48 protein-coding genes, 2 pseudogenes and 1 riboswitch (2 of these 51 cut by a window edge) are annotated in these 56,978 nt (G+C 58.4%); of the genes and pseudogenes, 23 read left to right on the forward strand and 27 right to left on the reverse strand.

Annotated elements, in window-relative coordinates:
* Window positions 1-862, reverse strand: partial view of an LTA synthase family protein gene (locus tag I6L35_RS15075; RefSeq protein WP_216978617.1) — the 5' portion only. It extends 1,394 nt beyond the left edge of the window; only the first 862 of its 2,256 coding nucleotides appear in the window; it begins with the start codon at window positions 860-862; its stop codon lies off the left edge, out of view.
* A gap of 255 nt (window positions 863-1,117) precedes the next feature.
* On the opposite strand from I6L35_RS15075, the gene I6L35_RS15080 reads away from it, so the two are divergent.
* The gene (locus I6L35_RS15080) at window positions 1,118-2,203 is read left to right on the forward strand and encodes a hypothetical protein (RefSeq protein ID WP_216978618.1); all 1,086 of its coding nucleotides are present in this window, start codon (window positions 1,118-1,120) and stop codon (window positions 2,201-2,203) included.
* 82 nt (window positions 2,204-2,285) lie between these two features.
* Here the strand turns inward: I6L35_RS15080 and lysC are convergent, their stop codons facing one another.
* Complete coding sequence (lysC, locus tag I6L35_RS15085; RefSeq protein WP_216978619.1) at window positions 2,286-3,638, reverse strand: lysine-sensitive aspartokinase 3; 1,353 nt, start codon at window positions 3,636-3,638, stop codon at window positions 2,286-2,288.
* 90 nt (window positions 3,639-3,728) lie between these two features.
* A riboswitch (Lysine riboswitch) is annotated at window positions 3,729-3,952 on the reverse strand.
* Between the two features lie 107 nt (window positions 3,953-4,059).
* On the reverse strand, window positions 4,060-5,388 hold the full coding sequence (argA, locus tag I6L35_RS15090) for an amino-acid N-acetyltransferase (RefSeq protein ID WP_005345063.1): 1,329 nt from the start codon (window positions 5,386-5,388) through the stop codon (window positions 4,060-4,062).
* Window positions 5,389-5,658: 270 nt separating this feature from the next.
* Between argA and msrA the strand changes: the two genes are divergently transcribed.
* On the forward strand, window positions 5,659-6,291 hold the full coding sequence (gene msrA, locus I6L35_RS15095; RefSeq protein WP_005352745.1) for a peptide-methionine (S)-S-oxide reductase MsrA: 633 nt from the start codon (window positions 5,659-5,661) through the stop codon (window positions 6,289-6,291).
* Window positions 6,292-6,536: 245 nt separating this feature from the next.
* On the opposite strand, the gene I6L35_RS15100 is transcribed toward msrA, so the two are convergent.
* The 3 genes from I6L35_RS15100 to I6L35_RS15110 are packed head-to-tail and all read right to left on the reverse strand — an operon-like array spanning window position 6,537 to window position 7,786.
* Entirely contained in the window at window positions 6,537-6,872 is a 336-nt protein-coding gene (locus I6L35_RS15100) for a DUF3802 family protein (RefSeq protein WP_216978620.1), read from the reverse strand.
* 57 nt (window positions 6,873-6,929) lie between these two features.
* Window positions 6,930-7,406: a GNAT family N-acetyltransferase gene (locus I6L35_RS15105; protein WP_216978621.1), complete on the reverse strand. Its 477-nt coding sequence runs from the start codon at window positions 7,404-7,406 to the stop codon at window positions 6,930-6,932.
* Complete coding sequence (locus I6L35_RS15110; RefSeq protein ID WP_216978622.1) at window positions 7,403-7,786, reverse strand: MmcQ/YjbR family DNA-binding protein; 384 nt, start codon at window positions 7,784-7,786, stop codon at window positions 7,403-7,405. Before I6L35_RS15110 ends, I6L35_RS15105 begins: the two co-directional genes overlap by 4 nt.
* Window positions 7,787-7,903: 117 nt before the next feature.
* Here I6L35_RS15110 and I6L35_RS15115 point away from each other — a divergent pair, with 117 nt between their 5' ends.
* From I6L35_RS15115 to I6L35_RS15125, 3 genes are all read left to right on the forward strand, one after another.
* Window positions 7,904-8,695: an alpha/beta fold hydrolase gene (locus I6L35_RS15115; protein ID WP_216978623.1), complete on the forward strand. Its 792-nt coding sequence runs from the start codon at window positions 7,904-7,906 to the stop codon at window positions 8,693-8,695.
* 251 nt (window positions 8,696-8,946) lie between these two features.
* Window positions 8,947-10,317: a leucine-rich repeat-containing protein kinase family protein gene (locus I6L35_RS15120; RefSeq protein ID WP_216978624.1), complete on the forward strand. Its 1,371-nt coding sequence runs from the start codon at window positions 8,947-8,949 to the stop codon at window positions 10,315-10,317.
* A 283-nt stretch (window positions 10,318-10,600) separates the two neighbouring features.
* Window positions 10,601-11,248, forward strand: a complete 648-nt coding sequence (locus I6L35_RS15125) for a thiopurine S-methyltransferase (RefSeq protein WP_216978625.1) — start codon at window positions 10,601-10,603, stop codon at window positions 11,246-11,248.
* A 330-nt stretch (window positions 11,249-11,578) separates the two neighbouring features.
* On the opposite strand, the gene I6L35_RS15130 is transcribed toward I6L35_RS15125, so the two are convergent.
* Window positions 11,579-14,365, reverse strand: coding sequence for an insulinase family protein (locus I6L35_RS15130; protein ID WP_216978626.1), 2,787 nt, complete (start codon window positions 14,363-14,365; stop codon window positions 11,579-11,581).
* Window positions 14,366-14,527: 162 nt separating this feature from the next.
* On the opposite strand from I6L35_RS15130, the gene sixA reads away from it, so the two are divergent.
* From sixA to I6L35_RS15145, 3 genes are all read left to right on the forward strand, one after another.
* Window positions 14,528-14,995 (forward strand): phosphohistidine phosphatase SixA, encoded by a 468-nt coding sequence (gene sixA / locus I6L35_RS15135; protein ID WP_088869148.1) that lies wholly within the window; start codon window positions 14,528-14,530, stop codon window positions 14,993-14,995.
* A gap of 133 nt (window positions 14,996-15,128) precedes the next feature.
* A complete protein-coding gene (locus tag I6L35_RS15140; RefSeq protein WP_005336998.1) occupies window positions 15,129-15,335 on the forward strand; it encodes a DUF1107 domain-containing protein in 207 nt (68 codons plus the stop codon).
* A gap of 164 nt (window positions 15,336-15,499) precedes the next feature.
* Complete coding sequence (locus I6L35_RS15145; RefSeq protein WP_216978627.1) at window positions 15,500-16,417, forward strand: DMT family transporter; 918 nt, start codon at window positions 15,500-15,502, stop codon at window positions 16,415-16,417.
* Window positions 16,418-16,521: 104 nt separating this feature from the next.
* Here the strand turns inward: I6L35_RS15145 and I6L35_RS15150 are convergent, their stop codons facing one another.
* Window positions 16,522-18,138 (reverse strand): peptide ABC transporter substrate-binding protein, encoded by a 1,617-nt coding sequence (locus I6L35_RS15150; RefSeq protein WP_139746884.1) that lies wholly within the window; start codon window positions 18,136-18,138, stop codon window positions 16,522-16,524.
* Window positions 18,139-18,520: 382 nt separating this feature from the next.
* On the opposite strand from I6L35_RS15150, the gene fbp reads away from it, so the two are divergent.
* Entirely contained in the window at window positions 18,521-19,555 is a 1,035-nt protein-coding gene (gene fbp / locus I6L35_RS15155; protein ID WP_216963118.1) for a class 1 fructose-bisphosphatase, read from the forward strand.
* A gap of 100 nt (window positions 19,556-19,655) precedes the next feature.
* On the opposite strand, the gene mfd is transcribed toward fbp, so the two are convergent.
* Together mfd and I6L35_RS15165 are read right to left on the reverse strand one after the other, a co-directional pair.
* Entirely contained in the window at window positions 19,656-23,123 is a 3,468-nt protein-coding gene (mfd, locus tag I6L35_RS15160) for a transcription-repair coupling factor (protein ID WP_216980300.1), read from the reverse strand.
* 56 nt (window positions 23,124-23,179) lie between these two features.
* Window positions 23,180-23,755 (reverse strand): hypothetical protein, encoded by a 576-nt coding sequence (locus I6L35_RS15165; protein ID WP_005351323.1) that lies wholly within the window; start codon window positions 23,753-23,755, stop codon window positions 23,180-23,182.
* Between the two features lie 76 nt (window positions 23,756-23,831).
* Here I6L35_RS15165 and I6L35_RS15170 point away from each other — a divergent pair, with 76 nt between their 5' ends.
* The 3 genes from I6L35_RS15170 to lolE all read left to right on the forward strand — a co-directional run bounded on the left by I6L35_RS15170 (window position 23,832) and on the right by lolE (window position 27,095).
* On the forward strand, window positions 23,832-25,067 hold the full coding sequence (locus tag I6L35_RS15170) for a lipoprotein-releasing ABC transporter permease subunit (RefSeq protein ID WP_216978628.1): 1,236 nt from the start codon (window positions 23,832-23,834) through the stop codon (window positions 25,065-25,067).
* Between the two features lie 88 nt (window positions 25,068-25,155).
* The gene (gene lolD / locus I6L35_RS15175) at window positions 25,156-25,854 is read left to right on the forward strand and encodes a lipoprotein-releasing ABC transporter ATP-binding protein LolD (protein ID WP_204383079.1); all 699 of its coding nucleotides are present in this window, start codon (window positions 25,156-25,158) and stop codon (window positions 25,852-25,854) included.
* Window positions 25,854-27,095 carry a lipoprotein-releasing ABC transporter permease subunit LolE gene (gene lolE, locus I6L35_RS15180; protein ID WP_216978629.1) on the forward strand — a complete coding sequence of 414 codons (1,242 nt, stop codon included), beginning with the start codon at window positions 25,854-25,856 and terminating at the stop codon, window positions 27,093-27,095. The genes lolD and lolE overlap by 1 nt, the downstream gene beginning before the upstream one ends.
* 88 nt (window positions 27,096-27,183) lie before the next feature.
* Here lolE and yfbR read toward each other — a convergent pair whose 3' ends face one another.
* On the reverse strand, window positions 27,184-27,774 hold the full coding sequence (gene yfbR / locus I6L35_RS15185) for a 5'-deoxynucleotidase (protein WP_216978630.1): 591 nt from the start codon (window positions 27,772-27,774) through the stop codon (window positions 27,184-27,186).
* 92 nt (window positions 27,775-27,866) lie between these two features.
* Window positions 27,867-28,301, reverse strand: coding sequence for a YccF domain-containing protein (locus I6L35_RS15190; RefSeq protein ID WP_201933346.1), 435 nt, complete (start codon window positions 28,299-28,301; stop codon window positions 27,867-27,869).
* A gap of 441 nt (window positions 28,302-28,742) precedes the next feature.
* Between I6L35_RS15190 and tig the strand changes: the two genes are divergently transcribed.
* From tig to ppiD, 6 genes are all read left to right on the forward strand, one after another.
* Window positions 28,743-30,053 carry a trigger factor gene (tig, locus tag I6L35_RS15195; protein ID WP_005345092.1) on the forward strand — a complete coding sequence of 437 codons (1,311 nt, stop codon included), beginning with the start codon at window positions 28,743-28,745 and terminating at the stop codon, window positions 30,051-30,053.
* A gap of 86 nt (window positions 30,054-30,139) precedes the next feature.
* Window positions 30,140-30,763 (forward strand): ATP-dependent Clp endopeptidase proteolytic subunit ClpP, encoded by a 624-nt coding sequence (gene clpP / locus I6L35_RS15200; RefSeq protein ID WP_005336979.1) that lies wholly within the window; start codon window positions 30,140-30,142, stop codon window positions 30,761-30,763.
* Window positions 30,764-30,833: 70 nt separating this feature from the next.
* Entirely contained in the window at window positions 30,834-32,108 is a 1,275-nt protein-coding gene (gene clpX, locus I6L35_RS15205) for an ATP-dependent protease ATP-binding subunit ClpX (RefSeq protein WP_201938413.1), read from the forward strand.
* Window positions 32,109-32,249: 141 nt separating this feature from the next.
* On the forward strand, window positions 32,250-34,604 hold the full coding sequence (gene lon, locus I6L35_RS15210) for an endopeptidase La (RefSeq protein ID WP_216978631.1): 2,355 nt from the start codon (window positions 32,250-32,252) through the stop codon (window positions 34,602-34,604).
* 240 nt (window positions 34,605-34,844) lie between these two features.
* Window positions 34,845-35,117 carry a nucleoid-associated protein HU-beta gene (gene hupB / locus I6L35_RS15215; RefSeq protein WP_005315375.1) on the forward strand — a complete coding sequence of 91 codons (273 nt, stop codon included), beginning with the start codon at window positions 34,845-34,847 and terminating at the stop codon, window positions 35,115-35,117.
* 150 nt (window positions 35,118-35,267) lie between these two features.
* Complete coding sequence (ppiD, locus tag I6L35_RS15220) at window positions 35,268-37,181, forward strand: peptidylprolyl isomerase (protein WP_216978632.1); 1,914 nt, start codon at window positions 35,268-35,270, stop codon at window positions 37,179-37,181.
* A 243-nt stretch (window positions 37,182-37,424) separates the two neighbouring features.
* On the opposite strand, the gene I6L35_RS15225 is transcribed toward ppiD, so the two are convergent.
* The 5 genes from I6L35_RS15225 to I6L35_RS15245 all read right to left on the reverse strand — a co-directional run bounded on the left by I6L35_RS15225 (window position 37,425) and on the right by I6L35_RS15245 (window position 43,667).
* Window positions 37,425-39,017 (reverse strand): ABC-F family ATPase, encoded by a 1,593-nt coding sequence (locus I6L35_RS15225; protein WP_040068106.1) that lies wholly within the window; start codon window positions 39,015-39,017, stop codon window positions 37,425-37,427.
* 167 nt (window positions 39,018-39,184) lie between these two features.
* Complete coding sequence (locus I6L35_RS15230) at window positions 39,185-40,837, reverse strand: cation acetate symporter (RefSeq protein ID WP_040068108.1); 1,653 nt, start codon at window positions 40,835-40,837, stop codon at window positions 39,185-39,187.
* A complete protein-coding gene (locus tag I6L35_RS15235; RefSeq protein ID WP_040068110.1) occupies window positions 40,834-41,145 on the reverse strand; it encodes a DUF485 domain-containing protein in 312 nt (103 codons plus the stop codon). The genes I6L35_RS15230 and I6L35_RS15235 overlap by 4 nt, the downstream gene beginning before the upstream one ends.
* A gap of 105 nt (window positions 41,146-41,250) precedes the next feature.
* Window positions 41,251-41,877 carry a 3'-5' exonuclease gene (locus I6L35_RS15240; protein ID WP_216978633.1) on the reverse strand — a complete coding sequence of 209 codons (627 nt, stop codon included), beginning with the start codon at window positions 41,875-41,877 and terminating at the stop codon, window positions 41,251-41,253.
* Between the two features lie 2 nt (window positions 41,878-41,879).
* Window positions 41,880-43,667, reverse strand: a complete 1,788-nt coding sequence (locus I6L35_RS15245) for a putative nucleotidyltransferase substrate binding domain-containing protein (protein WP_216978634.1) — start codon at window positions 43,665-43,667, stop codon at window positions 41,880-41,882.
* Between the two features lie 168 nt (window positions 43,668-43,835).
* On the opposite strand from I6L35_RS15245, the gene I6L35_RS15250 reads away from it, so the two are divergent.
* The 3 genes and pseudogenes from I6L35_RS15250 (at window position 43,836) to I6L35_RS15260 (ending at window position 45,506) form a co-directional block, all read left to right on the forward strand.
* The gene (locus tag I6L35_RS15250; RefSeq protein WP_216978635.1) at window positions 43,836-44,642 is read left to right on the forward strand and encodes a crotonase/enoyl-CoA hydratase family protein; all 807 of its coding nucleotides are present in this window, start codon (window positions 43,836-43,838) and stop codon (window positions 44,640-44,642) included.
* Window positions 44,643-44,660: 18 nt separating this feature from the next.
* A pseudogene (locus tag I6L35_RS15255) lies at window positions 44,661-45,196 on the forward strand (phage portal protein); the annotation flags it as partial.
* Window positions 45,197-45,254: 58 nt separating this feature from the next.
* Complete coding sequence (locus I6L35_RS15260) at window positions 45,255-45,506, forward strand: ogr/Delta-like zinc finger family protein (protein ID WP_042067783.1); 252 nt, start codon at window positions 45,255-45,257, stop codon at window positions 45,504-45,506.
* Between the two features lie 132 nt (window positions 45,507-45,638).
* On the opposite strand, the gene I6L35_RS15265 is transcribed toward I6L35_RS15260, so the two are convergent.
* The 5 genes and pseudogenes from I6L35_RS15265 to I6L35_RS15285 form a co-directional block, all read right to left on the reverse strand.
* The gene (locus tag I6L35_RS15265; RefSeq protein ID WP_216978637.1) at window positions 45,639-46,058 is read right to left on the reverse strand and encodes a hypothetical protein; all 420 of its coding nucleotides are present in this window, start codon (window positions 46,056-46,058) and stop codon (window positions 45,639-45,641) included.
* A gap of 282 nt (window positions 46,059-46,340) precedes the next feature.
* Window positions 46,341-46,664 (reverse strand): type II toxin-antitoxin system RelE/ParE family toxin, encoded by a 324-nt coding sequence (locus tag I6L35_RS15270; protein ID WP_113739399.1) that lies wholly within the window; start codon window positions 46,662-46,664, stop codon window positions 46,341-46,343.
* Window positions 46,639-46,869, reverse strand: coding sequence for a hypothetical protein (locus tag I6L35_RS15275; RefSeq protein WP_005308760.1), 231 nt, complete (start codon window positions 46,867-46,869; stop codon window positions 46,639-46,641). The genes I6L35_RS15270 and I6L35_RS15275 overlap by 26 nt, the downstream gene beginning before the upstream one ends.
* Before the next feature lie 196 nt (window positions 46,870-47,065).
* Window positions 47,066-48,304, reverse strand: a pseudogene (locus tag I6L35_RS15280) (replication endonuclease); the annotation flags it as partial.
* A gap of 289 nt (window positions 48,305-48,593) precedes the next feature.
* Window positions 48,594-50,093 carry a sodium:alanine symporter family protein gene (locus tag I6L35_RS15285; RefSeq protein ID WP_108611826.1) on the reverse strand — a complete coding sequence of 500 codons (1,500 nt, stop codon included), beginning with the start codon at window positions 50,091-50,093 and terminating at the stop codon, window positions 48,594-48,596.
* A 349-nt stretch (window positions 50,094-50,442) separates the two neighbouring features.
* Between I6L35_RS15285 and I6L35_RS15290 the strand changes: the two genes are divergently transcribed.
* Both I6L35_RS15290 and I6L35_RS15295 read left to right on the forward strand, forming a co-directional pair.
* Complete coding sequence (locus I6L35_RS15290) at window positions 50,443-50,880, forward strand: GNAT family N-acetyltransferase (protein WP_216978638.1); 438 nt, start codon at window positions 50,443-50,445, stop codon at window positions 50,878-50,880.
* Window positions 50,881-50,951: 71 nt separating this feature from the next.
* Window positions 50,952-51,722, forward strand: coding sequence for a zinc-dependent peptidase (locus I6L35_RS15295; RefSeq protein WP_254204576.1), 771 nt, complete (start codon window positions 50,952-50,954; stop codon window positions 51,720-51,722).
* Between the two features lie 80 nt (window positions 51,723-51,802).
* Here I6L35_RS15295 and I6L35_RS15300 read toward each other — a convergent pair whose 3' ends face one another.
* The 5 genes from I6L35_RS15300 to I6L35_RS15320 all read right to left on the reverse strand — a co-directional run.
* Window positions 51,803-52,399 (reverse strand): GPR1/FUN34/YaaH family transporter, encoded by a 597-nt coding sequence (locus I6L35_RS15300; RefSeq protein WP_005336948.1) that lies wholly within the window; start codon window positions 52,397-52,399, stop codon window positions 51,803-51,805.
* Window positions 52,400-52,623: 224 nt separating this feature from the next.
* Window positions 52,624-55,626: a DUF748 domain-containing protein gene (locus I6L35_RS15305; protein ID WP_216978640.1), complete on the reverse strand. Its 3,003-nt coding sequence runs from the start codon at window positions 55,624-55,626 to the stop codon at window positions 52,624-52,626.
* 52 nt (window positions 55,627-55,678) lie between these two features.
* Window positions 55,679-56,440 (reverse strand): ABC transporter substrate-binding protein, encoded by a 762-nt coding sequence (locus I6L35_RS15310; RefSeq protein ID WP_216978641.1) that lies wholly within the window; start codon window positions 56,438-56,440, stop codon window positions 55,679-55,681.
* Window positions 56,441-56,476: 36 nt separating this feature from the next.
* Window positions 56,477-56,887: a MerR family DNA-binding transcriptional regulator gene (locus I6L35_RS15315; RefSeq protein WP_005336945.1), complete on the reverse strand. Its 411-nt coding sequence runs from the start codon at window positions 56,885-56,887 to the stop codon at window positions 56,477-56,479.
* Between the two features lie 2 nt (window positions 56,888-56,889).
* A protein-coding gene (locus I6L35_RS15320; RefSeq protein ID WP_100653898.1) for a hydroxymethylglutaryl-CoA lyase crosses the window boundary here: on the reverse strand, window positions 56,890-56,978 show its final stretch. The gene runs 880 nt beyond the window's last position; the window shows 89 of its 969 coding nt (coding positions 881-969); its start codon lies off the right edge, out of view — the gene reads right to left on this strand; it ends in the stop codon at window positions 56,890-56,892.

Genomic DNA, 56,978 nt, shown 5'->3' on the forward strand with positions numbered 1-56,978 from the left:
CGTAGATGGCGATCTTCATAAAGTTGGCCAGCAGGCCTATTCCCGAAAGTGCGGTAAAGACCAGCCCCATATAGAGGTTGAAGCCCGCGAGCGCGCAGAGGCTCCAGCCCAGCACCATGCTGCCCCAGGCCAGATAGTAGTGTTCCGGCCGAAAGCCTGACCAGAGCAGAAACTCCCCCAGCTTGAACACCACGAAGCCGTGCAGCAGCACGAAGGTGAGGTTGCCGAGCAGCAGGCTGCCGATGATCCGCCAGCGCAGGCTGCGGCGCAGCGTTGGCAGCACCATTTTGAGCACGGCGGCGCTCAGAACCAGTACCAGAGTAAGGCTCACCATCAGATAGGTGAGGTTGAAGCCCTGCTCCGGCAGGGTTTGCAGGATCTGGCTGAAATCGCCGCTCTCGGGGCGATCTTTGAGCAGCAGACCGATGCGCAGCTGATAGCGGCTGGCCAGTGCATCGTCCGGGGCGCGCAAGGTGCTGTTGAGATCCAGCGAGCAGCGGTTATTGCGGCACACCTGACGCTTATCCACCGCCTGACTGAGCTGGTCGATCCGCTCCCCCTTGTCGTTGAGCAGCTCCACTCGCACCTTGTCCCCCGCTTGCAGCGGCTCCCGCAACAGCCACTGGCTGCGCACCACCAGATAGAGGCCGCGGCTGTCGCTTTTATAGAGCAGGGCGTGGCGGGTGAGGGTGGCCAGCGGATTGTCGGCGGGGCCCAGCACCAGCGGTTGGGCACGGCCCAGCCAGCTGCCGGGATTGATCAGCGGTAATAACAGCGTCAGCAGCAGCAATCCGCCCAGCAGGGCCAGTAGCCCGGAGGACAGACTCAGGGCACGGGGGCGGCCTGAGGAGGGGCGATTCATATAAGCTCATCCTTTGAGCGAGTAAGGGAGAGATCGTTCATCCGTATAGAGTTTGACCCGATGGTGCGGGCCTTGTTCCAACTTGTCAATTTAATGACCACTTAATGAATATTTGGTTACAGCTCAACCTTGCAAATTGTGATCCCGATCGAGGGGTTGTTCGGAATATGTGATGAAAGCGTCATCATGGGGTTTTGCCACTGGCTTGGGAGGGGTGTGCTGTTTAGGCTCTCAATAGCGACAGGAGGTACATGTATGAATCCTAAGGTGATGGCGCGTCAGGCCAGATTACTGCGCATGCTGGAGAGCAAGGAAGAGATCCGGATCGGACGCGAGCGCGACTGTCCGCTGCCACTGGCCCAGCTGACCAAACTAAAGGATACTCATCCCGCGGTGGTCAAGGTCTATCGCCACGGTCTTACCGCCGAGGTGTTTCACCTCAAGGTAGAGGGGCATCACTGGTGCCTCAAGCGGCGGCGTCAGGATTCGCTGGTAGCCAACCTTGATGGCAAGACCGCTTTCCTCACCGAGCTGGAACGGCGGCGTGAAATCGAGGCGCTGCGCGAGCTGCATCCCACCATCCTCTCCCATGTGGTCTGCACCAGCTTTGGCTCGGCGCGGGCTGGAGTGCTGGTTTCCCCCTGGTTGCGGGGTGTGCCGGTCCATCAGCTCAACGAGCGCAATCTGGCCCAGATGCTGGAGGTGCAGGGTGAGCTGGCCCGCTGGGGCTGGTTTGACTGGGACCCGAGCCCTGGCAACCTGCTCGATGATGGCGAGCAGATCTGCGTGTTCGACTTTGGCTATATGTGGACCTTTGACCCCCGCTTTGAATACAACTCCAATGGTCTGGTCGACTCGCAGTTCCATGTGCCGGAGCGGCTGGAGACCCGCACTCTCTCGGGGCTCTGGCTCGATGAGGCCGATCCCTTGCCGCAATTTCGCTATTGGCGCGAGCTTTGTCTGAAATGGGTCAAACGGGAGATCCATCACCTGATCCGCGAAGGGGCAAGTGCCCCTGTGCTGGCCCGCTTGCAAGCCCTGCAGGGGGAGTGGAGCACCGCGCTGGCGAGTGACGAGGCGCTGGCCGCCAACTGGTGGCGGGACATGTATCGCAGCCACCAGCTCGATGTGGCCGATGATCTGAGCGGCCAGAGCTGCGGCCCGCTGACCCTGCGTCGTCTTGACTGGCTGGAGCAGGCGGTAACGGATCACTATCCGCTGCTGGTGGACAATCTCTCATCTCAACAGACGGAGCTTGGCCAGACCGGGCTGCTGGCCCGCTTGCAGCAGCTGCGCCGCGAAGCCGTGGCCTGCCAGTTGCCCGCCACCAGCTTTGCCTGAGCCAATACGTCAGTGATACATAAATAAACAGGGCGCCTTGTCGGCGCCCTGTTGCATGGTAGGAACCGCATCGCGGTGAGGGTCAGTCCAGCAACTCCTGATGGAGGCGGTTGACGATATTGCCCGCCTCGCTCTCCTTGACCAGGAAGCAGAGGTTATGGGCGCTGGCGCCGTAGCAGATCATCCGGATGTTGTGCTCGCGCAGGGCGTCAAAGACCTGACTGCCCACCCCGTTCACTTCGCTCATCCGGTTGCCGATCAGCGCCACCAGTGCCAGACCGTTTTCCACCTCCACCTTGCAGAGTTGCCCCAGCTCGGCCAGTACCTTGTCGCTCAGGATCGGCTCGCCGTTGCTCTGGCTGCCGGTGTGATCCAGCGTCAATGACACGCTCACTTCCGAGGTAGTGATGAGATCCACCGAGATGCGGTGACGGGCCAGAATGCCGAACACTTCGGCCAGAAAGCCGTAGGCGTGGAACATATTGAGGCTGTGCAGGGTCACCAGCACCTGCTGGCGGCGCAGGGCGACGGCGCGAAACAGCGGGCTTGAATCTGTGCTGGCACGGATCCAGGTACCACTGGCGGCAGGATCCTTGGCGGAGCCGACAAACACCGGAATATTCTGGCGCACCGCCGGTTGCAGGGTGGCAGGGTGCAGCACTTTGGCGCCGAAGGTGGCCATCTCGGCCGCTTCGACAAAGCTGATTTCGGGAATGGGGCGGGCGCGGGTGACGAGGCGCGGATCCGTGGTGTAGATGCCGGGCACATCGGTCCAGATCTCGATACTGGCGGCATCGAGCGCTTCGGCGAGCAGGGCGGCGCTGTAGTCGGAGCCGCCACGACCCAGCGTGGTGGTGCGGCCATCGCCATCGGCACCGATAAAGCCCTGGGTGATGATGAGGCTGTCGCCCAGCTGCGGGCCCAGCGTCTGCTGGCAGAGGGTACGGGTGGTGGCCAGATCGACGGTGGCCTTGCCAAAGCGGCTGTCGGTGCGCATCAGCTGGCGCACATCTTGCCAGTGGGCCTTGACGCCGCGCTGGCGCAGCAGTTCGGTAAAGAGACGGGTAGACATCAGCTCGCCACAGGCGATGAGGCGATCAGCCAGTTCGGCATCGGTCTGCTGGCTGGCCTGCTGCGACATGGTGCGGATCTCGCCGAGTTGATCGTGGATCAGCGCCGTCACTTCGGCGGGGTGGCCAAGGTCGGCCAGAATTGCCTGTTGAATGTCGGACAGCTTGGCCAGCTGCTCGTCGCGGCCCGCTTCGTCCAGCTCACCTTGTGCCAGAGCGACCAGCAGGTTGGTGACACCGGCGCTGGCGCTCAGTACCACCACCCGCGTGGCGGGATTGGCCAGCACGATATCGGCGCAGTGATTCATGGCCGGGAAGTTGGCGACACTGGTTCCGCCAAACTTGGCGACATTGATCGGGCTCATTGCTTACTCCTGTCTTATTTTAAGATTCCGGTTCCATCGGGCAAAAAAGAGAGGAGGAGGCTGAAAATGGCAGGAATGAACGAAGCTATCCCGGCCAGAAGCACTCCACCTGCAGAGCCCATCCCGTACCGCCCCTGACAGGGCGCGGTGGGGGATGATCACTACCGATGACAACCCGGGGGATTCAGCCCCCGCAGCCGACGTTGAGGTTACCAGTCTCCTCACTCGTCTCGGCGCTGCTCCCCCTGACCCAAGTTCACCGGACGCTGGCGTCCTCCCTTGGGCTGCCTGGGCAGCGCTCCTCTTCTGGCTCCACCAGGGTGGTGGAGTGCATTTAGAAATACCCTGCGTTGGATTGCACTGTCAATCGAGTTTGTGAAAAAGTTCAAATTGTCAGCTAACTCAACGCAGGATCAATGACTTAGGCAATGGTCTTTGACAAAACCTTGGAACGGCGCTGCCAGTTGTAGAGACGCTGGCGCGCCACCGGCAGATCTTCCACTTCCAGCGGATCAAAGCCCCGCTCCCGGAACCAGTGGATGGAGCGGGTGGTAAGCACGAACAGGCGGCGGATGCCGAGCCGCTTGGCCCGCTCGGCCACCTTGGCCACTAACTGATCCCCCCGGTTGGAGTTGCGGTAGTCGGGGTGTATGGCGACGCAGGCCATCTCCGCCATCGCCTCTTCCATAAAGCAGTAGAGGGCCGCGCAGCCGATGATGAGGCCATCGCGCTCAATGATGGTGAACTTGTCGATCTCCATCTCCAGCTGCTCGCGGGAGCGGCGCACCAGAATCCCTTCCTCCTCCAGCGGGCGGATCAGATCCAGAATGCCGCCGATATCCTCGATGGTGGCGGCGCGGGCCTGTTCGGCGCTTTCCCGAACTATCTGGGTGCCGAGGCCGTCACGGCTGAACAGCTCCTGCAGCATGGCGCCATCATCCTGATAGCTCACCAGATGGGAGCGGGGCACCCCGCCGCGGCAGGAGGCAATGGCCGCGCGCAGATAGCGTGCTGTGCCGGACATCTCTTCCCCTGCCTGCTCCAGCTCCACCAGCAGCTCTTCGGCCTGCTCGGGGAAGAGCTCGGAGATGGCTTCGCCGCGCCTGTCCATCACCCCCTGGGTGCTGCTAAAGCAGATGAGCTTGTCTGCCTTGAGATCGACCGCCACCCGGCGGGCCACCTCTTCGGAGCTCAGGTTAAAGCTCTCGCCGGTGACCGAGCAGCCGATGGGGGAGATGAGCACCAGACTCTTCTGATCGAGCTGGCGGGTGATCCCCTCCACGTCGATGCGGCGCACCCGGCCGCTGTGGCAAAAGTCGATGCCATCATCCACCCCCAGTGGCTGGGCAGTGACGAAGTTGCCGCTCACCACACTGATCCGCGCCCCCTGCATGGGGGTGTTCGCGAGCCCCATGGAGAGCTGGGCGGTGATGTCATATTGCAGGCCGCCACACACCTGTTTGATGATGGTGAAACTCTCGTCATCGGTGACCCGGATCCGCTTGTGATACTGGGCCTCGATACCGGCGCGGGCCAGCGCCTCATCGTTTTGCGGACGTGAACCAAACACCAGCACCAGGCGTATGCCCAGTGTCTGCAGCAGGGCGATATCGCTGACGATATTGGCGAAGTTGGGGTGGCAGATGGCTTCTCCCCCCATCATCAGCACAAAGGTGGCACCCCGATGCACATTGACATAGGGGGTGGATTGCCGGAAGGCATTGACCAGACTGGGTTCGCGTTCACGCACTTGATATTTCTTCCATAAAAAAACAGCGATTGGCTCAATATATGAAAATTAATTCACAAATCAAGACTAAATATTAATTTTGGCCGTTTCTGGTCTCTACGAGGGGCGGCTTGGCCGTGCAGATCGGGAAAGGATGGTTGGAAGCGCAGATGGCTGTTGGGGCGAGCGGGGAGGGGCCCGCCGGTTGATCCAGCGCGATAAACTGCTATCTTCGATGCTCCTTTTCGTCAGCTGTGTGATTTCACAGGGTTTTATACAAGGACAGAATTCATGGAACAGATTATTTCACCGGCAGATGCCCTGCCGGGACGACGCGAAGCGATGGTGATTGGTCAGCAGCATGCGGTGAATGGCAACCCGACCCAGGGTCCCTGGCCCGAGAACATGGAGATCGCCTGGTTTGGTATGGGCTGTTTCTGGGGCGTGGAGCGCCTGTTCTGGCAGCAGCCGGGCGTCTATTCCACCGCGGCCGGTTATCAGGGCGGTGTGACCCAAAACCCCACCTACAAAGAGGTGTGCAGCGGCCTGACCGGTCATGCCGAGACGGTGCAGGTGGTGTTTGATCCGGCGGTGATCAGCTACGGCGATCTGCTCAGACTGTTCTGGGAGCAGCACGATCCGGCGCAGGGGATGCGTCAGGGCGGGGACATTGGTACCCAGTATCGCTCGGTGATCTTCTATGGCGATGAGAGCCAGCAGATCATTGCCCAGCAGAGCATGGCGGCCTATCAGCAGGCGATGGCGGCAAGCGGCGACAGTCGTGCCATTACCACCCGCATTCTGCCGCTGGCGCCCTTCTACTACGCCGAGGATTACCATCAGCAATATCTGGAGAAAAATCCGGATGGCTACTGCGGATTGGGTGGCATTGGAGTCTGTTTGCCGCCAAGCCTGAACCGCTGAACAGGTTTGTAGTCGATTTCTTAATAAAAGTGAAAATAAATGGTCGGAGGAGGGAACTTATTGCGACCAGTCGGGACTAACTAGGTAGCGTCCAGGGATCGGATGCAAAGTCCAGACACATTTCTTGCCTTGATAACCGCCTGATGAATGAACGCACTGGCGGGTTGAAAATGATAGCAAGCAGGGCTGCCCACCAAGGCGGCCCTTTTCATATCTGCTTGTTTTCGCTCGGGAGGGGCGATCGGTCAGGCGATCGCGCTGTCGAACAGGTTCTTGATGAGATCGATAAATTCGATGAGGAAGGTTTTTTGTTCCGGGGTCGGGGCGCGCAGCCAGACAGCAGAGAGCACCTCTTCCAGATCGGCGACCACGGCGTCGGCCTCCTGCATGATGGCGAAACGCACCTTGGGATCGAGCTGGGGGTTTTGTTCGCAAATGGCCATCAGGTTGCTGGCAACACGGCCACTGACCAGGTCTTCGATGGTCTCTTCACCATCGCTCTGCTGTTGGGATTCAAACAATCCCAAACTCTCCACCAGATACTCGATCAGCGAGATATAGCCTTCACTTTCTACCACCATGGTTGCTGCCTCAATACAGTAACAATACGAAAATTGAGCGTATTTTAGTGGCTTGCTCTAGCTTGGCAAGCTGCAGTGCAGGCGATGGCGAGTAAAACTGACTCCGCCCCGCTCCACGCACTCCAGCCCGGTCAACGTAAAGCCATGTCGTAAAAATAGCTCATAACTGAAGGCGCTGGCCTCGGTGGTGATGAGCGTCAGACCGAGCCCTCTGGCTCCCGCGAGCGCCGTGGTGAGTAACAGATTGCCCAGTCCCTGGCGCTGATGGTCGGCGCTCACATAGAGCAGACTGAGGTGGCCATCGGAGCTCAGAGTGACAAAACCGAGGGGCACATTTGCCTGCTCTGCCACCCAGCCGTGGTGTTCACGCAGCTGGCCGACAAAGCCCGGATGCTGTGAACCGAGGGCCCACTGCTCCACCTGTTCTGCGCTGTAGTGCTCGGGGCCGCTGTGTCGCACCGCCTGCTCAAACAGGGTCACGAGGGCGGGGATATGTGTCTCGTCAAGGGGGATAATACGCAGTGCTGGCGTCATAAGGTTGGGTCGTCAGTGGGGGAGAGGGTGCGCGGCGCCTGTGGCCGTTTGGCTTTGGGCAAACCCGCGACAACCCGCTCATAGGAGTGGAGCACCCAGCCTTGCCAGAGATCATCCGGCAAGGTGCTGTTCAGGGTCACTGTGTTCCAGTGTTGTTTGTTCATATGCCAGCCCGGTTTGACCTCGGGGTGGATCTCGCGCAGCAGCAACGCTAGCTCGGGCTCGCACTTGAGGTTGATGGTAAGCGGCTCGGCCTGCCAATCCACCAGCGCGAACATCTTGCCCGCGATGCGGTAGACCAGGATCTCCGGGCCAAACGGTGTATCTTCGGTGGTGCCCGGCAGGGAGAGCAGAAAGTGGCGCAAACGGGTCAAATCCATGGTGGGTTCTCGCGCAAGGGGTGATCCGGGTCATGTCAGGCGCATATCTATCGGCGGGCCTGTTCTGTTAATATGCGCCAGCCGAGTATACCCCCCATCACCAAGGGAGCCTATTGGATGTTGTATCACAAGACTTTCGAACTGGGTCCCGAGCGGGATTGGGTGGTGTTTGTCCACGGCGCCGGTGGCAGCTCCTCCATCTGGTTCAAGCAGCTGCGCGCCTATCGCGAGCACTTCAATGTGCTGCTGCTGGACTTGCGCGGCCACGGCCAGTCCCACCAGCTGCAACAGGTGGTCAAGGGCCACTACAGCTTTCGGGAAGTGACCGAAGATATCGTTCGGCTGCTCGATCATCTCGATATCCGCCGCGCCCACTTTGTCGGCATCTCCCTTGGTACCATCCTGATTCGCCATCTGGCCGAGCTCTGCCCGGAGCGGGTCAAGAGCATGGTACTGGGGGGCGCCATCCTGCGGCTCGATATCCGATCGCGGGTGCTGGTGCAGCTGGGCCGACTCGGCCAGCACTTCCTGCCCTATATGTGGCTCTACCGGCTGTTTGCCTTCATCATCATGCCGCGCCAGCACCATCAGGAGTCGCGCAATCTCTTTGTGCGCGAGGCCCGCAAGCTCTGCCAGAAAGAGTTCAAGCGCTGGTTCCGCCTCGCCACCGAGGTCAACCCGCTGATGCGCTATTTTCGCGAACGCTCCCTGCCCATTCCCACCCTCTATGTGATGGGGGAGGAGGATCATATGTTTCTGGCACCGGTGCGCGAACAGGTGGCCATCGATGCCAGCTCCTCGTTGGCGGTGATCCAGCGGTGCGGCCATGTCTGCAATGTGGAGCAGCCGGAACAGTTTAATCGTCGTACGCTGGCATTTATTCAATCGCTGGGGTGCGGACGGAAATAAGGATTCGTTACGCTGTGCATTCAGGTCATGCTACAGCGGCATTGCAAGCAGGCCGTGAGCAAAGCGCTGCCAACGTGCAATAGATGTCGCTGTCTTGGCGATCGTATAAGCCGCATACTTTCAAGCTACAAGGGGTGATCTGCCCCTCTGATTCTTTATAATGCCCCCCTTTAAAATCGCCGGACCCGGGTTCGGCGCGCGCTGATGGCTGGCTACGTCATCAGGCAGATCATCAGGATTGAGAAACGGTTATGCATACTCTGGAACAGCTGCGCGCAGGTGAACTGTGCGGTGCCCGCCATCTGAAGCTTTGTGAAAATCTGACGGAGTTTCCCCCTGAGATCCTAAGCCTTAAAGAGACGCTGGAGGTGCTGGATTTGACCGGCAACCAGCTAAGCACGCTCCCTGACGAGCTGGCCGGGTTTGGCAAACTGCGCATCATCTTCTGCTCCGAGAACCGCTTTACCGAGCTGCCCGAGGTGCTGGGGCGCTGCCCGGCGCTCACCATGGTGGGCTTTAAGGCCAACCGGATTGCCACCGTGTCGGCCAAAGCGCTGCCCGCCGGTTTGCGCTGGCTGATCCTGACCGATAACGCAATTGAACGGCTGCCCGATGAGCTGGGCCAGTGCGACGCCCTGCAAAAGCTGATGCTGGCGGGCAACCGCCTACGCGAGCTGCCGACGAGCCTTGCCAACTGTCGCAATCTGGAGTTGCTGCGCATCGCCGCCAACCGCATCGAACGCTTCCCCGAGTGGCTGCTCTCTCTGCCGCGCCTTTCATGGCTTGCCTACTCCGGCAACCCCTTTAGTGAAGGGGAGGAGGCGCGGGCCATCGATGATGCCCATGTCACGCCGATTGCCTGGGAGACGCTGGCGCTGGGCGAGCTGCTGGGTCAGGGGGCATCCGGCGTTATCCATCGCGCCACCCTTGTGGGTAATCCTGCTGATGAAGTGACTCAGGCGAGCGGCAGAGCCGATGCCAGTCAGGTTGCGGTCAAGCTGTTCAAGGGGGCGGTGACCAGCGATGGATTGCCTCGCTGTGAGATGGCGGCGTCGCTAGCGGCGGGCACTCATCCCAACCTTATCAAGGTGATAGGCAAGGTGGCGGATCACCCCTCCGGCATTCCGGCGCTGGTGATGGAGCTGATCGACCCGGCCTTTGCCAATCTGGCCGGACCGCCGAGCCTGGACTCCTGCACCCGGGATATCTATCCCGATGGGCTGTGCCTGAGTGTGCCGGATGCGCTGGCAATGGCCCATGGTATCGCCTCGGTGGCGGGCCATCTGCACCGCGCGGGCATCATGCACGGGGATCTCTACGGTCACAATATTCTGTTTTCCCGTGGGTCTGACGCACCGGCTCGCGCCCTGCTGGGGGATTTTGGCGCCGCTTCTTTATATGAGCGCAGCAACCGCGAGCGGGCCGTGGGCCTTGAGCGACTGGAAGTGCGCGCCTTTGGTTGCCTGCTGGAGGAGCTGTTGGCCCATTGCGATACGCAAGACTCACCGCTTGATGGGTTGCATCAGCTCAAAGCGGCCTGCCTCTCGGAACTCCCCGCCGATCGTCCCGATTTTGCTTTTATCGAGCGCCAGCTGGCGGCCGTTCGCGCCACACTGTCGTGATCTTTCTGGCGTTGGCAGGCACGAGTTGGCCTGCCAACGTCATTCCTTTTATTCATTCATCGCCATACACCCATGACGTTTTTGCATGGGTTGGTATGCCACTGCCCGTCATAAACGCACCCAATAGCGATCATTGCGACAGTGAGGCGCACGGCAAGGGAAGGCCCCGTCATTTGCCCGATAACACGCAGAGACTGCGCGGCAAAAAGGGGAGGGCAGAGGGTTGCGCGGTGCGGGTTAAGTTGTGATATTGAGGCATCTTTAGTATAGAAGGGTAATAACGATGGAAGCTGCGTTTTGGCATCAGCGTTGGGAAGAGAACCGGATTGGCTTTCATCAGGCGGACTTCAACCATTGGCTGCAATCCTGGTGGTCGGCCCAGCAAGCGGACGAGCCGGTGCTGGTTCCCCTGTGCGGCAAGTCCCGCGACATGCTCTGGCTGAGCGCTCAGGGTCATCCGGTCGACGGTTTCGAGCTATCGAGCCTTGCCGTCAGCCAGTTCTTCAGTGAAAACCAGCTCGCCGCTACGGTGAGCGAAGTGGGCCCTTATCAGTGTCATCAGGTGGACAGCCTGCGCATTTTTCAGGGGGATTTTTTCGCCGCCCCGAGTCTGAGTCGCCATTACCGGCTGGTCTATGATCGCGCGGCGCTGATCGCCCTGCCGACCGCAATGCGCCGCCAGTATGCGGCCCTGATCAGCTCGCTGGTGGAGACCGGTGGCCAGATCCTGCTGGTGACCCTTGAATATCAGCCTGAGCAGCAGAGTCAGCCCCCCTTCTCGGTGGGGGAGATGGAGGTGCGGGCGCTGTTCGAACGGGACTTTCGTATCGAGGTGCTGGGGCGCGCCGCCGAGGTGGATCACCCGCGGGTGTTGTCGGGTCAGCTCTCCTACTTCGATGAGGTTGCCTACCGGCTGGTTCGCCGGGGTTAACGGGCAGCTAACGGGCGAGCAAAGGGTGATCTGCGCCGACAAATCATCGGGCTATGCGCTCTTCGCTACCTCCTTTGACGTAGATCAACGTGATTGGCGGGGGGAGTGCCTAATATGAGGCTGTTTCTCAATCACTGTTGGCATTGCAAAGCGAGTATCGGGTCTTTCCCGCTTGCTGATCAGCAACTCAGTGTCTGATTTTCACGCTCATGTTCACTTTTGGCGGCTTTGGTCGCAATTGTTATGGTTTTTCCAGCCGACCCTGATGGGTCGGCTTTTTATTGTCTGTGATTTGCCGCGGGCAGGAAAATGGAGGATGTCGAGGCCTGATCAGGCCTCGAAGGTGGCGGCATTGAGCCGAAATGCCCGTGGATCATCGATAAACTGGCCAGTGATCCGCTCGTCATGTTCGTGCCCGTGACCATAGCTGCAGAGGATCAGCCGATCGGAGGTGCGCGAACGCAGCTGGGTGATAAAGCGCACCAGATCGGCGCGACTCAACTTGCCCACCTCGTCGCAGACTCTTTCGCGCTGATCAAACCCCAGATCCTTGTTGCCGATGCTGACCCACAGCCGCTGGCCGCGACTGCGCAGGTTGGCATCCCGCTCGCTCAGCTGGGCTTGCAGCCCTGCCTTGCTCTCCTGCCACTGCTGCTCGGTAAATTCGAGCATGGCGAGCGGAAAGAGGTCGATAAACTCCTCCACCGCATCGAGCAGGATCTGCGGCCCTGCCACCGGCGACTGGATATAGAAGATCAGGCCCGGGTGGCGATTGAGGGGCAGGTTGCCGGCACCCACCACATACCCCAGTTGCTGACGGGTACGCAGCTCGTGGAAGAAGGTGGAGGACATGATGTGGTTCGCCAGAGTGAAGCAGGCGAGATCCCGCGCACGGGTGGTGCGGGACTGGTAGTAGACCAGCAGTGCCGAGTCTTCGTGATCGCAACCCTGCTCGCGAATAAGGGTGCCTCTGTCCTGAATGGAGATGAGCGGGCGGCGGGTCTCGCCGCTCGGCTTGCTGCTGCTGCCATTGATGTCGCTCAGGTGACGATCCATCAGGGCGGCCAGCTCCAGTGCTTCCGCGGCAGTCCAGTCGCCGTGTACCAGTGCCTCGACATGCACCTCGCCAAACAGCTGGGCCACGAAGCCGGGCATCTCCTCCAGCTCGACGGTGCGCAGGTGGCGCAGCAACTGCTCGAACGGCGGGTTGTTGGGTTGCAGCAAACTGGTGAGCTGGTTAAAGAGTTGGGAGATGGGGCGCGCCTTGGACTGGTTATCCCAGTTGCGAATGAGCTGCTCCTTGATCTCGGCGAAGCGACCCGGATCCGGATACCCCAGGGTGCGGTTGCCGAGGATCATGTCGAGCAACAGCGGCTGCTTGTCGGCAAAGCCGCTCAGGTTGATGGTAAAGCCCCCCTGATGGGCATAGATCTGGTAACCCAGCCCAGCCAGCTCCGCCGGATAGGTGAGGGCGTTGAGGTGGTCGGCCAACAGCTCCACGGCGAGGCGCGCCATGGCGATATTGCGCGGATTTTTGACCGCATGTTCGCTGTCGATGGAGATATAGAGATTGCCCTTGGGCACGCTGAACAGGTGCTCATGAAGGTGCCAGAGGCGAAAACCGGGGCGATCGATAAGGCAGGCGGGCATGTCGGCGGCAAGCTCGGGCGTGCGCGGATCGAGCCTACTGCTGATAAAGGGGTTGGGTTTGGGCAGCGCCAGCGCCGGATCCGGCTCGCTCTGCTGCCAGCGAATTTTCTCGGCCTCGGTAATGGTCGCCACGCTGTAGGGGGTCTGATACCAGCGGGCCAGCCGATCGGTTGCCACTTCCGGCGCAGTGATGGTGATACGCAGGTTGTGCGGGGTGAGCTTGGCGAGGAAGCGGCGGATCAGCCCCTCGTCATATTCGCGCATCATGTAGTCGCCGTAGAGCAGATCCTCAGGTTTGTAGCTAAAGAGGTTGAGCACCAGCCCCGACACTGTATCGAGGGGGCGGCCGCGCTCCTGAAAGCGGAACGCCGATTCGAGCACGGTCCGTTTTTCGTCATAGCGCCAGCTCTGCAGCCCTTCGCGGCCGATCAGTTTCAGATAGCCAAACAGGGCGGCGAGGATGTCGTCCACATGCTCAAGGCCCAGAGGGGTGAGGCCGAAGTTGACGCCAAAATCCTTGAAGTTGGCGCCACTGATGCCACCGCCCGCCGAGAGCTGGTTGACCCAGCCTTTCGCCTTGAGCAGGGAGAGCAGGCTGCCATCCCCCTCGTAGCCAATCAGATGGCTCAGGAAGGTGAGGGGCTTTTTGTCGTAAAACTCGTCCACATTGGGCAAGGGGAAGCTGAGCGACAGCTTGCGGGTCTCCTTGACCGGATTGATGTGGATGCGCACGCCGAGATCGTCGAGCCGGTAGAGCGGCATGGTGAGGGTCGGGGTTCCCAAATTGCGATTCAAAATGGGAGCAAAGTAGCGACAGCACCACTGCAACTGGGTATCGATGGATTCCGGCGAGATCATCACCAGTGCCATGCGATCCGCGCTGTAGTGGCTTTCGTAAAAACGGATAAGGTCGGAGCGCAGATCCCGTCCCGGCAGATCGGCCAGGGTATCGAGGTTGCCCACCGAGAACTTGGAGAAGGGGTGCGCCGGGTTGACTGTCTCTTTATGCACCTGATAGCTGCGGCGCATGTCGTCCTGCAGCTTGAGGCGATACTCGGAGTCGACCGCGTTGCGCTCCTTGTCCACCCACTCCGGATCAAAGGTGGGGCAGATAAAAAACTGGGAGAAGCGATCCAGCCCCGCTTCGAAGAAGCCGTTGTCGATCTCGAAGAAGAAGTTGGTGAACTCGGTGCCGGTCCAGGCGTTGTTGCTGCCGCCATGACGGCTCATAAATTGCTGGTACTCACCAGGCTTGGGGTAGGTGCAGGTGCCGAGAAACAGCATGTGCTCCAGAAAATGGGCCATTCCCTGCCGGTCGGCGGGATCGTCAAAATGGCCGGTATTGACCGCTAGCGAGGCGGCGGATTTGTCGGTGTCGGGATCACAAATCAACAAGACCCTGAGCCGGTTGGCCAGCTCCAGAAAATGGTATTGCCGATGGTCATTGGGACTGGCATATGGGCTCATTGGCGTGTGACTCACGTTGGATTTATTTGAATTTAAACATGATTATCGACCCCGCTATCCCGTCAGGCAAACCCTTTTCTGAGAGGTAGCGCAATTGTTTCCACACCCGTGGCGGGGTAAGATCCCCCGGCTATCAAAACAGGCCCGTTGGGCGAGGTTGTAATGAAGATCTATATCATGCGTCATGGCCAGGCTGGCATGAATGCGAAAACAGATGAACAGCGTCCATTGACCGAGCAGGGTATTGAAGAGTCTATCCAGATGGCCCGCTGGCTGGCGCCTCAGCTGATTGGCCCGCTGGATCGGGTGATCCACAGCAACTATCTGCGGGCACGCCAGACCTGGCAAGCCATATGCAGTGAATTACCTGACGCAGCAGCCGTTGAAGAGAGTGGCGACATTACCCCTTACGGTGATCCCGTTTTCGTGGCCAGCTACCTCACCACCCTGGCGCAGCAACATGACCAGATCCTGATGGTCAGCCATCTGCCGCTGGTGGGTTATCTGGTGCAAAGCCTCTGCCCGGCCGCAGGAGCACCCATGTTCGCCACCTCAGGGATCGCCTGTATCGAGTGGCACGATGGCAAAGGAGCCTTGCTCTGGCTCGAAGGGCCGCATACAATAGGCTAAAAGTTAATAAAAAGTTATAGATTGAATTTTTTGGGAAGAGATGGGCGAGTTTTCCGGATTTTTATAAATATTTTACGGAATTAATTCGCAGAAGCTGCTGTCATACGGATACAACTGCAAGAGGTTGCAAACGATGAGAGTGTTCAAGAAGTACCTGCCACTGATGGTGGCAAAGCATGTCAAAACCTTCTTTAAAGGTCGGATTTACATTCATGGTCGGGGGCGGTTTGATTTCCAATCCGGTTTGTTGCTGATGCCAAATCCGGCGGATATTCCCCACCGCCAGACAGTCACCGAGGTCAACGAGCTGATCTCAAGATTGCACATGGATGCCGCGTGATGCGCTTCTGAACCTGTTTCTGCACTGATATGCCCGCACCTTTGCGGGCATATTTGTTTCTGGCGACTGGCTTTCGCGCGATGCCTGGTCAGCTCCGCACCTTTGTTTATTTTCCGTCGCTCCCTATACTGGCCCGCTGTTGTCTCTTCGGTCTGGATCGTTTCATGCCCCTTGCCATTCTGTTTCCTTTCTCCTGCATTGCCATCTGGGCTGGCAATGGCATCGTCAGCAAACTGGCGGTCGGCATGTTGTCCCCCGCGGCCTTGGCCTGGTCACGTTGGGTGGTGGCTGCCTTGGTATTAAGCCCGTTTCTGGCCCGTCGGGTATGGCGTGTACGCGCTCGCCTGTGTGCTGGTCTTTGGCAGATCGCCATGCTGGCGCTGCTGGGCATGGTGCTCAACCAGACCTTTGGTTACTACGCGGCGCAAACCATGGGGGCCACCGAGATGGGGTTGATGATGGGGCTGACGCCACTGTTGACGGTGTTGCTTAGCATCTGGCTGCTGCGCGAGCTGCCCACTTGGGGTGCCGTGCTGGGGGCGCTGCTCTCGATCCTCGGCTTGTCTATCTTGCTGGGGCAGGGGGATCCTACCCGGCTGTTTACCCAGGGTATTCATATCGGCTCGGTCTACATGCTGCTCTCGGCGGGTACTTATGCCCTCTATAGCGTGCTGCTCAAGAAGTGGGAGCTGGGGCTCGACAACTGGTCGCTGCTCTATGGTCAGGTGCTCTGCAGTGTGGTGATCCTGACCCCCTTCTTTCTGCTGGTGGATGGTCAGCTGCCCGAGGGGCGGGCGCTCTGGCTGATCTTCTATGCGGGGATCCCTGCCTCGGCACTCTGTCCCTGGCTCTGGATGCAGGGGATCACCCTGCTCGGCGCCAACCGTACCGCCATTTTTATGAACCTGCTGCCGGTGATGACGGCTGGCCTTGCCATCACCCTGCTGGGAGAGCGGTTGACCAGCTATCACCTGATCGGGGGCGGTCTGACTCTGCTGGGGGTTTTGCTGGCTCAGTTGCTGGTGCGTCCGGTGGTGATGGGTCGTCGCCGGGAGGTGTTGGCTCCTTGTCCCGAAGAGTAATCTTGCGTGAAAGCGTAGATGGGCCCAATGGCCCGCTTGGCCGCCAATGAAAAGCGCCTGCAGCAATGCAGGCGCTTTTTTATGGTCACATCTTGCCGAGCCGGTTACTGGGCAACCAGATAGAGCTCCTTGCTGTAGACCACATCTTGCGGGTTAAGGTGGGGGTAGCCTTTCACGAAAGGCTTGAGCAACCTGGATTTGACCGAGAAATAGATGGGGGCGATGGGGGCATCCGCATCAATGAGTGCCTCTGCCTGTTGATACAGGGCATTGCGTTCAGCGGGATCCAGCGAGTCGTGGGCCTTGGCCAGCAGGGCGTCGTACTCCTTGTTGAACCACTTGCCGCTGTTGGCACTGCTGCTGGAGGTCATGATGTCGAGGAAGGTGGAGGCATCGTTATAATCCCCGTTCCAGCCATAGCGGCTAACCCCGAAATCCCCCTCGTTGAGTGCCGAGACCATGGTCTTCCACTCCATGTTGTTGAGGGTGGCAGTGACCCCCAGGTTGTGTTTCCACATGGAGGAGACGGCCAGCGCAATCTTTTTGTGGCTCTCGTTGGTGTTGTAGAGAATGTCCACTGTGAGTGGCTTGTCCGGGCCATATCCCGCTTCGGCCAACAGGGCTTTGGCTTGCTTGATCCGCTCCTCTTTGCTCTGCAGCTGGCTGGCCGGTTTTTTCAATTCAAAGCCGTCCACAATGGGGGGCGTGAAGCTATATGCGGCAATTTGTCCCTGTCCCAGGATCTTGTCGGTGATGGTCTCCCGGTCGATGGCGAGCGAGAGCGCCTTGCGTACTTTCGGGTCATCGAACGGTTTGCGCTGGGTATTGAAGACATAGTAATAGCTGGCCAGCGTGGGGACGCTGACCAGTTCTTCCGGGCTCTTGCTCTTGAGCTGCTTGTACTGCTCCAGCGGATAAGTGGTGTAGTGCAGTTCACCGGTGCGATAGCGGTTGTAGGCGGCGGTTTCCGAGACGATCTCCAGATAGATCACCTTGTTCAGGACGGTGTGCTGGTTGTTCCAGTAGTGGGTATTGCGCTCGGCACTCAGCCGCTCGTTGGGGGTCCACTCCTTGAGTACAAAGGCACCGTTGGAGACGATATTGCCCGGTTTGACCCAATCCTTACCGTATTTTTCAATGGTGGCCTTGGGGGCCGGGAAGGTGGTGTAGTGGGCCAGCGTCTTCAGGAAGAAGGGGACCGGATTTTTCAGGGTGACTTGCAGGGTGTGGTCATCGAGCGCCTTGATCCCGAGCTCTGACGGGCTCTTCTTGCCCTGTGTCACCTCGCTTGCATTGACCACTCCGGTCAACTCGATAAACCAGGCGTAGTTGGAGGCCGTCTTGGGATCGGCCGCCCGTTGCCAGCCGTAGACATAATCGGCGGCGGTGACCGGTTCACCGTTTGACCACTTGGCCTCGGGCCTCAGCTTGAAGGTGTAGACGGTACCTGTCTTGTCGACCTCGTAGCTGACGGCGCCTGCTGGTTTGATCTTGCCGGTATTATCCAGCTCATAGAGCCCTTCAAACAGATCGTTGACGATGGCACTACCGGCGGTCTCTTCTACCAGCTGGGGGTCGATGGTGGTGGGTTCGGTGCCGATATTGGTCACGTAGATTTGTTGGGCATCCGGCAGCAGCTTGGTACCGGCAGGCACCTGGGCAGCCCAGGCGGGAAGGGCAAACAGTCCGGCTACCATGCCGGCAATGAGAGTCTTGTTCATTGATAATCCTTGAGTTTTATTTGCTTCCAAAGCGAAATCAGTGTGCTGGATTGGCGATCGGATCTCAAGAGGCAATGGCTAAGGGAGCAGCAGGCCCATCAGACTCCATTTTTAATGGCTCAAGGCAAGTCAGCTTATGGCTTGTCGCAGGTTATTGCCACGAATTAAGGGTCCGAAAGTTATCGATTGAAACCGAATAAAAAGTGTCTTTTACTATAACGTGAGGCGAAATAGCCTATTTAATAGGCCGCTTAATTCGCTGCAAAAATAAAAAACAGACGTTACATTAGGTTACAAATCAAGGCCGCCGGTGATCGGCATTTTTTTTGTCGACGCCTGCAAACGTTTTCAATGCCAACGGATGCGATCTAAAGGAACAAAAATGCGAAACATGATCACCATGGGTGAGTTCATCGTCAAAAAGCAGGCGGATTATCCTACCGCGACCGGCGAGCTGACCTCGTTGCTCAGCTCGATCCGCCTTGCTGCCAAGGTGGTGAACCGGGAGATCAACAAGGCGGGACTGGCGGATATCATCGGTTCCATGGGCGCTGAAAACGTACAGGGCGAGGTGCAGCAGAAGCTGGATGTCTACGCCAACGAACGCTTCAAGGCGGCGCTGGAAGCGCGCGGCGAGGTGTGTGGCATGGCCTCGGAAGAAGAAGAGGACTTCGTGGCCTTTGACTCGCCACTCTCCAAAAACTCCAAGTATGTGGTGCTGATCGACCCGCTCGATGGCTCCTCCAATATCGACGTCAACGTCTCGGTCGGGACCATCTTCTCCATCTACCGCCGTTTGAGCCCGCAGGGATCGCCGGTGACCCTGGAGGACTTCCTCCAACCGGGCAACCGTCAGGTCGCCGCCGGTTATGTGGTTTACGGCTCCTCCACCATGCTGGTCTACACCACCGGCTTTGGCGTCAACGGCTTTACCTACGATCCTTCCATCGGTTGCTTCTGCCTCTCTCACGAGAACATCCGCATCCCGGAAGAGGGCAAGATCTACTCCATCAATGAGGGCAACTACATCAAGTTCCCGGACGGGGTGAAGAAGTACCTGAAATATTGTCAGGAGCGCGATGAGGCGACCCACAGACCCTACACCTCCCGCTATATCGGATCCCTGGTTTCCGATTTCCATCGCAACCTGCTCAAGGGCGGCATCTACATCTATCCGTCCGGCACCAACTCGCCGAATGGCAAGCTGCGCTTGCTCTATGAGTGCAACCCGATGGCGTTTCTGGTGGAACAGGCCGGTGGCAAGGCCTCCGATGGCTTTGGCCGGATCATGGATATCCAGCCCACCGCGCTGCACCAGCGTACCCCTTACTTCGTTGGCTCGACCAAAATGGTGGAGCGCGCCGAGGCCTTTATGCGCGAGTTCTCTGCCCATGAGGATCCGGCCAATCAGAACTGAACGTACGCAGTAGTCAGATAGCAAATCAAAAACGGGAGCCGATTTGGCTCCCGTTTTAGTTGGCGTTATCTGTCTGGGTCGACGCCAGCGTTGCAGAGATTCACAGGCTGTTGTTGGCCAGATCAGCCAGCAAACCATCGACCAGTTTCAGGCGCATCGCACGATCCTGGGTCGGCACCTGGAAACGCAGCCGGGTCGGCCCGTCCATCTTGTAGACCCGGGGCTGGCTGGAGAGCAGCTTGACCAGATAGGCCGGATTAACCTTGGTCTCCTGGGTGAAGTCGAGATAGCCGCCGCGCTCGCTCATCTCCACCCGGCGAATGCCAAGGGCGGTGGCCCGCTGGCGGAAGGCAGCCAGCTCCAGCAGGGTTTTGGTCGCCTCCGGCAAGAGGCCGAAACGGTCGATCAGCTCCACTTTCAGCTCGCGCAGCTCCTGCTCGTCCGCCGCACTGGCGATCCGCTTGTACATGGAGAGGCGCATGTTGACGTCCGGAATATAGTCATCCGGCAGCAGCGCAGGCAGGCGCAGCTCCACCTCGGTGTGCTGGCTCATCAGCTGCTCGAGCGACGGCTCTTTGCCATTTTTCAGCGCCTCGACCGCCTGCTCCAGCATCTCCATGTAGAGGGTGAAGCCGACTGATTCAATCTGGCCGCTCTGATCGTCGCCGAGTAGTTCGCCTGCACCACGGATCTCCAGATCGTGGGTCGCCAGCGCAAAACCGGCGCCGAGATCTTCAAGCGAGGCGATCGCCTCAAGCCGCTTGGCCGCATCCTTGGTCATCAGCTTGGGATGGGGGGTGAGCAGATAGGCGTAGGCCTGATGGTGGGAGCGGCCAACCCGGCCCCGTAGCTGGTGCAGTTGGGCCAGTCCGAGATGATCCGCCCGATCCATGATGATGGTGTTGGCGCTCGGCACGTCGATGCCGGTTTCGATAATGGTGGTGCAGACCAGCAGGTTAAAGCGCTGGTGGTAGAAGTCGGACATGATCCGCTCAAGCTCGCGCTCGCGCATCTGGCCGTGGGCGATGCCGATGCGGGCCTCGGGCACTAATTCGGCAAGATCGGCGGCGCACTTCTCGATGCTCTCCACGTCATTGTGCAGGTAGTAAACCTGACCGCCGCGCTTGAGTTCCCGCAGCACAGCCTCGCGCACCACCGCCGGTTCGTGCTGGCGCACGAAGGTCTTGATGGCGAGTCGCTTGGCGGGCGGCGTGGCGATGATGGAGAGATCCCGCATGCCGGACATTGCCATATTGAGGGTGCGTGGAATAGGAGTGGCGGTGAGGGTGAGGATATCCACATCGGCCCGCAGCGCCTTGATCTTCTCCTTCTGGCGTACCCCGAATCTGTGCTCCTCATCGACGATGAGCAGCCCCAGATCCTTGAAGGTGAGTTCGGAGCCGAGCAGCTTGTGGGTGCCGATGATGATGTCCACCTTGCCTTCGGCCAATTCCTTCATCACTGCGCTCTGCTCTTTAGCGGAGCGGAAGCGGCTCAGCACCTCGACCCGCACCGGCCAGTTGGCGAAGCGGTCGCGGAAGTTGTCGTAGTGCTGTTGCGCCAGCAGGGTGGTGGGCACCAGCACGGCAACCTGCTTGCCGCCGTGTACAGCCACAAACGCTGCCCGCATCGCCACTTCGGTCTTGCCGAAACCGACGTCGCCGCACACCAGTCTATCCATGCTCTTGGCCTGACACATGTCCCCCAGCACTGCATTGATAGCGTTGAGCTGATCGTCGGTCTCCTCGAACGGGAAGCTGGCGGCAAACTGGCGATAGGCCTCTTTGTCGTGCTTGAAGGCAAAACCGGCGCGAGCGGCGCGATGAGCGTAGACATCCAGCAGCTCGGCTGCCACGTCGCGCACCTTCTCCGCCGCCTTGCGCCGCGCCTTGCTCCAGGCTTCACCGCCGAGCTTGTGGCTGGGCGGGTTATCAGAACCGGTGTAGCGGCTGATAAGGTGCAAACTGGTAACCGGCACGAACAGCTTGTCGCCGCCGGCATATTCGAGGGTCAAAAACTCGGTGGGCAGGCCACCGGCATCGATGGTTTCGAGCCCCAGATAGCGGCCGACCCCGTGATCCAGATGGACCACTGGCTGACCCTGGGTCAGCTCGCCCAGGTTTCTGATCACCGCATCGGAGCTCAGGTTCTTGCTCTTCTCCCGCGCCCGCTTGCTGCGCACCTTGCCGCCCAGCAGTTCGGTCTCGGTGATCAGCGCCAGTGGATCCTGACCGACCTCCTGCCACAGGAAGCCACGCTCAAGCGGTGCAACCAGCAGGCCGTGGCGATCCGGGCTCGCCATAAAGGCGTCGAGAGAGGGGAACTCCTTGGGTTGCAGTGAGATACGCGCCAGCAGATCGCCGAGTACCTCCCGCCGTCCTTCGGATTCCACCGCAAACAGGGTGCGCCCGGCAAAACCTTGGAGGAACTGGTTGAGCGCCAGCAGGGGTTGCTCTTTGCTGTGATCGAGTTGCAGGTCGGGCAGCGCGGAGATGGGCAGATCGTGCTGACCAGCATCACCGGCGGTAGCGGACTCTTGCAGCCGCACCGCACCATATTGGCCCAGAGAGGCAAAGAGCTGCTCCACCGGCAGATAGAGCTGGGCCGGGGGTAGCAGGGGGCGAGTGTTGTCCCAGCGTCTGTCTTCATAGCGCTGGCCGATATCGTTCCAGAAACGCTGGGCGGCGGGGTAGATATCCCCCACAGTGAGCAGCAGGGTCTCTTCCGGCAGGTAGTCAAACAGGCTGGCGGTCTGGTTGAAAAAGAGCGGCAGATAATACTCGATGCCGGCGGGCCAGCGCCCCTTGCTCACCTCCTGATAGACGGAACCCTCGGCCCGCGACAGCTCGAACTGCTCGCGGAACTGGCCGCGAAACAGTTCGATGGCCGCCTCGTCGGTAGGGTATTCCCGGGCGGGCAGCAGGCTGACCGTCTTGACCGGTTCGCTGGAGCGCTGGGTTTCGGGATCGAACGGGCGGATGGAGTCCACTTCATCGTCGAAGAAGTCGATGCGATAGGGGCTGCTACTGCCCATGGGGAAGAGATCGAGCAGGGAGCCGCGGGCGGCAAATTCGCCATGTTCCAGCACCTGATCCACCGCCACGTAACCCGCCTCGGCCAGCCGCCCGCGCAACTGTTGCAGATTGAGGCGTTGGCCGGCCTTCACCATCAGGCTGTATTTGTCGAGATAGACCCGGGGGGCGCAGCGCAACATCAGGGTGGAGATGGGGACAATCAGCACCCCCTTGCTCATCTGCGGTAGCTTGTAGAGAGTCTCGAGCCGCTGGGAGATGATGTCCTGATGGGGAGAGAAGGTGTCGTAGGGCAGGGTCTCCCAATCGGGGAACAGCAATACGGGAACGGATTGAGCGGCTGGCTGCTTGCCTGCCAGCAAGTACTGAAGCTCCTGCTCCAGGCGCAGGGCGCTCGGGGTATCGGCGGTGATAAGCAGTACCGGCCCCTTGGCTTCACTGGTGAGACGGGCTGCAATCAGCGAGAGGCTGCTGCCGACCAGCTGGCCGAGCGTGATCTTTTGGCCCGCTTTGGCGGGCAAGGCGGGGAGTGTCATTGGCATGGTTCGATTCTTTTAACGTTGACGTTATCTATCGCTGACGTTCGCTCTGGTTAGCGCTGACGCTCTTGGGCGCGCAGCTTGAGCTGTTTCGATTGCACGTGGAGGCTGGCACGAACCAGCAGTTCACGGTCATCTTCGCGGATCCGCACATAGTCGAGCTGCACATGGGTGCCATGTTCACCGCCGTCGAGCTGTTTGACCTGGCCATAGCAGTAGATGGCGGCCGCCTCTTCCCGCAGGAAAATCTTGAGGCGGACGATCTGGTGCAGGTGCGGTGCATCCCCGTGATCATGATAGGGGTGGAGGTAGGTGAGCTGGCCAGCCCCGAAGCGCAGGGTGTGAAAGCGCTGCTCCGGATGGTCCTGCAGGGAGAGTACATAGCCCATGATCATGTCGATCTTGCGGGACTGCTGATTAACGATCTCGATCAGATCGTGCATCGACTCGTTCTGGTTGCGCAGCAGGCGGGTGGTCACCAGATCGATGGAGGTAATGGCCGAAGAGATCCGAAAGGGCTCCGGCAGCTCAGCGTCCAGCTCCTCCAGCGAGGGGAGGTGGAAGTCGGCCGGCATGGGGATCACATTGACCGGCGTGGCATGAGTGACGCTGAAGAACTGTTCCTGCATGGAGGCTATCCCTTGTTGTCATGGACGGTTTCCCTTTATTATCCGGTATCTTATTTTGTTGGCAACGTACATATCCTTGAAGACCGGACTTTTTCAGCCCCTTTCGCTGGCCATCGGCCTGCGTTATGCAGGCTCGAAGCGCAGCAATCGCTTCGTCTCATTTATCTCCCTGTTCTCTACCTTTGGCATCGCCATCGGGGTTGCCGCCCTGATGGTGGTCATTTCGGTGATGAACGGTTTCGAAGGGCAGCTCAAAGGGCGCATCCTCGGGGTGATCCCCCATGTGGTGGTGACCAACCAGGCTGGCCGTATTGATGCAGACCCGCAAGGCTTGCCGGATCTGGCCAACTTACCCCATGTGGTTGCCTCGGCTCCCATGCTCGACAGCGAAGGGATGCTGCAAAGCCCCGGCCAGCTGACCGGGGTGAGCGTGCAGGGGATCGACCCTGCAAAGTGGCCCAAGGATGACATCCTCCATAGCCAGATGTTGGGGGGGCGCCTCGATACCCTGCAGGCCGGCCACTACCGCATCGTGCTGGGGCAGGGGGTGGCACGTCGCCTCAATGTCTCCATCGGCGATCAGGTTCGTTTGATCCTGACCGAGGGGACCCGCTTCACTCCGTTTGGCCGGGTACCGGCCCAGCGCCTCTTTACCGTCTCCGGCATCTTCGGGGTCGGCGCCGATGTGGATAATCAGATTGCGCTGATCGCCCTGGGGGATGCCCAGCGGCTGCTGCGTCTGCCGCCAGAAACCGTCGGTGGCATTCGCCTCTGGCTCGATGATCCCTTTGCCGCTGACGAGGTGATCAAGACACCGTTGCCGGATGGGCTGCTGTGGCAGGATTGGCGCCGCGAGCGGGGCGAGCTGTTCCAGGCGGTCGCCATGGAAAAACGGATGATGGGGCTGATGCTGGTGCTGATCATCGCCGTCGCTACCTTCAACATCCTCTCCGCGCTGGTGATGGTGGTAACGGACAAGGAGGGCGAAGTGGCCATCCTGCGCACCATGGGCATGAGTGAATCGGGGATCGTTAAAATTTTCATGGTGCTTGGCGCTTCCAGCGGGGTGATTGGTGCTCTGTTTGGCGGGCTGGCGGGCCTTGCGCTCTCCTTGGGTCTCAACCCCCTGCTCAATGCGGTGGGGCTCAACCTCTATATGGCGGCGGGCGGCAGTGGCCTGCCGGTGATTGTCGAGCCGGCTCAGGTCATCACCATTTTGCTGGGCGCCGTGCTGCTGAGCTTCAGTGCCACCCTCTATCCTGCGGCCCGCGCTGCGCGGGTGAAACCGGCCGAGGCGCTGCGTTATGAGTAATGCCGTGAATAATGCATCTTCTGTTGTGACTGGTGCCCCCGTTGTTGCGGGTGCCAGCGTTGTTACCGAGGCAAGTGGAGCCCCTGTTATGAATGAAGCCGTATCCTGTGAACCTCTGCTGCGCTGCCAGGCGCTCAACCATGTCTATAAAGAGGGGGAGCTGGAGACTCAGGTGCTCAAGGGGATCGATCTCTGCGTCGCGCCCGGTGAAATGCTGGCGGTGGTGGGGAGCTCGGGCTCCGGCAAGACCACTCTGCTGCATCTGATGGGGGCGCTGGACAACCCCTCCAGTGGCGCCGTGCTGTTCAAGGGGGAGGATATTCACCATTGGGACAGCCGTACCCAGGCCCGTTTTCGCAACCGCGAGCTGGGCTTTGTCTACCAGTTTCACCACCTGCTCTCCGAGTTCAGTGCGCTGGAAAATGCGGCCATGCCGCTGCTGATCGCCGGTGAGTCGGTGGCGGTTGCCACCGAAAAGGCAACCAAGATGCTGGGACGGGTGGGGCTCTCCCATCGATTGAATCACCGTCCTTCCGAGCTCTCCGGTGGTGAACGTCAGCGGGTGGCGATCGCCCGGGCGCTGGTCAACGAACCGAGTCTGGTGCTGGCGGATGAACCGACCGGCAATCTGGATCACGCCAGTGCCACGGCAGTGTACGAATTGCTGTGTGAACTGAACCGTGAACTGGGGACTGCGTTTGTGGTGGTGACTCACGACTTGAGTCTCGCGGCCAAGCTCCATCGCCGGGTGACCCTGGTGAGTGGCGTTATGGCGGAGGTTGCCTGATGTTCAAACCGCTGCCCCTCTTCCTGGGCCTGCGTTACAGCCGCTCCCGCCGGCGCAACGGATTTATCGCCTTTATCTCTGCCTCTTCCCTGATCGGTATCGCCCTCGGGGTGATGGCGCTGATCCTGGGCCTCTCCGCCATGAACGGTTTCGAGCGGGAGCTTAAAGATCGGGTGCTCTCGGTCGTACCGCAAGGTGAGCTGGACGCCGTCGAGCGGCCGCTGCCAGATTGGCCCCGTCTGCGTGACTACCTGCTGGCCCAGCCGGGCGTTGAAGCGGCTGCCCCGGTCATTCGCCTCAATGGTCTGCTGGAGCATGGCTCTGCCCTCAAGGGGGTCCAACTGCGCGCCGTGCTGCCGGAGCTGGAAGCCAATCTCTCGGATGCCGGCAAATACATGACGGGCCGCGGCCTGCGTGAGCTGCAACCGGGTGAACGTGGAGTGATCCTTGGCAAGACCATCGCCGACAAGCTGGGCGTCAAGGTGGGAGACTCGGTCGCCCTGTTGCTGCCGCAAGGGGGCGATCAGGCCGGGATCAAGAATCCTCGGCGCGAAGCCCTGACCGTGGTGGGGCTGCTGGAGATCGGCGGGCAGCTCGACGGCCTGCTCGGCTTTATGCATCTGGCCGATGCGCAAGCGATCACCGGCATGGGCAGCGATGTGGAGGGCTTCAGCCTGCGGGTGAGCGATGTGCTTAATGCACAAAATATTACGATTGCCGCCGCGCAGCAGTTCCCCCATCACGTCTATATCCGTAGCTGGATGAACAGCCAGGGCTACCTCTATCAGGACATCCAGATGGTGCGTACCGTCATGTATGTGGTGATGCTGATGGTTGTGGCCGTCGCCTGCTTCAACATTGTCTCCACCTTGGTGATGGCGGTGAACGAGAAGCGCAGCGAAATCGCCATCCTGAAAACCATGGGGGCGAGCCCTGGCCAGATCCGGCTTACCTTCGTCATTCAGGGGATGGTCAACGGCGTGGCCGGTGCCCTGCTCGGCGCCCTGCTGGGCGGGCTGCTCTCCAGCAAGCTGACCCAGATCTTGGGGGTTATCGAGAAGCTCATCGGTCACCGCTTCCTCAATCCGGATATCTACTTTATCGACTTCTTGCCGACCGAGTTGCATATGCAGGATCTGCTTATCGTGACGGGCGCCGCCATTCTGATGAGTCTGGTGGCGACCCTCTATCCCGCCTGGCGGGCGAGCGGTCTGGTACCCTCCCGCGAGCTGGGTCACTGATGCGCCACATCTGATCAGACGATAAAGAACGAAGGGCCCGCCGGTGCAAACCGGCGGGCCCTTCTGTTTTCAGCTCGAGTGACTTGTCTTAGTGTGCGTTCAGCTCATCGAGCGGCAGGGAGAAGCTGGCCACGAAGGTGTCGATAAAGTAGCGCATCTCATCGCTCATCCGCGCTTCCAGCATGGCTTCGAGGCGTTTGCGAGCCGGTTCAAACTCCCTATTGCCAGCATTAATCTCTTCGAGGCACTTGGTATAGGCGCAGAGGGTATCGGCATCCTTGACCAGCCTGGCCAGCTCGCCATCTTGGGCTGCCGAATCGAGCAGCGGGCGAAAATCCTCTACCAGTTCCGGCGGCAGCATGCCAAGCAGCCGCTGTTCGGCGGCCAGTTCTATCTTCTTGTACTCGCGGGCGATCTCGGGATTGAAGTATTTGACCGGGGTGGGCAGATCGCCGGTCAGCACCTCACTGCTGTCGTGATAGAGGGCCATCACGGCGGCGCGGTCGGCATTCACGCTGCCGCCAAACAGCCGGTTTTTGATGATGCCGAGGGCATGGGCCACCATAGCCACCTGCAGGCTGTGCTCGGAAATGTTTTCCGGCTGGATGTTGCGCATCAGGGGCCAGCGATAGATGAGTTTCATGCGGGCGAGATTGGCGAAAAAGTGACTGGGTAACATGATTGCCTCAACAAAAGAGAATAGAAAAGGGCAGACCCTAGTCTGCCCTTTTTTTCGTTGCTGGGCAGCGTCTGCCCGCGCATTTCCCGCAGTTAGCGGATATAGCGGCCCGATTCAGCCTCCTGATTGGTCACAATCATCTGGCCAATGGGCGCTAGGCTGATCAGCGCCAGCTTGAGGTGCTGGATACCGAACGGAATACCGATAATGGTCACGAAGCAGGCCAGTGCGGAAGCGATGTGGCCTATGGCCAGCCAGACACCGATCAGCACGAACCAGAGGATGTTGCCAATCAGCCCCAGAGTGCCGGTGCCGATATCGCTCTGGCCGGTCATGGTTTTGCGGTTGACAGCCTGCTTGCCAAACGGGAAGAAGGTAAAGGTGCCGATCACGAAGCAGGCTCGTCCCCAGGGAATGCCGATCAGCGAGATAAAGCAGATAAGACCGGCCAGCCACCAGGCCAGGCCCATAAAGACACCTCCCAGTACAAACCAGAGCAGATTGAACAAGAAGCGGAAAAAGGCCATGTGAGTGACTCCAGATCATCAATTTGGTTGCCACCATAACGAGGGAGGGGTAGGGACGCAATGGTTGATTGGCCCAATCGCCATTTGGCTGGTCAAATTGAGTCGTCGTCCGCAGCGGTGACCTGTTTATCGGCGAAAAATGGGTAATAAAGCGGCGTTCGGATGAAAAAAGGTGAGCAAACGCAAAATTATCCTCACTGGATGGTTGAACTAGAGGTCCTCTCTCCCCATATAAAGGGCAGTTTTGCACGAATTGTGCTTGCACGCCGCTCAATGTGGGGGATGTGTGGCTCGACTCGACCAAAGTGCGCCGCTATAATGCCGCGTCATATTTTCTCATCACAAAGACATATCGTTGTCTTTATAAACAGGAAGACTCCGGGCTTTGCCCAGGGGCAATAAAGGGTCAGCACACAGTGCTGAGTTGAACGAGGTAGAAGAATGCAAGTTTCTGTAGAGACAACCCAGGGTCTGGAACGCCGTCTTACCATCACTGTACCGGCTGCTACCGTAGACGCCGCTGTGCGTAAAGAATTGAATGGCCTGGCCAAAACTCGTCGCATCGACGGTTTCCGTCCTGGCAAGGCTCCGGTTGCCATCATCAAGAAGATGTTCGGCGCCATGGCTCACGCCCGCGTTGCTGATGAAATGATGCAGAGCAACTTCATCAAAGCCATCATCGAAAACAAACTGAGCCCGGCCGGTGCCCCGACCATGGATCCGAAAGAGATCAAAGAGGGTCAGGATTTCGAATTCACCGCCACTTTTGAAGTGTATCCGGAGTTCGAAGTTGCAGGTCTTGAGACCATCAAGGTCGAGAAGCCGGTTGCGACCGTGAAGGATGAAGATCTGGCCAACATGATCGACACCCTGCGCAAGCAGCACGCTACTTGGGCTGATGCCGATGTTGCTGCTGCCAATGGCATGCGTGTGACCATGGACTTCGTCGGTTCCATCGACGGTGAAGAGTTCGACGGCGGCAAAGCTGAAGGCTTCAACCTGGTCCTGGGCGCTGGCCGTATGATCCCGGGCTTCGAAGACGCCATCCTGGGCAAGAAAGCGGGCGACGAGTTCACCATCGAAGTGACCTTCCCGGCTGACTACCACGCTGAAAACCTGAAAGGCAAAGAAGCCAAGTTCGCTTCCAAGCTGATCAAGGTTGAAGAGCAGATCCTGCCTGAGCTGACCGAAGAGTTCGTGAAGCGTTTCGGTATCGAAAGCGGTTCTGTTGAAGAGCTGAAAGCCGAAGTGCGCAAGAACATGGAACGCGAACTGGCTCAAGCCCTGAAAAACAGCGTGAAAGAGCAGGTTCTGAACGGTCTGGTTGAAGCCAACCAAATCGACCTGCCGAAAGCAGCTGTTGCTCAAGAGATCGACGCACTGCGTCAGCAGGCTCTGCAGCGCTTCGGTGGTTTCCAGGGCGGCAACGCTCCCGAGCTGCCGGCTGAACTGTTCCAGGCTCAAGCCGAGCGTCGTGTACGTGTAGGCCTGCTGCTGGGTGACGTGATCCGCACCAACGAGATCAAGGCTGACGATGCCCGTGTAAACAGCATCATCGAGTCCATGGCGACTGCCTACGAAGATCCGAAGGAAGTGATCGAGTACTACCAGAAGAACGAACAGATGCTGAACGGCGTTCGTAACCTGGCAGTAGAAGATCAAGCCATCGACCTGATCCTGTCCAAAGCGCAAGTGACCGAAAAAGAAGTTGCATTTGACGAAGTGATCAACAAGTCTGGCGCCGCTGCCTAAGAACATTTGACTTAAGGTCAAGACTGTTAAGTATAATGGCTCGTGTGATCTCCACTCGGGCCATTTTATTTTAGGGACAATGCCTTATGTACAAGAACTATAACGATATGACCGATTCTCCCAGCAATGCGCTGGTCCCCATCGTGGTCGAACAGACTGCCAAGGGTGAACGTTCCTACGATATTTACTCCCGTCTGCTGAAAGAGCGGGTGATCTTCCTGACCGGTCAGGTTGAAGATCACATGGCCAATCTGGTGGTTGCCCAACTGCTGTTCCTCGAGTCCGAGAATCCGGACAAGGACATCTATATCTACATCAACTCGCCGGGTGGTTCGGTGACTGCGGGCATGTCCATCTATGACACCATGCAGTTCATCAAGCCGGATGTCAGCACCGTCTGCATGGGGCAGGCCTGTTCCATGGGTGCCTTCCTGCTGGCTGGTGGCGCCAAGGGCAAGCGTTTCTGCCTGCCTAACGCCCGTGTGATGATCCACCAGCCGCTGGGTGGCTTCCAGGGGCAGGCATCTGATATCCAGATCCACGCCCAGGAGATCCTGAAGATTAAAAATACCCTGAACGAGCGCCTGGCGTTCCACACCGGTCAGGACATGGCTACTATCGAGCGTGACACCGATCGTGACAACTTCATGTCCGCCGAGCAGGCTGTGGCCTATGGCTTGGTAGACGGTGTCCTGAGCCAGCGTAGCTGAGCAGGGTGTCCCGGTCTGTTGTAAACTCAACAGGCCGATCCATCCTCTATTGATAAAACGAGGTTGCTGAATGACAGAAAAACGCAAGGGTGAGGGTGATAAGCTGCTCTACTGCTCTTTTTGCGGCAAAAGCCAGCATGAAGTGCGCAAGCTGATCGCTGGCCCTTCCGTCTACATATGCGATGAGTGTGTCGAGCTGTGCAACGACATCATCCGCGAAGAGATCCGCGAGATCTCGCCCAAGCGCGATGGTAACGAGCTGCCGACCCCTCATCAGATCCGTGCTCATCTCGATGACTATGTGATCGGGCAGGAGTATGCCAAGAAGGTGTTGGCCGTTGCCGTCTACAACCACTACAAGCGTCTGCGCAACAGCGGCGAAAACAGTGGTGTGGAGCTTGGCAAATCCAACATCCTGCTGATTGGCCCGACCGGCAGCGGCAAGACCCTGCTGGCCGAGACTCTGGCTCGCCTGCTGGATGTGCCGTTCACCATGGCCGATGCGACCACCCTGACCGAAGCAGGTTACGTGGGCGAGGACGTGGAGAACATCATCCAGAAGCTGCTGCAAAAGTGCGACTACGACGTAGAAAAGGCCCAGCGTGGCATCGTCTACATCGACGAGATCGACAAGATCTCCCGCAAGTCGGACAATCCCTCCATCACCCGCGATGTCTCCGGGGAAGGGGTACAGCAGGCACTGCTCAAGCTGATCGAAGGGACCATTGCTTCCGTGCCGCCGCAAGGTGGTCGCAAGCACCCGCAGCAGGAGTTTTTGCAGGTTGATACCTCCAAGATCCTGTTCATCTGTGGTGGTGCCTTTGCCGGTCTGGACAAGGTGATCGAGCAGCGTTCCGTGAAGGGGACCGGTATCGGTTTTGGCGCCGAGGTAAAATCCAAGGATGCCAAGGCCACCCTGAGCGAGACCTTCGCCAAGGTAGAGCCGGAAGATCTGATCAAGTATGGTCTGATCCCCGAGTTTATCGGCCGTCTGCCGGTGGTCGCGACCCTGACCGAACTGGACGAGGCTGCCCTTATCCAGATCCTGAAAGAGCCAAAAAACGCGCTGACCAAACAGTACGCTGCGTTGTTCGATCTGGAAGGGGTTGAGCTCGAGTTCCGTGACGACGCACTCAACGCCATAGCCCGCAAGGCGATGGAGCGTAAAACCGGTGCTCGTGGTCTGCGTTCCATCGTGGAAGCCGTGCTGCTGGATACCATGTATGACCTGCCTTCTCTGGAAGGGGTCAGCAAGGTGGTGATCGACGAGACCGTGATCAAAGGGGACTCTGCGCCCTTGATGATCTACGAAAATCCCGAGACCCAGGCTGCTGCATCAGAGTAAATGTCTGATTTTTAATCAAATGGAAGGGGCTTTTTGCCCCTTTCATGCTTTTTGCGGTTTCGGCGATTGAATCTCATCTCTGCGCCCCCATATACTCAGCCAAGCGCTTTGCCAACGGTATAACAAGCCGAGAGGACATATATGAACCTAGAGCGTTCAGAACGCATCGAGATTCCCGTCCTGCCTCTTCGTGACGTGGTGGTTTACCCCCACATGGTCATTCCACTCTTTGTGGGGCGGGAAAAATCCATTCGCTGTCTGGAAGCGGCCATGGAGCAGGACAAGAAAGTTCTGCTGGTGGCCCAGAAGGATGCGTCAACCGACGAGCCGACGGTGGAGGAGATCTTCTCCGTCGGGACAGTGGCCAATATTCTGCAGATGCTCAAACTGCCGGATGGCACCGTCAAGGTGCTGGTAGAGGGGGGGCAGCGTGCTCGCCTGGAGCGGATGATCGACGACAAGGATTTCTTTGTCTGCGAGGCCCAGTACATCCCCTCCCAAGCCATTGAGGAGAAGGATCAGGAAGTGCTGGTTCGCTCCGCCATCGGCCAGTTTGAAGGCTATATCAAGCTCAACAAGAAGATCCCGCCCGAGGTACTGACCTCGATCTCGGCGATCGACGATGCTGCGCGTCTGGCTGACACCATGGCGGCCCACATGCCGCTCAAGCTGGAAGACAAGCAGAAGGTGCTGGAGATTGTCTCTGTCTCCGAGCGTATCGAATTCCTGATGGCGATGATGGAGTCGGAAATTGACCTGCTGCAGGTCGAGAAGCGCATCCGTACTCGCGTCAAGAAGCAGATGGAAAAGAGCCAGCGCGAGTATTACCTCAACGAGCAGATGAAGGCCATCCAGAAAGAGCTGGGTGAGCTGGAAGATAGCCCGGATGAGTTTGAAGCCCTCAATCGCAAGATTGAAGAGGCTGGCATGCCGGAAGATGCCCGTGAAAAGGCGCAGGCCGAGCTTGCCAAGTTGAAAATGATGTCACCCATGTCCGCCGAGGCTACCGTGGTGCGCAGCTATGTGGACTGGATGGTTCAGGTGCCGTGGAAAGCGCGCTCCAAGGTCAAGAAAGACCTTGGCAAGGCGCAAGAGGTGCTGGATGCCGATCACTATGGCCTGGAGAAGGTCAAGGATCGCATCCTTGAATATCTGGCGGTACAGGCACGGGTGAACAAGCTCAAGGGCCCCATCCTCTGTCTGGTTGGGCCTCCTGGTGTGGGCAAGACCTCCCTTGGCCAATCTATCGCCAAGGCGACGGGCCGCAAATATGTGCGGATGGCCCTCGGTGGGGTGCGTGACGAAGCGGAGATCCGCGGTCACCGCCGTACCTATATCGGTTCCATGCCTGGCAAACTCATCCAGAAGATGGCGAAAGTCGGTGTGAAGAACCCGCTGTTCCTGCTCGACGAGATCGACAAGATGAGCTCGGACATGCGCGGCGATCCCGCATCCGCCTTGCTGGAAGTGCTGGATCCGGAACAGAACAACAGCTTCAACGATCACTACCTGGAAGTGGATTATGACCTGTCGGACGTGATGTTCGTGGCCACCTCCAACTCCATGAACATCCCGGGCCCGTTGCTGGACCGGATGGAAGTGATCCGTCTCTCCGGTTACACCGAAGATGAGAAGCTCAACATTGCCAAGCAGCATCTGGTTGCCAAGCAGATCCAGCGCAACGGCCTGAAAGAGTCCGAGATCACCATCGAAGATTCTGCCCTGGTCGGGGTGATCCGCTACTACACCCGCGAGGCGGGGGTGCGGAGTCTGGAGCGCGAGATCTCCAAGATTTGTCGCAAGGCGGTCAAACGCATCCTGCTGGACAAGAGCATCAAGCATGTTCAGGTCAATCAGGAGAACCTCAAGGAGTTCCTCGGGGTGCAGCGTTTCGATTACGGCAAGGCCACCGACCAGAATCAGGTGGGTCAGGTGTGTGGTCTGGCGTGGACCGAAGTGGGGGGCGATCTGCTCACCATCGAGACCACCAACATGCCGGGCAAGGGCAAGCTCACTTATACCGGTTCCCTCGGTGAAGTGATGCAGGAGTCCATTCAAGCGGCGATGACGGTGGTGCGCACCCGTGCCGAGAAGCTGCGCATCAACGCCGACTTCTACGAGAAGCGTGATATCCACGTGCACGTGCCGGAAGGGGCCACCCCGAAAGATGGTCCGAGCGCCGGTATCGCCATGTGTACCGCACTGGTCTCCAGCTTGACCGGTAATCCGGTTCGTGCTGATGTGGCGATGACAGGAGAGATCACCTTGCGCGGCGAAGTACTACCCATTGGTGGTCTGAAGGAGAAGTTGCTGGCAGCCCACCGTGGCGGCATCAAGCGAGTGCTTATTCCGAAAGAGAACGAGCGTGACCTTGAGGAGATCCCGGCAAACGTCAAACAAGACCTTGAAATTTATCCTGTTCGCTGGATTGACGAGGTGCTGGAATTGGCGTTGCAGGACAATCCGCAGGGGTTTGAGCGCGTTTCTGTCGTGTAAATGTTGATGCGCCGCAAATTTGGCGCATTCGGCGGGTGGTTAAGGCTTGCATGCGCCCGATAACGGAAGTAGCCTTGACCACCGATCGGGTACTCGTGATGAGTCGCAATGCGTTGTGTGGCGCGGGTTTGCGCCAGATTGTCACTTGCAACTGATCAGGAGGCTTGCTATAAAACCTCCACTTGTTGTGGCCAGGGAAATCAGCGCCGCAGCGGTGTTCGATAAAAGGGGAATATAAGAGTGAATAAATCTCAACTGATTGACAAGATTGCAGACGGTGCCGATATCTCCAAAGCTGCCGCTGGCCGTGCATTGGATGCCTTCATTGATGCTGTTGGTGAAGCGCTGAAAGAGGGTGACCAGGTTGCTCTGGTCGGTTTTGGTACTTTCGCTGTACGCGAGCGTGCTGCCCGTTCAGGCCGTAACCCGCAGACTGGCGCGACCATCGAAATCGCTGCTGGTAAAGTTCCTGCCTTCAAAGCCGGTAAGGCCCTGAAAGACGCTGTTAACTAAGTCGGTCGCTGATATCCGTCGGCTACCGTCCTTGGTCGCAGACCAGACAAGTTAGAGAGTCTTCTCTCATACTGATTGACCAAGGCGCATCGCAATCGGTGCGCCTTTTTATTGTTTACGCCCATCGAGTTCGGGAGCATAAGTACAAACATGATGTTGGATAAACTACGCGAAGGGGCGCAGGGCAAGGTAGCCAAGGTTATCTTGGGCCTGATCATCCTCTCCTTTGCCTTGGCTGGTGTAGGTAGTTACCTGAACGGCCCGGCCCGTACCGCCCCCGCCACCGTCAATGGCACCGAGATCAGTGCTGCGGCACTGGAAAATGCCTACCGTAACGAGCGCGCCCGCATGGAATCCCAGATGGGAGAGGCATTCAGCCAGCTGGCCGCGAACCCCGATTACATGAAACAGTTCCGCCGTGGCGTGCTGGATCGGCTGATCGATCAGGCGCTGCTGGACAGCAAGGCCCGTGAACTGGGTCTGCGCATCAGCGATGAACAGATCAAGCAGGCCATCGTAGCGATGCCGGAGTTTGCCGAGAACGGCAAGTTCAACAATGACCGCTATCTTCAGTTGATCCGTCGTGCTGGTATGACTCCCGAAATGTTCCGTGACTCCCTGCGTCAGGATATGGTGCGTCAACAGCTGATGAGCGCCCTGCTGGGCACCGAATTCTCTCTCAAGGGTGAAGCGGAGCAGCTCGACAAGCTCTACAACCAGACTCGCGATCTGCGCCTGGTTCGTCTGGCTGCCGCCAACTACATGGCTGACGTTCAGGTCTCCGACAACGAGCTGGAGCAGTACTACAAGACCAATGGTGCCCGTTTCATGAACGACGAGCAGGTCAAGGTCGACTATCTGCTGCTGGACGCCGCCAACCTCGCCAAAGATATCAAGGTCACCGAGCAGGATGCCCAGGATTACTACGATCAGCACCAGGATCTGTTCCAGCGTGCCGAGCGTCGCCACGTGGCTCATATTCTGATCCCGTTTGGCAAGGATGAGAAAGCGGCTGAGCAGAAGGCCGAGGCCGTATTGGCCAAAGCCAAAGCTGGAGATGATTTTGCTGCATTGGCCAAGGCTGACTCCTCCGATACCTTCTCTGCCAAAAAAGGCGGCGAGCTGGACTGGTTCGAGAAAGGGGTGATGGATCCGGCTTTCGAGAAGGCGGCCTTTGCCCTGAACAAGGCTGGTGATCTCTCCACCGTAGTGAAGAGCCCGTTCGGTTTCCACATCATCAAGCTGCTGGGGGTTCAAGCTGCCCAGACCAAGCCGTTTGCCGATGTGAAGGAAGAGACCATCACTCGTCTGCAAGCTGACAAGGCCAAGGAGAAATTCTTTGCTGAGCAGCAGAAGATGGCTGACCATAGCTTCGAGAACCCGGACTCGCTGGATCTGACTGCCGAGGCAATGGGGATGAAGGTCGATTCTACCGATTACTTCACTCAAACAAATGCCCCAGCACCGCTGAACGATCCCAAGGTGCTTTCTGTGGCGTTTTCCGAGCAGTTGCGCGAGGACAACACCAACTCCGACGTGATCGAACTCACCGATGGCAAGGCGCTGGTACTGCACATCACCGGTCACAAGCCCAAAGCGGTCAAGCCGTTGGCCGAGGTGAAAGAGCAGGTGATTGCCGCCATCAAGCATGACAAGGCTAGCGAAGTGGCCCGTGGCAAGGCTCAGGGTTTGCTGGACAAGCTGAAGGTCGGTGAGAGCATAGATGGGGACCTGGCTGCTTTGGGGCTGAAAGTAGAAACCCACAAAGGGGTTTCCCGCTTCGAACGTGCGATGGATGAGAATCTGGTCACAGAAGCCTTTATGTTGCCCCATCCCAAAGATGGCAAGCCCAGTGTCGGGTTGGTTACAGAGAACAATGGTGATCGCGTGGTAGTTGCGCTGGACAAGGTCAACGTCCCTGCCGCTGCGTCCGGTATGGCCGCCATGCTGCAAGCTCAGCTGGGTCAGGGCAAAGCCCAGGTGGATTACAAGTCTCTGATCGACGAGTTGCGCAAAGCAGCCAAGATCGAGTACTTCACCAGTGTGGAAGCGACCGTCGAGTAATCGGCACTGCGCAATCCATTGAAAACGGCTCCTTGATGGAGCCGTTTTTTTATCTGTGAGCAAGAGGGGAGATATTCAAGCTCTGCTCTCTGCTCTCTGCTCTCTGCTCTCTGCTCTCTGCTCTCTGCTCTCTGCTCTGTGGCGTGTAGTCACACCGCGGTTATACGCCATCTCAGTCGTCTAAAAACGGGATATAAAAAAACCGGCACCTGAGTGCCGGTTTTGCATTGCGCAGGAGCGGGGTTATACCACGCCCTGGGTGCGCAGGTAATCCTCGTAGGTGCCGCCGAAGTCGCGGATGCCATCTTCGGTCAGCTCCAGGATGCGGGTCGCCAGGGAGGAGACGAATTCGCGGTCGTGAGAGACGAAGATCAGGGTCCCTTGGTAGAGCTCCAGCGCCATGTTCAAGGATTCGATGGATTCCATGTCCAGGTGGTTGGTCGGCTCATCCATGATCAGGATGTTGGGGCGCTGCATCATCAGCTTGCCGAACAGCATGCGACCCTGTTCACCACCGGAGAGCACCTTGACCGGTTTCTTGATGTCGTCCTGAGAGAACAGCAGACGGCCCAGTATGGAGCGTACAGCCTGCTCGTCTTCGTTCTCCTGTTTCCACTGGGCCATCCAGTCGAACACGTTGAGATCAGTGTCGAAGTCTTCGGCGTGATCCTGAGCGTAGTAACCGATCTGGGCGTTCTCGGACCACTTGATGGTGCCGGTATCCGGAGCCAGTGCGCCCACCAAGGTCTTGATCAGAGTCGATTTACCGATACCGTTGGTACCCAGAATGGCGACCTTCTCGCCCACTTCCATCATCATGTTGAGGCCCTTGAACAGGGGACCGTCGCCATAACCCTTGGAGACACCTTCCACTTCCAGGATGTTGCGATAGAGCTTTTTGTCCTGCTCGAAGCGGATGAAGGGGTTCTGGCGGCTGGAGACCTTGACGTCTTCAATCTTGATCTTGTCGATCTGCTTGAGACGGGAGGTCGCCTGACGGGACTTGGAAGCGTTGGCGCTGAAACGGGAGACGAAGGATTGCAGATCGGCGATCTGGGCCTTCTTCTTGGCGTTGTCTGCCAGCAGGCGCTCGCGCGCCTGGGTGGCGGCCAGCATGTAGTCATCGTAGTTGCCTGGATAGACGCGCAGCTCGCCGTAGTCCAGATCCGCCATGTGGGTACAGACAGAGTTCAGGAAGTGACGGTCGTGAGAGATGATGATCATGGTGCTTTCACGTTCGTTGAGCACCTGCTCCAGCCAGCGAATGGTGTTGATATCCAGGTTGTTGGTCGGTTCGTCCAGCAGCAGGATATCGGGGTTGGAGAACAGCGCCTGTGCCAGCAGCACCCGCAGTTTCCAGCCCGGGGCTACTTCGCTCATCGGGCCGTTGTGCTGCTCGAGAGGAATGCCGACACCCAGCAGCAGCTCGCCTGCACGTGCTTCAGCGGTGTAGCCGTCATATTCGGCGACCAGACCTTCCAGCTCGGCGGCCTTCATATAGTCTTCGTCGGTGGCTTCGAGGTTGGCGTAGATGGCATCGCGCTCGGCGATGGCTGCCCACAGCTCGGTGTGGCCCATCATGACCACATCCAGTACGCGCATATCTTCGTAGGCGAACTGATCCTGACGCAGCTTACCGATGCGCTCGTTGACGTCCAGGCTCACATTACCGCCAGTGGGCTCCAGATCACCACCGAGGATCTTCATAAAGGTGGACTTGCCACAGCCGTTGGCGCCGATAAGGCCATAGCGGTTGCCGCCGCCAAACTTGACGTTGATGTTCTCAAACAGCGGCTTGGCGCCGAACTGCATGGTGATGTTGTTGCTGCTTAACAAGGTATGTGTCCCGATTGGTCTGTCAAATGGCGCGCATTATGGCACAGATCCCCCGAAAGTTTTAGCGAGAAGTGTGATCTTGATCGGTGCAAGCGGGGCGTGCAGCCGATTGATGGGCAATAAAAAAAGCCGGCTTGAAGCCGGCTTGGAAGGATGAACTTGATCTGTTAGTGGGAAGTTGCGCCAGAGGCCCCCAGCCCGGTTTGGGAGCGAACGAACTGCGGCAGGAACTTGGCATGCTCGTCGGCGGCGTTCTGGGAGCTGTCAGTGATGGAGAAGAACCAGATCCCGATGAATGCCAACCCCATGGAGAAGAGGGCAGGGTATTCGTAGGGGAAGATGGCCTGGGCATGGCCCAGCACTTTCACCCACACGGTCGGACCCAGGATCATCAGGGTCACTGCGCTCGCCAGTCCCAGCCAGCCACCGTAGACGGCGCCACGGGTGGTCAGGCGTGACCAGAACATGGAGAGGAACAGCACCGGGAAGTTGCAGCTGGCGGCGATGGAGAAGGCCAGACCGACCATGAAGGCGATGTTCTGCTTCTCGAACAGGATCCCCAGACCAATGGCAACCACACCCAGTACCAGAGTCGTCATCTTGGAGACGCGCAGTTCATCAGTCTCGTTGGCCTTGCCCTTCTTCAACACACTGGCATAGAGGTCATGGGAGACCGCAGAGGCTCCGGCCAGGGTCAATCCGGCGACTACCGCCAGAATGGTGGCAAATGCCACGGCAGAGATGAAGCCGAGGAACAGACTTCCACCCACTGCATCAGCCAAGTGGACGGCTGCCATGTTGGTGCCGCCCAACAGGGCGCCGGTGGCATCCTTGAAGGCCGGATTGGTGCTTACCAGCAGGATGGCGCCAAAACCGATGATGAAGGTGAGAATGTAGAAGTAACCGATAAAGCCAGTGGCGTAGAACACCGATTTACGCGCCTCTTTGGCATCGCTCACGGTGAAGAAGCGCATCAGGATATGGGGCAGGCCGGCGGTACCGAACATCAATGCCAGACCGAGCGAAATGGCGGAGATGGGGTCGGAGACCAGCCCGCCCGGGCTCATGATAGCGGAGCCTTTCTCGTGCACTTTGACCGCTTCACTAAACAGGGCGCCGATGTCGAAGTTGACCGATTTCATGACCATGATGGCCATGAAGCTAGCACCGGAGAGCAGCATCACTGCCTTGATGATCTGCACCCAGGTGGTGGCCAGCATGCCGCCAAACAGCACGTAGAGCACCATCAGGATACCAACCAGCACCACGGCCACATGGTATTGCAGGCCAAACAGCAGCTCGATCAGTTTGCCGGCACCGACCATCTGGGCGATCAGGTAGAGGGCGACTACCACCAGCGAACCGCAGGCGGAGAGGGTGCGCACTTCAGTCTGTTTGAGACGATATGAGGCGACATCGGCGAAGGTGTATTTGCCGAGATTGCGCAGCCGTTCGGCGATCAGGAACAGAATGATGGGCCAGCCCACCAGAAAGCCGATGGAGTAGATGAGGCCGTCATAGCCGGAGGTGTAGACCAGCGCGGAGATCCCGAGGAAGGAGGCGGCGGACATATAGTCACCGGCGATGGCCAGACCGTTCTGGAAGCCGGTGATACGGCCACCGGCCGCATAGTAGTCGGAAGCCGAGCGGTTGCGCTTGGAGGCCCAGTAGGTGATGAACAGGGTAGCGGCCACAAACACCAGAAACATCACGATGGCGGCGACATTAAGGGGCTGACGCTCCACGGCGCCAGAGATTGCATCGGCCGCCAGCAGGGGAGAGGAGGCCAGTGAGGTCAACAGCAGCAACTTGCCTTTCATGATTGCACCCCTTTGAGGATCTTCTGGTTCAGTTCATCAAACTCGCCGTTGGCGCGAAAGACATAGACGCCGGTCAACACGAAGGAGGAGAGGATCAATCCTACCCCGACAGGAATGCCGCGAGTAATGGTCGACCCTTCGCTCAAGGGGGTGCCCAGCCAACCGGGGGCAAAGGCGATGAGCAGAATAAACGCCAGGTAGAGTCCCAGCATCAGAGCCGAGAGGGCCCAGGCAAAACGCTGGCGCTTGGCGACCAGCTCCTGGAAGTTGGGATCTTGCTGGATCCTCAGATAGCTTTGCTGTTCCATTGCAGTTCTCCATGACATGAGTGTCAGCGGTGGATGGGGTAACCTCGACGAGCAGGCAATCTGCTCATGTAAGCAAAATGTGAATTAAATGTTATTTCTCGACAATTAGACTTTGGGATAAGTGAGCGGCGAGCCGCAGGTCAGGCGCAGGTAGATGAGCGCGGCCGTGGTGGCATCGGCAAGGGCATCGTGGGCGGGCAGGGATGGGAGTTCAAGGTGGCTGCAGATGGCACTCAAATGGAGGTCAATAGCCGCATCGGGATAGCGGCGATAGAGGTGGTCGTGATAGAGCTGGCTCACCTCGATCCCTCGCTGGGGCAGGGTCAATCCCCACAATTTCTGGCAGGCGAGATTGAGAATACGCAGATCGTAGGCTACGTGATAGCCCACCAGTTCACGGGGGCCGATAAAGTGAAGCAGCAGGCGCAGCGCGGCTTCCAGCTCCATCCCCTGTTGCAGATCCTGATGGCGCAGACCGTGGATCACCACAGATTGGCTGGTCAGGCTGGCCGGTGGCTGTACTTTGATGGCGAGGGCCTCGCCGGTCAGCAGCCGGTTGCCCTGAATGCGCACCGCCCCGATGGAGACGATCTCCGCCTGCTCGGGATCGAGACTGGTGGTCTCGAAATCGAGGGCGACCTGTTCATCTTTCGGTGGGGTGGCAAAGAGCGGCGCGAACTCGCCCGTTCGGAACGTGCGGCCATACCAGTAGCGTCGAGCGCGGCTCAACATGACTATTGTCTCAGACGAAAGTGCAAGGTGAGCCACTGCTGGAATTTTTTCACCTGATGCAGCGCCTGACGCAACAGATCCCGCTCGCTGTGGCTCAGCTCGCTTGTCTGCACCCGACTATTGCCCCCCTTGAGCTGGCTGCGCAGCCTCAGCCGGATAAAGAGCCGAAACGCCTCTGCCAGATTGCTGCCATAGTCGGCACTGAGCCGATCGGCGGCCACCAGTGCGTCGATACGCCCTAGGGTTGAAGTCTCCAGAATCCCAGCCTCAAGGGCCAACATGCGGATACCGTGCACCAGCGGGAACAGGCCGCCCCGCTTCAGATCCAGCCCTTCCGGTGGCTGCTCCAGCCTGCCAAACAGGGTGAGCGGAGCATGAAAGGCCACCGCCGGTCGCACCATCTCTGCCAGCAGATCCCGCCTGTCCGCCAACTGCTCGCGCAGCGCTCTGGCAACCGGCAGATGGAGCTGTCGATCCCCCGCGATGGGGTGAGCATCGGCCAGGGTGGCGAGCCAGAGCAGCTCATCCTCTTTTGCCGTGGTGCAGGCACTGGCAATGGCGCTTTGCCACTCGCTACCTGTTTTCACCCAGGCCGGATTGTTCACCATCACCAGCCCGGGGCACAGCGGGTAGCCGAGGCGCTCCAGCAGGGCGCTAAATTCGGCCAGATCGGCTGCCTGGGTGGGCCATGCCAGCCCTTCTGGCAGGATCAGGGCGTTGTCCTGATCGGTTTTGAGGATCTGCTCGCCGCGCCCCTCCGAACCCAGCATCAGCAGGCAGACCTTATCCTGCACCTCGGGGGGGATCACCAGCGCAAAGGTTTTGGCGATCAGCTGCTCGTTGATGGTGGCGATGAGCTTCATCAAAAAGGCGGTGTGGATCCCCTGGGCAAACAGCGAGCGGGTCAATTGTTGCTGTTCGCGGGCGACCGCCTCCAGCGCCGGCAGGCTGTCGGCACGGGCGATGCGCAACGTCAGCACGTGGGAGTGGGTCGAGAAGAGCCCCAGCACCTGGGTCAGTTGCAAGATGCCCGCCACTTCGTTGCCGCGCCACACCACCAGTCGCTTGATGCGATGGCGGGTCATCAGCAGCAGGGCATCAAACAGATAGCTCTCCAGCGGCAGACCAATCAGAGGAGTAGGGGTCAGCACCGAGAGGGGGGCCGTCAGCGGCAATCCCTTAAGGGTCAGGGCATGGAGCAAGGTCTTGCGGGTTGCCAGCGTGAGGGAGCCGTCGTGGGCGGGGTAGAGCAGGCAATCGGTCCCCTTGCTCACCATGGCTTCGGTGGCTGCCAGCAGTGACAGCTTGCTGTCGACGATAAGCGGTGCCTGCAGGTGGCCGGGTTCGATGCGGGTCAGGATAAATTCCGCCAGATTCTTCTGACCCAGTTGTTCGCGTTGCTCCTGCTGGCGCTGGCGCTCGGCCAGATTGGCGGTGAAGTAGCTGGCAAACTGCGGATCCTGCTCACAGAGCGCCAGAAAGGTGTGGCGAGGAATGAGCTGGCAGAGGCTATCTTCCAGCGCGGTGAAGCGGTGGCGGCCGCGGCCGTCAAACTGGGCGCGCACGTCGAACAGATCATCGACCCCGTAATCACCAAACTGGTGGTGAGGGGCAGACTCTTCCACCGCCCCCTTGATGATGAGATAGAGGCCGGGAGGCTCGTCCCCCTCCTTGAGCAGAATATCACCAGCGCGAAAATAGCAGAGCGAGAGGTGACGGGATAGCCGCTCGCGCGCCTCCTCATCCAGTCGGTCGAACGGTGGTCTGGCAAAATTGAACAGGGTTGACATGACAGCGTCCTCTGCTGGCTTGCGGCACTCATGCTGCTCCCAGTGTGACAAAGGGAGGGGGAGGCGACCAGCCGACTTTAGTCTCAGCTGTACCGCCTGTTCACACTCTGATAACGTGGTGGTATGACCAGTGAGTCAGTTTCAGGGATCAAGGAGAGGACAAGGGAGATGGAAAAACCAAGGATCAAGTGCGAGATCCACAACGGGATTGCCGAAGTGATACTGACGCGGGGGGATAAACTCAATGCGTTGGACCGCGCCATGTTCAGTGCCATCGATGAGACGCTGACACAGCTCGCCCGGCACAAGGGGTTGCGGGCGGTGATCCTGCATGGCGAGGGGCGTGCCTTCTGCGCCGGGCTGGATGTGAAATCCATGCTGAGACAGCCGGTGGCGGCGCTCGATATTCTCAAGCGTGAAGCAGACGAAGCGACCAATCTGGCTCAGCGGGTTGCTTATGGTTGGCACCAGCTGCCTGTGCCGGTAATTGCGGTGACCCAGGGAGTCTGTTTTGGCGGTGGCTTGCAGATTGCGCTCGGCGCCGATTTTCGCTTCAGCACCCCCGATTGCCGCTTCTCGGTGATGGAGATCAAGTGGGGCATCATCCCCGACATGAGTGGCAGCGTCACCATGCGCAACCTGATGGGAGTGGATACCGCCATGGAGCTGGCCATGAGCGGGCGCGAACTGGATGCCGTCGAGGCCAAATCTCTCGGGATGGTGAGCCGGGTCTGCGCCGATCCGCTGGTGGAGGCGCGAGAGTTTGCCCGCACCCTTATCACCAAGTCGCCGGATGCACTGGCGGGGATCAAACAGCTTTACAGCCAGGCCTGGGCCCGCAGCGATGAGGCGATGCTGAAGGAAGAGACCCGGCTGCAAAAGCAGATCCTGGGGCGACCCAATCAGTGGCGAGCCACCCTTAACAGCCTGTTTCGCTGGCGTCTGCCATTCGGGCCGCGTCGCAATCCGCTCTGACTGCGAGCTGCACGAGCGATCTACGGTATGCCCGACTACTTGGGTGGCCTGCAGTCGGCGCTGCTCAATCAGGATGCCACCCTGTTTCGGCGCAAATACTTCCTCAACGGCGCCCATATGGGGTTCATCTTCTACGCCACCGACCCGAACATGGATGACGACACCGAGGAGGAGATGAAGGAGATGAAGGAGATGATCGCCAGCAGCAAGGGGGTGGGGAACTTCCGCTCCATGTTCGTCAACATCCCGGACGGCAAGCCAGATGGCATCAAGCTGATCCCGGTGGGGGATATCGCCACCAAGGACGAGTTCGTGGCCATCAAGGGGATCACCGCTCAGGATGTACTGACCAGCCACTGCTTTCCGGCGGCGCTGGCCGGTATCATCCCGACCAATGGCGGGGGAGGGCTTGGGGATCCCGAGAAGTACGATGCCACCTATGCCCGCAACGAGGTGCTGCCGCTGTGTGAGCTTATCCAGGATGCCATCAACAGTGCGGGACTCCTGTCTCCCTTTGGGTCGATTTTCGGGAGAATATCGGTTCAACTGTATAAACAAACAGTGTTTGCTGTGGCAAGATAGGCTGTTGATTTGGATAGAAAAGGGGGCGTAATGCGGGTTTATTGCAAAGTGTGTGGCCAGCGGGGCCGCATTACCAAGACCAACCGACTGAGCGATGATGTCTCGGATCTCTACTGCCAGTGCACCGATGCAGAGTGTGGCCACAGCTGGGTGGCCACCTTGTCGTTCGCCCATACCCTAAGCCCCTCGGCCAAGACCACCAACCAACTGGTGCTCAGCTTAATGGGGTCGCTAACGCCAGAGGGGCGGCAGTTGGTGTTGAAAGGACTAGGGGCGCAATAGCGCCCCCATTACCTGTCCACTTTGTGAGTCGATTTGTAGTGGTCTAGTCATCCCATCCAGCAGCACAACACCGCAGACCGAGTACCGATTTTACACAGAGAAGTGAATGTTAGTTTTGGTAGGCTGCATAAGCTAGATCCTAAATGGAAGGTCCCCGTAAGCCCATATGAGAGTGCCGGCTACAACTAACAAGAGAGAGATGACATCCTTTTTGCTTTTTGCCGTAATCATATTGTGTATGCGTTTGATGAAATCTCGTGAATCCCAACCTTCTTGGGCCATGGCGCGCATGCTGATGCCTTGTCCAGACTCTGAGCTTATTTTTGTTGGAATATTGTTGATTTCATTTTCAAACGCTTGTGCCCATGAGTTGGCAATTTTTTGATATTGAAACCAAACGCTTGCGATAGTTATCAAAGCACCTGAGCGCTGGAACCAATACTTGTCGTTAGGGAAGGCAAGGTCTGTATAGAGCGATGCAGCAGTGATGAGAAAAATCAAAGTTAACCCGCAGATTGAGCGCCACTCATCACGAATACAATTCAGAAGCATAGTAATTACCTGAATAAAGTTTTTCTTACAAATAGATACGGCGTCAGCAGGTGTTCTGTAAGCAGAATCAATAGGGGGCCTCTTCCTGTGACATCTCAGACTTTCTGGGCGTTGTCAGTTCTGGCTGCGACCTCACGCAGTTTGTCGTATGTATTAAGGTTCACCTTTCGTTTTTACCAGCATATGTTATTGATTAATTTGAAAAATAAATCATGGCATATCAATAGTGGGGGGCGTGTGGGTTCGCTGTAAAAAAATGGGCCCATGAGGACCCACTTTTAGTCAGCCTATCAGTTTCAGATCGGCCTTGCGACGTTCTTTCAGCGAGTCGTAGAAGTTTTCATGAGGGCCAATGCTCAGCAGGTAGAGCTGCAGCTCTGCTTCTTTCCAAGAGTAGCCTAGTAGTACCAACTGCCCATTGAGCTTAAATTTGTGCACTCGGAGGTACGACAAATCCCCTTTCTTCTGTTCCCCTATCTCGGGGTCGTCAATGACCCGTTCGATCTCGTCTTCCACTGCTTTTAACTCATCATCAGAAAGTTTTTTGAGTTGTTTGGTAAACTTGCTTGACTCAAAAACCTCAATCTCGTTTTGTTCTTCTGACATAGCGGGTTACTTGCCCTTCTTTGACTTGCTCCGCAGCAAGCATTACGTCTTTGATGAAGCTGAAAGGAAGGTCCGGGTTGTCTTCAACCATGCGGCCGATCTTGGACCAATACTCAATCTGCTTTGGCAAAGAACGATGTGCTGCAGACGCGTGGATCTTCACGTCGGCGATGAAATCATCGTCTAAGCGTACTGTTTGAGCCATTTTTATGTCCTAGATTTAAGTATTTAAGTATTTAAGTATTTAAGTATTTAAGTATTTAAGTATTTGAGTATTTCGATTGACTCGCAGTTAGTATACCTCAAGGTTTTCTCTTTGCAACAAATTGTCGCGTTTTGATGTGCTTTCCTAGGGTGATGAGTAGCTATGTTTGGTTACAACCTGACGCCATTACCTTTGACTATACTGCTTGGCAGCTCTTCAGGTGCAGCATGTCCAACCCTTCCAGTACTCTCCACATCTCGGACTGATAGGGCTCGGGCAGCATCTCTATCCAGCGGCGCGCCCCAGCGTGACCTTGTGCCTGGTAGACCTCGCCGCACAGTTCGACCAGCATCGGCCAGTCCTCATCCCCCTCTGGTACCGCGTATTCATCAAGCTGGTCCTGTTCGGTAGGTTGTAGTCCCTCCAACGGCCAATCCGGCTCGCTTGGCAGCGATCTGCACGATTGCAGCTGGCCGTTCTCCAGCCAGAGGGTGAAACCATCCGCACTGACACTGGCGCCAGCCCGTAATCGATCGATGGAGAAGGGTGATAACCCCCATTGTTCCCTCATGATCTGGTCTGTGAAGGCATCAGGATCCGGTAGCGTACAGTTATTGTCAGAGCTCCAAGGTGCCGGGCTGTCGCCCGCCTTAACCCCAACCCCCCTCGCTGCAGCCTCTGCGGCTTTCCTGGCTTCATGGGTGCCGGCAGGCACAATTTCCCACCCTTGCAGGCGGGTCTTGATGCCAAGGCGAGCGGAGGTAATACCCATCAGGCGCTTGATGTCTTCGCCATAGCAGTTGGCCTGCTCCTCGATGAGGTGGGCCAGCTTGATGGGGTGTTCGGCACGGGTGGCCAGTGCACCGCCCATGGCGTGCAGGTAGCAGCGAAAGATGCCGTTATCTGCGGCAAAGCGGGCCGCCTCAAAGCGTGGGTCTTGCAGCACTGGCTTGGGTGGGCCAACCAGTTCGGCATTCTTCTTGGCGTTGCTGATGCGGCGCAGCTCGCGCCATACCCCGGCCGGGGCGCCCCCGATCTGCTGGAAGGTGCGAATGCCCCACCAACTGGCCCAAGCCACGGCATGCAGGGCGCCCTCATTGGCGGCGGTGCCAGCCTCTTCGTCACCGTCCAGGTAAGCGCCATCGATGTTCTTGGCAATGTATTTGGCGATATAGCCCGCGGCATCCCCCTTGGCCGGGTCTATCTCTTTCCAGTCAAAGCGGGGTGTAAAGTCGGTAAAGGGTGGGGCGCCCTTGATATCCCGTACCAGCTCTTCGTGGTCATCGGTCAGGGCATAGCGTTGCAGAATGCCGATCACCCGGTTGCGATCCTCCGGGCGCATACATAGCAGCAGATGCCAGTGCGGGGTGCCGTCGTGGTGAGCCTCGCACACGCGAAATCCATAAACGGGGGCGTTCCACCGTTTGAGGGCTGCCACTTGATATTTCATCAGACGATGACATACGCCCACTTTGCACCGGATTATCTGAATGATGCGGTCCCGCTTTAACCCGCTGGAAAACCATCTTAAACCAGCTTGATCTCCCCCGGGAATGGGCCGAAAAAAGTGTCCACATTTTGCCAATTTTAGTGTCTTTTCACGTCACAAAGTGTCCCCTTGTGTGGCACTTAACTCCTTTGGTTGAATGTAACTTATTGAAATTAAAGAAATAGAAATGGCAGCCGAGGCTGCCATTTCTATTGATGTTTTATGTCGTTCTGGTTCAGGAGGTCTTGCGATCCTGATCCGGCTCGAACTGATGGCCCGATTTCTCCCGCTCAAGGTTCTCTTCGGAGCGCTTGCCCACCCAGTAATCGGCGTTCTTGATGCCGAGCTTCTCCGGGTGGAATACGGGGTCAATACCTTGTGCCTGCTGCGCTTCATAATCCTTCAAACAGGTGAAGGCGGTCTTTTGCAGCAGCAGGATGGCGATGATGTTGAGCCATGCCATCAGGCCAACCCCGATATCACCCATGCCCCACGCCAGATCTGCCGTCTTGACGGTGCCGTAGACGGTGGCAGCCATCAGCGCAATTTTCAGCAAGAAGGTGAGCCAGGGGCGATTAATCTTGCGGTTGATGTAGGCGATGTTGGTTTCGGCGATGTAGTAGTAGGCAACGATGGTGGTGAACGCGAAGAAGAACAGCGCGATGGCCACGAAAATGCTGCCAAAGCCCGGCATCATGCTCTCCATGGCGGTCTGCACATAGCCCGGACCTGCTGCGATACCGGCAATACCCGTGTAGATAGCAGCGCCGTCCGGCCCTTGTACGTTATAGAGGCCGGTGATCAGCAGCATAAAGCCGGTGGCGGAGCAGACGAACAGGGTGTCGATATAGACGGAGAAGGCCTGCACCAGACCCTGTTTGGCCGGGTGGCTCACTGCCGCAGCAGAGGAGGCGTGCGGTCCGGTACCCTGACCCGCTTCGTTGGAGTAGACCCCGCGTTTTACCCCCCACATGATGGCCAGACCCAGAATGGCACCGAAACCGGCATCCAGACCGAAGGCGCTCTTCCAGATCAGCAGGATCACGCCCGGCAGCTGGCCGATATTCAGGGCGATGATGACGCAAGCCACGATGATGTAGCCCAGCGCCATAAAGGGCACCACGGTACTGGCGAAGCTGGCGATACGCTTGACGCCGCCGAAGATAATAAAGCCGAGCAGCAGCGCCAGACCGGCGGCGGTGACGTTCGGATCGATATTAAAGGCGGTCTGCAGGCTGGAGCCGATGGAGTTGGCCTGCACCCCCGGCAGCAGCACGCCGCAGGCGAAGACGGTGGCGATGGCGAAGGTCCAGGCGTACCACTTCATGCCAAGCCCTTTCTCGATATAGAAGGCCGGGCCGCCGCGGTATTCACCGTTGATCTTCTCTTTGTAAACCTGGCCCAGGGTGGACTCCACGAAAGCAGAGCTGGCGCCGAGGAAGGCGACCATCCACATCCAGAACAGGGCGCCCGGGCCACCGAAGGTGATGGCGGTGGCCACACCGGCGATGTTACCGGTACCCACGCGACCTGCCAGGGTCATGGCCAGCGCCTGGAAGGAGGAGACACCGGCATCGGTGCTCTTGCCATCAAACATCAGGCGCACCATCTCTTTCATATGACGCAGTTGCAAAAAACGGGTGCGCAGGGAGAAGTAAAGACCGACCCCCAGACACAGGTAGATGAGCGCAGGGCTCCAGATTACACCATTGATGGCATTGACGATTTCATTCATGTACAACAACTCCTTTGTTGTGTTTGTGGCGCTGTCTTGGCGAGATCTTGGCCTCGCTCTCTGTCACAGTTTGGGGCTCATTTGTTAACAGTCCGAGGTAAGCAAACGAGGGTGGCTCCAAGTGGTTTGGCAGGGCGCAAACCCGCGCCATGCATGGGAGGTAACATATCGAGTTGAATCCATTCTTCCCAGCTAAAAATGTTGTTTTGTTGCAAATTTGTGAATTGACAAGGGTGGGTGGATAATGGCAGGCAGCGTTTTCTATGAGTAAAGATGAAATCCTCCTTGTTGATCTGCGCCGGACAATGTGACGGGCGTAACACAATGGAAAGCAAACATGAGGCCAACAATGAACAATGACCCTGACACCTTGACGATCTGTCCCCCTGAGGCCGACGACGGGAGCGCCATCGCCCACCTGTTCATCCAATTGGGGTATCCTGCCGAAGGCGCTGACGTGACGGCGCGCCTGTTGGCGCCTGATCCCGCGAGCTCCGTGCTGCTCGCCTCCCAGGCTGACAAGGTGGTCGGCGTGCTGGTGTGGCACAAGCTGGCTCCACTGCATGTTGCACCAGCTTGGGGCCTGATCTCGGCGCTGGTTGTCGATGAAGGGGCAAGAGGGGCGGGAGTGGGCACAGCCTTGCTCAAGGGCGCCGAAGCGATGGCGCGGGCCGCTGGTTGCGCCCAGCTGGAGCTCTCCAGCAGTCTCAAGCGCGAGGCGGCACACCGTTTCTATCTGGCGCAGGATTATCAGGAGCGGCCGAAACGGTTCGTCAAACTGCTGTAACCTGTTTTTTTACATCAAAAGAAGGAGTAGGTGTGCTGGGATGGTTCAAATGGCTGGGTGGTCGCCCGAAAATGCCCATGAGTGAGGATGAGTTGGCACTGTGGCGTCAGGCGCTGGCGGCTGTGCCCATCTTGCAAGGGCTCAGCAACACCGAGCAGACGACGCTTATCGGCTTGGGGCAACAGCTGCTCAAGCGCAAGACCCTCACCCTGATCGGGGTAGAGCTCAGCCGCCGTCAACAGGCGGTGCTGGCGCTGCAGGCGGCGTTGCCCATCTTGCACCTCGGCCTTGACTGGTATCGCGGCTTTCACGAAATCATCATCATTCCCGAACCCGTGACCCGGCGCCAGGAGGTACAGGATGAGTTCGGTCTGGTGAGTGAGTTTGAAGAGGAGAATGCTGGCGAATCTTGGCCGCAAGGGCCGCTGGTGCTGGCCTGGAGCGAACTGCAGCAAGATGGCGACTGGGACGGCTTTAATCTGGTGATCCACGAGCTGGCCCACAAACTCGACATGCTGGGTGGTGAGGCGGACGGTGCGCCGCCGTTGCCGGGGCTGATGAGCAGCCAGCTGTGGCAACAGGCCTTTCAGAGCGCCTTCGATACGCTGTGCCAGCAGCTTGATCGGGACGAGGTAACCGCCATCGATCCCTATGCGGCCGAACATCCCGCCGAATTTTTTGCCGTCAGCTGCGAGTGCTTCTTTACCGACCCGCTGCGGTTGCAGCAGGTTTATCCGGCGGTATACCGACAACTGAGCCAGTTCTTCAGTCAGGATCCTGCACTGCGTTTCCCCGCAACCCGCTTGCTGGCGGGGGAGGGGGACGCCGGGTCACTTAGCTGATAACCGATCTGTTGAACGGTTATTCGAGATAGCAAAAAGGCACCCTCGGGTGCCTTTTTCACAATCTGAGGGCTTGCCTATCAGGCAGCGGCTTTCAGCTGTACGGCGGCGGCTTTCTTGTGATCGCCGATCGGCATTACGGTGCGGCCGAACTGCTCGTTGATCACGGTGGCCATGGCCAGGTAGATGGCGCTGGCACCACAGATGATCCCTTCGAAACCGGCGATGGTGCCGATCAGGGTGCTGCCTGTGAAGTCACGGGCGGCCAGCAGGAAGAACAGCACGGTCAGGGAGGCGAACACGAACTGCTTGGCGCGCGGGTAGTTGATGGTGCCAACCAGCATGAACAGGGTGAACATGCCCCACATCAGCAGATACCAACCCATGTAGGCGTGCGGAGTGGCTTCGGCCAGACCCATGGTCGGCATGATCAGCAGGAACACCAGGCTCAGCCAGAACAGGCCGTAGGAGGTGAACGCAGTCACACCGAAGGTGTTGCCACGCTTGTATTCCATGATGCCAGCGATGATCTGGGCGATGCCGCCGTAGCACAGGCCCATGGCCAGGATCATGGCGCTGATGGGGAAGAAACCTGCGTTATGGATGTTCAGCAGGATGGTGGTCATACCGAAACCCATCAGACCCAGAGGGGCAGGGTTGGCCAATTTTTCGCTCACGTGGCGTTCTCCAAAAATAGAGGTGGGGGTTAACAAAAGACGCGCGATTTTAGGCAGGCTGTGGCGCGCCCGCAAGGGGGCAAGGGGGATAAATCGTAAAAAAACTACGTGATTATTTGCATTAGCGGCCAAATGCTCACCAAGACAGGCTATTTGGTGAGCAAAAGGTGTCAAAATAGTTGAGGGGTTGTATTTTTATTACGCATTTGCGCAGTGCGGCGGCGTCACTGATCCAGTGTCAGGATCACTTTGGCTTCCTTGTCTTCTTCCTTGACCTGGCTGTCGAGCACGAACAGCCGCTCCGGGGCGATCCCCTGGCTGTCGACCAGAAACTCCTTGGTATTTTGCGCCCGGCGCATGGCGAGATTGCGCAGGGATTTGGCGGTGATGAGCTGCTGATCCCGCAGCAGGATCACCGCCTGGGCCCGCAGTGCCGCGCTCTCTTCATCCAGATGGAGGCGATCGGCCAGATCTTCCAGATCTTCGCCAAAGCGCTCTTCATAGGCCTGGGCCAGCGCCTCTTGCAGGGCGGGGTCCTGTTCCAGCAGGTCAAGATCCGCCTGATTGCCGGTGAGCTTGGCCAGTACCCGCTCCAGTTTTTGCCGTTGCAGGATGGGGCGCTCCTCGTTGAAGTTGACCTTGCCGCGAATGTTCATGCTGAGCTTGGGTCTATCCTTGAGGGCCTGCGCCAGCTTGACCAGTTTCTCCTGCTGGGTGGGGGTGAGATCGGGATCCCCCGGCAGGAAGGGAAGTTCGTCGAGATCTTCGGTGCCATCGGCCAGCGAGGCGAGCAGGGAGAAGGGGGAGGTGATCGCCTTGCTCAGGGTGTTGCCCAGCACATCCCAGAAGATATTGCCGATGCTGAAATCCGGTTGATCGAGATCGCCCTTCACCTTGAGGTTCATCTGTATCACCCCGTTGGCATCGCTTAGCAGGGCGATGGCCAGCCCCAGCGGCAGATCCTTGGCCTGATCGCTCTTGATCTTCTCGCCCAGTTGCAGCTTCTTGATGGTGATGTCGTTATCCCCCTCCAGCCGGTTGCCCTCCAGCTTGTAGTGTAGTTTCATGGAGAGCTGCCCCTTGTCGATGGCATAACCGGCATAGGTGCCCGAATAGGGGGTAAAGGTGGTGAGCTCCAGATTGTGGAAAGCGACCGCGATGTCGAGGATCGGGTTGGCGACCAGCAGGTTGGTACCGCCGCGAATGGTCACTGGCGCATAGCGATCCACCTTGCCGTTGAAGGCGAGATCGGAGCGTTGCCCCGGAATATTGCTGATATGGCGACTTTGGCCACCCAGCGAGGCGATATCGGCCACAAAATCCTGACTCAGACTGCGATCAGCAAAGCGCAGGTTGCCCTGCTCGGTGCGCAGCTGATCGATGGTGAAACGAAAGTCGGGAGCCTTGCTGCCTGCCGTCGCGTGAGTACCTTTGGTTGCCGCCGGTTGCGGCAACAGCAGCTGTTGCAGGTTGGTGGTGCCATCCTCGTTGATCTCGATGCGGGCAAAGGGCTTGTTCAGAGCAATGTCCTTGATCCGCATCTGCTGGCTGATGCCGTCATACGTCAGACCGGTGAGAGCCAGGGTGTTGAACTCCAGCAGCCGCTGATTGTCTGCCCGATCGACTACTTTGAGCCCGTTGATATCGAGCCCCCCTTGCAGGGTCAGCTTGCTCAGATCTCCCTGGGCGGTGGTGGCGAGATCAAGTCTGCTCTTGCTGCTCAGCAGCCCGCTTTGCACCTTGATGCGTACCAGATCGGCCAGATAGGGTTGTGCCAGCGTCAGGGGCAGCCCCTGCTGGTTGATGTCGCCGCTTAAGGTGAAAGGAGTCAGGGTCAGTTGGCCATCAAAGGCGAGGGGGCTGCTCTGGTTGAACTGGGTGGCCAGAGTCAGTTTGCTCGGTTGCTCCCCCTTGCTGCCCAGTGGTCCCAGCACCAGCTTGAGGCCGGAGAGCTGGCGTGCCTGCGGTTTGCCGCTACTCGATTCGGTGAGGGTGAGAGCACCCTTGTCGATAAGGATCTGCTTGATCTGCCACTGCCAGGGTTTGTCTGGCGCATGTTTCTTGCTGTTACCGGCTGTTTTTGCTTGTTGTGCCGACTTGGGCGCCGCATTGTTGGCCACCTCGTTTGCGGTGTGGGCCCCTTTGACGGGCTTGGCGGGGGCCTGTTCAATCAGCAAGTCAGCCAGATCCAGCTCCTGCTGTGGGTTGAGGGTGGCCTTGAGCAGGGGCTGTTGCAGGGTCATTTTGCCGATCTGGAGCGACTGTTTCTGGCCATCGACAGCCAATTCGCTCAGGGCCAACTGGCCGAAGCGGGCAAATTCGTCGCCCTTGTGTTTTTTAAGCTGCCAGTTGTCCAGGGTCAGCTTGCCTTTGGACAATTGCCACAGTACCCCTTGCTTGCCCTCTTTAAGCTGGTACTCCACCTCTGCATTGGCGTGGCCTTTGGCCAGATCCAGCTTGAGATAGGGTGCCCAGAGCGGGGCGAAGGGTTTCAGCTCGACCTGCTTGAGGCTCACCTTACCCTGACCCATGCCGCTCATCACATCGAGTTTGCCGTGAGCGGCGAGGCTGCTTTTGCCGTTGATGGCGGCGCTCAGCTGATAGGCGGTCGGGTGATTTGCCTCGGTGCGCAGGTTATCGAGCTTGAGGGTCACTTTTTCCAGACTGAGGGGCGGCAACCAGCCGGGTTCGCTCTCCTTGCGCTGATCCTGATAGCGCACATGGCCGTCAGTGACATTGACACTTGCAATATCGACCAGCAGCGGGGCGCTGGCTGTTTCGGGCTCGGAGGAGGGGGCAGGGGCGAGCAGGGTGGCTAGCGCATCGGTCAGATTGAGCCGAACATCCCCCTTTTTGTCTGCCAGCCGTTGCAACAGCACCACGGGTTTGGTCAGGGTGACGGCGGAAAGCACGACCCCTTTCTGCTGCCAGCTGGCTTGCAGGTCGGGGGTGATAAAGAGCTGCTCAAAACCGATGATGGGCTGCTGCTTGGCATCGAGCAAGGCAGTCGCGCCGAGAGTGAGAGAAGGGTTGCGCAGCCCTACGTCAATCTCCCCCAGCGTCAGTTGCAGGCCATAGTGCTCGGCCAGCCAGCCGGGCAGATAGCGCTGGACCAGACGGGGGGTTTGCCACAGCAGCAGAGTGATCAGGATAAGAAACAGCAGGAAAGCGTAGGCAAGGTAGCGCAGCAAGCGGAGCTTGGGGGACGCGGGCTCGGTGGTGTTCATTTGGTGCACTCCCATTTGGTTCCCGCCATGGTACAGAAAAGCTGGATAGTAATCATGGGGTTGCGTGCTGTTGTACGCCGTACTTTGTCCAAAGGCGATCCAGTTCACCCTTTTTTTGCAGCGCTGCCAGCCACTGTTCCAGCTGGGCAGGGGTAATGGGAGCCTCAGGGTGAAGGATGGCTCGGTGTTGATACTGTTGATCCCATTTTTGCGAGATCAGCAGCTGGTTGGCTGTGTCGGGATGGGCCAGCAGATACTGGTTAAGGTAAGAGACGTTGATAATGGCTACCTCGCCACGTCCTTTGAGCAGTGCTTGCAGGGCGCTGACATTGTCTTTGACCAGGGTGATATTGAGCTTGCGCTGCAGGTAGATGGGATCGGCATTGAACTGGCCGATGCCGTAGTGGTAGCCGGTCACCCCGATAAGGTGGTGCCGAGAGGGGTCATCGAAAAAGCGCTGATCCCGGCCCTCTTTGCTCAGGGCCACATAGACTTCGCCACCACCGAGAAAAGGCGCAGTCATCTTGAGTTTCTCCGTTTGCCAGCCCCAGTTGCTGTCTTCAAACAGCATCAACGAAAAGCGACCCATATCAAGCGCTTTGTAGCGGTTGGCAGCCGAGGTGGGGACAAAGACGAAGGTCACCTCTTTTTGCACCGCGTTGAGCTGCTCGATAAGATCCAGTGTCAGCCCTTCATAGTGCGCATCTGAGAGTTTGACCACGAAGGGCGCATAGGGATAGCCACCAACCTTGATGAGGGGATGGCTCCAGCCAGAGAGGCTGAACAAGAGCAAAAACCAGCACCAATATCTCATGGGATCCCCAGGGCAATAGCTTGCTCCCAGATTCGGTTAATCTGCGCCAGTTTTCAAGCTGTTAAGGGAATTAACACAGCGCTGTTCGGCGGCTTCCAGCTCGGCCATCACCATCTGGATATCCTCCAGTTGCTGGCGCAGGGCGCCGCGTTTTGCCTCGATCAGCTGGATCATGGAGTGGAGCTGGGTTTTGCTCGATTTGTCGGTGTCGTACATATCGAACAGCTCGCGGATCTCGGCCAGGCTAAACCCCAGCCGTTTGCCGCGCAGGGTCAATTTGAGCCGGATCTTGTCCCGATGGCTGTAGATGCGGGTTTGCCCCTCCCGCAGCGGGGTGAGCAGCCCCTCATCCTCGTAGTAGCGGATGGTGCGCGGCGTGACATCGAATTCGTGGGCCAGCTCCGAAATGCTGTAGGTGATCTCCTTGCCGGGCAGGGAACGGGACATGGTCATGACTCCTGTTGCTGGGCGTGTGGCTGGCAGAGGCGGGCACGCAGCCGTTCGGCATTGGCGTGCAAGGCCTGACCGACCCGCGAGC

This window comes from Aeromonas sp. FDAARGOS 1405, assembly GCF_019048265.1.
Taxonomy (GTDB): domain Bacteria; phylum Pseudomonadota; class Gammaproteobacteria; order Enterobacterales; family Aeromonadaceae; genus Aeromonas; species Aeromonas veronii_A.

What these genes read in the sequence shown, in the direction of transcription:
- I6L35_RS15190 (WP_201933346.1), bottom strand. Translation starts at nt 28,301, where the DNA reads ATGGCCTTTTTCCGCTTCTTGTTCAATCTGCTCTGGTTTGTACTGGGA.
- yfbR (WP_216978630.1), bottom strand. Translation starts at nt 27,774, where the DNA reads ATGTTACCCAGTCACTTTTTCGCCAATCTCGCCCGCATGAAACTCATC.
- lysC (WP_216978619.1), bottom strand. Translation starts at nt 3,638, where the DNA reads ATGAGCCCGATCAATGTCGCCAAGTTTGGCGGAACCAGTGTCGCCAAC.
- lolD (WP_204383079.1), top strand. Translation starts at nt 25,156, where the DNA reads ATGAATGAAGCCGTATCCTGTGAACCTCTGCTGCGCTGCCAGGCGCTC.
- I6L35_RS15270 (WP_113739399.1), bottom strand. Translation starts at nt 46,664, where the DNA reads ATGTCAGAAGAACAAAACGAGATTGAGGTTTTTGAGTCAAGCAAGTTT.
- I6L35_RS15105 (WP_216978621.1), bottom strand. Translation starts at nt 7,406, where the DNA reads ATGACGCCAGCACTGCGTATTATCCCCCTTGACGAGACACATATCCCC.
- fbp (WP_216963118.1), top strand. Translation starts at nt 18,521, where the DNA reads ATGCGAAACATGATCACCATGGGTGAGTTCATCGTCAAAAAGCAGGCG.
- I6L35_RS15080 (WP_216978618.1), top strand. Translation starts at nt 1,118, where the DNA reads ATGAATCCTAAGGTGATGGCGCGTCAGGCCAGATTACTGCGCATGCTG.
- I6L35_RS15110 (WP_216978622.1), bottom strand. Translation starts at nt 7,786, where the DNA reads ATGGATTTGACCCGTTTGCGCCACTTTCTGCTCTCCCTGCCGGGCACC.
- I6L35_RS15265 (WP_216978637.1), bottom strand. Translation starts at nt 46,058, where the DNA reads ATGCTTCTGAATTGTATTCGTGATGAGTGGCGCTCAATCTGCGGGTTA.
- I6L35_RS15250 (WP_216978635.1), top strand. Translation starts at nt 43,836, where the DNA reads ATGGAAAAACCAAGGATCAAGTGCGAGATCCACAACGGGATTGCCGAA.
- I6L35_RS15115 (WP_216978623.1), top strand. Translation starts at nt 7,904, where the DNA reads ATGTTGTATCACAAGACTTTCGAACTGGGTCCCGAGCGGGATTGGGTG.
- I6L35_RS15275 (WP_005308760.1), bottom strand. Translation starts at nt 46,869, where the DNA reads ATGGCTCAAACAGTACGCTTAGACGATGATTTCATCGCCGACGTGAAG.
- lolE (WP_216978629.1), top strand. Translation starts at nt 25,854, where the DNA reads ATGTTCAAACCGCTGCCCCTCTTCCTGGGCCTGCGTTACAGCCGCTCC.
- I6L35_RS15120 (WP_216978624.1), top strand. Translation starts at nt 8,947, where the DNA reads ATGCATACTCTGGAACAGCTGCGCGCAGGTGAACTGTGCGGTGCCCGC.
- I6L35_RS15290 (WP_216978638.1), top strand. Translation starts at nt 50,443, where the DNA reads ATGAACAATGACCCTGACACCTTGACGATCTGTCCCCCTGAGGCCGAC.
- I6L35_RS15125 (WP_216978625.1), top strand. Translation starts at nt 10,601, where the DNA reads ATGGAAGCTGCGTTTTGGCATCAGCGTTGGGAAGAGAACCGGATTGGC.
- mfd (WP_216980300.1), bottom strand. Translation starts at nt 23,123, where the DNA reads ATGACACTCCCCGCCTTGCCCGCCAAAGCGGGCCAAAAGATCACGCTC.
- I6L35_RS15310 (WP_216978641.1), bottom strand. Translation starts at nt 56,440, where the DNA reads ATGAGATATTGGTGCTGGTTTTTGCTCTTGTTCAGCCTCTCTGGCTGG.
- I6L35_RS15230 (WP_040068108.1), bottom strand. Translation starts at nt 40,837, where the DNA reads ATGAAAGGCAAGTTGCTGCTGTTGACCTCACTGGCCTCCTCTCCCCTG.
- I6L35_RS15150 (WP_139746884.1), bottom strand. Translation starts at nt 18,138, where the DNA reads ATGAACAAGACTCTCATTGCCGGCATGGTAGCCGGACTGTTTGCCCTT.
- I6L35_RS15260 (WP_042067783.1), top strand. Translation starts at nt 45,255, where the DNA reads ATGCGGGTTTATTGCAAAGTGTGTGGCCAGCGGGGCCGCATTACCAAG.
- I6L35_RS15130 (WP_216978626.1), bottom strand. Translation starts at nt 14,365, where the DNA reads ATGAGCCCATATGCCAGTCCCAATGACCATCGGCAATACCATTTTCTG.
- clpP (WP_005336979.1), top strand. Translation starts at nt 30,140, where the DNA reads ATGTACAAGAACTATAACGATATGACCGATTCTCCCAGCAATGCGCTG.
- I6L35_RS15145 (WP_216978627.1), top strand. Translation starts at nt 15,500, where the DNA reads ATGCCCCTTGCCATTCTGTTTCCTTTCTCCTGCATTGCCATCTGGGCT.
- I6L35_RS15315 (WP_005336945.1), bottom strand. Translation starts at nt 56,887, where the DNA reads ATGTCCCGTTCCCTGCCCGGCAAGGAGATCACCTACAGCATTTCGGAG.
- I6L35_RS15305 (WP_216978640.1), bottom strand. Translation starts at nt 55,626, where the DNA reads ATGAACACCACCGAGCCCGCGTCCCCCAAGCTCCGCTTGCTGCGCTAC.
- I6L35_RS15140 (WP_005336998.1), top strand. Translation starts at nt 15,129, where the DNA reads ATGAGAGTGTTCAAGAAGTACCTGCCACTGATGGTGGCAAAGCATGTC.
- I6L35_RS15285 (WP_108611826.1), bottom strand. Translation starts at nt 50,093, where the DNA reads ATGAATGAAATCGTCAATGCCATCAATGGTGTAATCTGGAGCCCTGCG.
- I6L35_RS15245 (WP_216978634.1), bottom strand. Translation starts at nt 43,667, where the DNA reads ATGTCAACCCTGTTCAATTTTGCCAGACCACCGTTCGACCGACTGGAT.
- msrA (WP_005352745.1), top strand. Translation starts at nt 5,659, where the DNA reads ATGGAACAGATTATTTCACCGGCAGATGCCCTGCCGGGACGACGCGAA.
- clpX (WP_201938413.1), top strand. Translation starts at nt 30,834, where the DNA reads ATGACAGAAAAACGCAAGGGTGAGGGTGATAAGCTGCTCTACTGCTCT.
- I6L35_RS15235 (WP_040068110.1), bottom strand. Translation starts at nt 41,145, where the DNA reads ATGGAACAGCAAAGCTATCTGAGGATCCAGCAAGATCCCAACTTCCAG.
- I6L35_RS15165 (WP_005351323.1), bottom strand. Translation starts at nt 23,755, where the DNA reads ATGCAGGAACAGTTCTTCAGCGTCACTCATGCCACGCCGGTCAATGTG.
- I6L35_RS15295 (WP_254204576.1), top strand. Translation starts at nt 50,952, where the DNA reads ATGCCCATGAGTGAGGATGAGTTGGCACTGTGGCGTCAGGCGCTGGCG.
- tig (WP_005345092.1), top strand. Translation starts at nt 28,743, where the DNA reads ATGCAAGTTTCTGTAGAGACAACCCAGGGTCTGGAACGCCGTCTTACC.
- I6L35_RS15100 (WP_216978620.1), bottom strand. Translation starts at nt 6,872, where the DNA reads ATGGTGGTAGAAAGTGAAGGCTATATCTCGCTGATCGAGTATCTGGTG.
- I6L35_RS15240 (WP_216978633.1), bottom strand. Translation starts at nt 41,877, where the DNA reads ATGTTGAGCCGCGCTCGACGCTACTGGTATGGCCGCACGTTCCGAACG.
- ppiD (WP_216978632.1), top strand. Translation starts at nt 35,268, where the DNA reads ATGATGTTGGATAAACTACGCGAAGGGGCGCAGGGCAAGGTAGCCAAG.
- sixA (WP_088869148.1), top strand. Translation starts at nt 14,528, where the DNA reads ATGAAGATCTATATCATGCGTCATGGCCAGGCTGGCATGAATGCGAAA.
- lon (WP_216978631.1), top strand. Translation starts at nt 32,250, where the DNA reads ATGAACCTAGAGCGTTCAGAACGCATCGAGATTCCCGTCCTGCCTCTT.